Source organism: Flavobacterium sp. (assembly GCF_043722275.1).
Classification (GTDB): Bacteria; Bacteroidota; Bacteroidia; order Flavobacteriales; family Flavobacteriaceae; genus Flavobacterium.
Genome location: NZ_JAYSPC010000130.1, coordinates 1 through 57,671 on the forward strand (window position 1 = coordinate 1; position 57,671 = coordinate 57,671).

The 57,671-nt window shown below is 34.8% G+C and carries 50 protein-coding genes (1 of these 50 running past the window's edge); 40 read left to right on the forward strand and 10 right to left on the reverse strand.

Annotated features, from left to right (window positions below; all coding sequences use genetic code 11):
* Positions 1-744 precede the first annotated feature (744 nt).
* From ACHZDT_RS15880 to ACHZDT_RS16025, 30 genes are all read left to right on the forward strand, one after another.
* The gene (locus ACHZDT_RS15880) at positions 745-1,314 is read left to right on the forward strand and encodes a Pvc16 family protein (RefSeq protein WP_394775600.1); all 570 of its coding nucleotides are present in this window, start codon (positions 745-747) and stop codon (positions 1,312-1,314) included.
* Complete coding sequence (locus ACHZDT_RS15885) at positions 1,311-2,138, forward strand: hypothetical protein (RefSeq protein ID WP_394775601.1); 828 nt, start codon at positions 1,311-1,313, stop codon at positions 2,136-2,138. The genes ACHZDT_RS15880 and ACHZDT_RS15885 overlap by 4 nt, the downstream gene beginning before the upstream one ends.
* 36 nt (positions 2,139-2,174) lie before the next feature.
* Positions 2,175-3,752 carry a phage tail sheath family protein gene (locus ACHZDT_RS15890; protein ID WP_394775602.1) on the forward strand — a complete coding sequence of 526 codons (1,578 nt, stop codon included), beginning with the start codon at positions 2,175-2,177 and terminating at the stop codon, positions 3,750-3,752.
* Between the two features lie 96 nt (positions 3,753-3,848).
* Positions 3,849-4,316, forward strand: coding sequence for a phage tail protein (locus ACHZDT_RS15895; RefSeq protein ID WP_213299414.1), 468 nt, complete (start codon positions 3,849-3,851; stop codon positions 4,314-4,316).
* A complete protein-coding gene (locus ACHZDT_RS15900) occupies positions 4,306-4,776 on the forward strand; it encodes a phage tail protein (RefSeq protein WP_394775603.1) in 471 nt (156 codons plus the stop codon). The genes ACHZDT_RS15895 and ACHZDT_RS15900 overlap by 11 nt, the downstream gene beginning before the upstream one ends.
* Positions 4,777-4,782: 6 nt before the next feature.
* Positions 4,783-4,953, forward strand: coding sequence for a DUF5908 family protein (locus ACHZDT_RS15905; RefSeq protein WP_394775604.1), 171 nt, complete (start codon positions 4,783-4,785; stop codon positions 4,951-4,953).
* 11 nt (positions 4,954-4,964) lie between these two features.
* Positions 4,965-5,642 carry a hypothetical protein gene (locus ACHZDT_RS15910; protein ID WP_394775605.1) on the forward strand — a complete coding sequence of 226 codons (678 nt, stop codon included), beginning with the start codon at positions 4,965-4,967 and terminating at the stop codon, positions 5,640-5,642.
* Positions 5,639-7,438 (forward strand): type VI secretion system tip protein VgrG, encoded by a 1,800-nt coding sequence (gene vgrG, locus ACHZDT_RS15915; RefSeq protein ID WP_394775606.1) that lies wholly within the window; start codon positions 5,639-5,641, stop codon positions 7,436-7,438. The genes ACHZDT_RS15910 and vgrG overlap by 4 nt, the downstream gene beginning before the upstream one ends.
* A 285-nt stretch (positions 7,439-7,723) precedes the next feature.
* Positions 7,724-8,023, forward strand: a complete 300-nt coding sequence (locus ACHZDT_RS15920) for a PAAR domain-containing protein (protein WP_394775607.1) — start codon at positions 7,724-7,726, stop codon at positions 8,021-8,023.
* Entirely contained in the window at positions 8,016-8,447 is a 432-nt protein-coding gene (locus tag ACHZDT_RS15925) for a GPW/gp25 family protein (protein WP_394775608.1), read from the forward strand. The genes ACHZDT_RS15920 and ACHZDT_RS15925 overlap by 8 nt, the downstream gene beginning before the upstream one ends.
* On the forward strand, positions 8,447-12,166 hold the full coding sequence (locus ACHZDT_RS15930) for a hypothetical protein (protein WP_394775609.1): 3,720 nt from the start codon (positions 8,447-8,449) through the stop codon (positions 12,164-12,166). Before ACHZDT_RS15925 ends, ACHZDT_RS15930 begins: the two co-directional genes overlap by 1 nt.
* The gene (locus tag ACHZDT_RS15935) at positions 12,167-14,935 is read left to right on the forward strand and encodes a hypothetical protein (protein WP_394775610.1); all 2,769 of its coding nucleotides are present in this window, start codon (positions 12,167-12,169) and stop codon (positions 14,933-14,935) included.
* Complete coding sequence (locus ACHZDT_RS15940; protein WP_394775611.1) at positions 14,919-18,611, forward strand: contractile injection system tape measure protein; 3,693 nt, start codon at positions 14,919-14,921, stop codon at positions 18,609-18,611. Before ACHZDT_RS15935 ends, ACHZDT_RS15940 begins: the two co-directional genes overlap by 17 nt.
* 223 nt (positions 18,612-18,834) lie before the next feature.
* Positions 18,835-20,853: a hypothetical protein gene (locus ACHZDT_RS15945; RefSeq protein ID WP_394775612.1), complete on the forward strand. Its 2,019-nt coding sequence runs from the start codon at positions 18,835-18,837 to the stop codon at positions 20,851-20,853.
* An 11-nt stretch (positions 20,854-20,864) separates the two neighbouring features.
* On the forward strand, positions 20,865-21,707 hold the full coding sequence (locus ACHZDT_RS15950; RefSeq protein ID WP_394775613.1) for a hypothetical protein: 843 nt from the start codon (positions 20,865-20,867) through the stop codon (positions 21,705-21,707).
* 56 nt (positions 21,708-21,763) lie between these two features.
* Complete coding sequence (locus tag ACHZDT_RS15955) at positions 21,764-22,687, forward strand: hypothetical protein (RefSeq protein ID WP_394775614.1); 924 nt, start codon at positions 21,764-21,766, stop codon at positions 22,685-22,687.
* Positions 22,677-24,044, forward strand: coding sequence for an ATP-binding protein (locus ACHZDT_RS15960; RefSeq protein WP_394775615.1), 1,368 nt, complete (start codon positions 22,677-22,679; stop codon positions 24,042-24,044). Before ACHZDT_RS15955 ends, ACHZDT_RS15960 begins: the two co-directional genes overlap by 11 nt.
* Positions 24,045-24,051: 7 nt before the next feature.
* Complete coding sequence (locus ACHZDT_RS15965) at positions 24,052-24,597, forward strand: hypothetical protein (protein ID WP_394775616.1); 546 nt, start codon at positions 24,052-24,054, stop codon at positions 24,595-24,597.
* 172 nt (positions 24,598-24,769) lie between these two features.
* Positions 24,770-25,408: a GH25 family lysozyme gene (locus ACHZDT_RS15970; RefSeq protein ID WP_394775617.1), complete on the forward strand. Its 639-nt coding sequence runs from the start codon at positions 24,770-24,772 to the stop codon at positions 25,406-25,408.
* A gap of 39 nt (positions 25,409-25,447) precedes the next feature.
* Complete coding sequence (locus ACHZDT_RS15975) at positions 25,448-26,809, forward strand: hypothetical protein (RefSeq protein ID WP_394775618.1); 1,362 nt, start codon at positions 25,448-25,450, stop codon at positions 26,807-26,809.
* 32 nt (positions 26,810-26,841) lie between these two features.
* Positions 26,842-27,642 (forward strand): DUF4157 domain-containing protein, encoded by an 801-nt coding sequence (locus tag ACHZDT_RS15980; protein WP_394775619.1) that lies wholly within the window; start codon positions 26,842-26,844, stop codon positions 27,640-27,642.
* Positions 27,643-27,687: 45 nt separating this feature from the next.
* Entirely contained in the window at positions 27,688-28,596 is a 909-nt protein-coding gene (locus ACHZDT_RS15985) for a hypothetical protein (protein ID WP_394775620.1), read from the forward strand.
* Between the two features lie 105 nt (positions 28,597-28,701).
* Positions 28,702-29,829, forward strand: coding sequence for an NAD(P)/FAD-dependent oxidoreductase (locus ACHZDT_RS15990; RefSeq protein WP_394775621.1), 1,128 nt, complete (start codon positions 28,702-28,704; stop codon positions 29,827-29,829).
* On the forward strand, positions 29,830-30,543 hold the full coding sequence (locus ACHZDT_RS15995) for a methyltransferase domain-containing protein (RefSeq protein ID WP_394775622.1): 714 nt from the start codon (positions 29,830-29,832) through the stop codon (positions 30,541-30,543). It begins immediately after the preceding gene.
* Complete coding sequence (locus ACHZDT_RS16000; RefSeq protein WP_394775623.1) at positions 30,540-31,592, forward strand: type III polyketide synthase; 1,053 nt, start codon at positions 30,540-30,542, stop codon at positions 31,590-31,592. Before ACHZDT_RS15995 ends, ACHZDT_RS16000 begins: the two co-directional genes overlap by 4 nt.
* 266 nt (positions 31,593-31,858) lie before the next feature.
* Positions 31,859-32,296, forward strand: a complete 438-nt coding sequence (locus ACHZDT_RS16005) for a 3-hydroxyacyl-ACP dehydratase FabZ family protein (protein ID WP_394775624.1) — start codon at positions 31,859-31,861, stop codon at positions 32,294-32,296.
* Positions 32,293-33,567, forward strand: coding sequence for a beta-ketoacyl-[acyl-carrier-protein] synthase family protein (locus ACHZDT_RS16010; RefSeq protein WP_394775625.1), 1,275 nt, complete (start codon positions 32,293-32,295; stop codon positions 33,565-33,567). The genes ACHZDT_RS16005 and ACHZDT_RS16010 overlap by 4 nt, the downstream gene beginning before the upstream one ends.
* Positions 33,568-33,571: 4 nt before the next feature.
* Positions 33,572-33,826, forward strand: coding sequence for an acyl carrier protein (locus ACHZDT_RS16015; RefSeq protein ID WP_394775626.1), 255 nt, complete (start codon positions 33,572-33,574; stop codon positions 33,824-33,826).
* On the forward strand, positions 33,823-34,332 hold the full coding sequence (locus ACHZDT_RS16020; protein ID WP_394775627.1) for a 4'-phosphopantetheinyl transferase superfamily protein: 510 nt from the start codon (positions 33,823-33,825) through the stop codon (positions 34,330-34,332). Before ACHZDT_RS16015 ends, ACHZDT_RS16020 begins: the two co-directional genes overlap by 4 nt.
* Before the next feature lie 364 nt (positions 34,333-34,696).
* Complete coding sequence (locus tag ACHZDT_RS16025) at positions 34,697-35,083, forward strand: response regulator (protein WP_394775628.1); 387 nt, start codon at positions 34,697-34,699, stop codon at positions 35,081-35,083.
* A 52-nt stretch (positions 35,084-35,135) separates the two neighbouring features.
* On the opposite strand, the gene ACHZDT_RS16030 is transcribed toward ACHZDT_RS16025, so the two are convergent.
* Positions 35,136-35,393: a hypothetical protein gene (locus ACHZDT_RS16030; protein WP_394775629.1), complete on the reverse strand. Its 258-nt coding sequence runs from the start codon at positions 35,391-35,393 to the stop codon at positions 35,136-35,138.
* Between the two features lie 177 nt (positions 35,394-35,570).
* Between ACHZDT_RS16030 and ACHZDT_RS16035 the strand changes: the two genes are divergently transcribed.
* Complete coding sequence (locus ACHZDT_RS16035; protein ID WP_394775630.1) at positions 35,571-38,852, forward strand: CheR family methyltransferase; 3,282 nt, start codon at positions 35,571-35,573, stop codon at positions 38,850-38,852.
* 35 nt (positions 38,853-38,887) lie between these two features.
* Here the strand turns inward: ACHZDT_RS16035 and ACHZDT_RS16040 are convergent, their stop codons facing one another.
* Positions 38,888-39,349, reverse strand: a complete 462-nt coding sequence (locus ACHZDT_RS16040; RefSeq protein ID WP_394775631.1) for a response regulator — start codon at positions 39,347-39,349, stop codon at positions 38,888-38,890.
* A gap of 912 nt (positions 39,350-40,261) precedes the next feature.
* Here ACHZDT_RS16040 and ACHZDT_RS16045 point away from each other — a divergent pair.
* From ACHZDT_RS16045 to ligD, 4 genes are all read left to right on the forward strand, one after another.
* On the forward strand, positions 40,262-40,387 hold the full coding sequence (locus ACHZDT_RS16045; protein WP_394775632.1) for a hypothetical protein: 126 nt from the start codon (positions 40,262-40,264) through the stop codon (positions 40,385-40,387).
* Positions 40,388-40,405: 18 nt separating this feature from the next.
* The gene (locus ACHZDT_RS16050) at positions 40,406-40,927 is read left to right on the forward strand and encodes a hypothetical protein (RefSeq protein ID WP_394775633.1); all 522 of its coding nucleotides are present in this window, start codon (positions 40,406-40,408) and stop codon (positions 40,925-40,927) included.
* Positions 40,928-41,041: 114 nt separating this feature from the next.
* Positions 41,042-41,374: a hypothetical protein gene (locus ACHZDT_RS16055; RefSeq protein WP_394775634.1), complete on the forward strand. Its 333-nt coding sequence runs from the start codon at positions 41,042-41,044 to the stop codon at positions 41,372-41,374.
* Between the two features lie 134 nt (positions 41,375-41,508).
* Positions 41,509-44,193, forward strand: a complete 2,685-nt coding sequence (gene ligD, locus ACHZDT_RS16060; RefSeq protein WP_394775635.1) for a DNA ligase D — start codon at positions 41,509-41,511, stop codon at positions 44,191-44,193.
* Here the strand turns inward: ligD and ACHZDT_RS16065 are convergent.
* The 5 genes from ACHZDT_RS16065 to ACHZDT_RS16085 form a co-directional block, all read right to left on the reverse strand.
* Positions 44,190-44,960: a Ku protein gene (locus ACHZDT_RS16065; RefSeq protein ID WP_394775636.1), complete on the reverse strand. Its 771-nt coding sequence runs from the start codon at positions 44,958-44,960 to the stop codon at positions 44,190-44,192. The genes ligD and ACHZDT_RS16065 overlap by 4 nt on opposite strands.
* A gap of 20 nt (positions 44,961-44,980) precedes the next feature.
* Entirely contained in the window at positions 44,981-45,340 is a 360-nt protein-coding gene (locus ACHZDT_RS16070; RefSeq protein ID WP_394775637.1) for an STAS/SEC14 domain-containing protein, read from the reverse strand.
* A 1,060-nt stretch (positions 45,341-46,400) separates the two neighbouring features.
* Positions 46,401-47,162 carry an alpha/beta hydrolase gene (locus ACHZDT_RS16075; protein ID WP_394775638.1) on the reverse strand — a complete coding sequence of 254 codons (762 nt, stop codon included), beginning with the start codon at positions 47,160-47,162 and terminating at the stop codon, positions 46,401-46,403.
* A gap of 136 nt (positions 47,163-47,298) precedes the next feature.
* Positions 47,299-47,670 carry a hypothetical protein gene (locus ACHZDT_RS16080; protein WP_394775639.1) on the reverse strand — a complete coding sequence of 124 codons (372 nt, stop codon included), beginning with the start codon at positions 47,668-47,670 and terminating at the stop codon, positions 47,299-47,301.
* A 2-nt stretch (positions 47,671-47,672) separates the two neighbouring features.
* Positions 47,673-48,629: a heme-binding domain-containing protein gene (locus ACHZDT_RS16085; protein ID WP_394775640.1), complete on the reverse strand. Its 957-nt coding sequence runs from the start codon at positions 48,627-48,629 to the stop codon at positions 47,673-47,675.
* 268 nt (positions 48,630-48,897) lie between these two features.
* On the opposite strand from ACHZDT_RS16085, the gene ACHZDT_RS16090 reads away from it, so the two are divergent.
* Complete coding sequence (locus tag ACHZDT_RS16090; protein WP_394775641.1) at positions 48,898-50,016, forward strand: LytTR family transcriptional regulator DNA-binding domain-containing protein; 1,119 nt, start codon at positions 48,898-48,900, stop codon at positions 50,014-50,016.
* A 161-nt stretch (positions 50,017-50,177) separates the two neighbouring features.
* Here the strand turns inward: ACHZDT_RS16090 and ACHZDT_RS16095 are convergent, their stop codons facing one another.
* Positions 50,178-50,945 (reverse strand): methyltransferase domain-containing protein, encoded by a 768-nt coding sequence (locus tag ACHZDT_RS16095; RefSeq protein WP_394775642.1) that lies wholly within the window; start codon positions 50,943-50,945, stop codon positions 50,178-50,180.
* 418 nt (positions 50,946-51,363) lie between these two features.
* Here ACHZDT_RS16095 and ACHZDT_RS16100 point away from each other — a divergent pair, with 418 nt between their 5' ends.
* The 4 genes from ACHZDT_RS16100 to ACHZDT_RS16115 all read left to right on the forward strand — a co-directional run bounded on the left by ACHZDT_RS16100 (position 51,364) and on the right by ACHZDT_RS16115 (position 54,759).
* A complete protein-coding gene (locus ACHZDT_RS16100) occupies positions 51,364-52,326 on the forward strand; it encodes a GlxA family transcriptional regulator (protein WP_394775643.1) in 963 nt (320 codons plus the stop codon).
* Between the two features lie 259 nt (positions 52,327-52,585).
* Complete coding sequence (locus ACHZDT_RS16105; RefSeq protein WP_394775644.1) at positions 52,586-53,152, forward strand: cysteine hydrolase family protein; 567 nt, start codon at positions 52,586-52,588, stop codon at positions 53,150-53,152.
* A gap of 368 nt (positions 53,153-53,520) precedes the next feature.
* Complete coding sequence (gene ribB / locus ACHZDT_RS16110; protein WP_394775645.1) at positions 53,521-54,183, forward strand: 3,4-dihydroxy-2-butanone-4-phosphate synthase; 663 nt, start codon at positions 53,521-53,523, stop codon at positions 54,181-54,183.
* A 3-nt stretch (positions 54,184-54,186) separates the two neighbouring features.
* Positions 54,187-54,759 carry a Crp/Fnr family transcriptional regulator gene (locus ACHZDT_RS16115; protein ID WP_394775646.1) on the forward strand — a complete coding sequence of 191 codons (573 nt, stop codon included), beginning with the start codon at positions 54,187-54,189 and terminating at the stop codon, positions 54,757-54,759.
* Positions 54,760-55,171: 412 nt separating this feature from the next.
* Here ACHZDT_RS16115 and ACHZDT_RS16120 read toward each other — a convergent pair whose 3' ends face one another.
* The gene (locus tag ACHZDT_RS16120) at positions 55,172-56,869 is read right to left on the reverse strand and encodes a ribonucleoside-diphosphate reductase subunit alpha (RefSeq protein ID WP_394775647.1); all 1,698 of its coding nucleotides are present in this window, start codon (positions 56,867-56,869) and stop codon (positions 55,172-55,174) included.
* A gap of 13 nt (positions 56,870-56,882) precedes the next feature.
* On the reverse strand, positions 56,883-57,671 hold the 3' portion of the coding sequence (locus ACHZDT_RS16125; RefSeq protein WP_394775648.1) for a ribonucleotide-diphosphate reductase subunit beta. 186 nt of this gene lie beyond the right edge of the window; the window shows 789 of its 975 coding nt (coding positions 187-975); the start codon falls outside the window, past its right edge; its stop codon occupies positions 56,883-56,885.

Here is a 57,671-nt window from a genome sequence, read left to right on the forward strand (position 1 = left end):
TCATTAAGTTAAGCTTTTAAAAAATAAAATTATTGCAAATTAAATCCGTTTTTATCCGCGTTTTTACGAAGTAAATCTGTTTTATCCGCGTCAAAATTACACGCTGATTTTACTGATTCGCTAAAGCGAAAACGCTGATAAAAACGGATTTTCTAGTTACTTTCTTGATTAAACGGTCAAGTAATTTTATAGATTTCCCCTTAACTTAATGACATTGCGCTTCGGACATCTCTACAACATGTTCGTTCCTCCGGAACTCTTATGAAAATTCCGAAGGAATGATTTATTTTATAGCCAGGGATTTTAATCCCTGGTACACAACATAACCCCAACATAACCCCAATATTTGCCAATTTTGATTGCGTATGATGGATTAATCCCGACGCTTCGGGACATCCCTACAAAATGTTTCGTTCCTCCGGAACTCTTATGAAAATTCCAGAGGAATGATTTATTTTGCAGCTGGTCCCGATAGCTATCGGGATTAATCCCTTGAAACGTAAAGTTTACCATTTCCGCAGAATTAACAAAACAAAAACCATAATATAAATAGACAAAACATATTTTGTCTACATAAAAAAATGTTGTCTACAGTTTGTCTATAAAATCCACTAAAAAACATTTATTATGTACACGAAAAGTATATTGTTTATTTTTCGTACAAATCTAATTATCAGGTACTTTTACACGTATAGACAGAGGATCTATTTCACTATCTTACAATCAGATTAAGAGTTAAATACCATGATAAATTCATCACTTAAATTTACGAGTAAATTGCTCAGTCAGTTTTTAAAAAACCGATTTACGATCACAGAGGACAAAACTGCTGTAAATTATATTGTGGATGTAAACGGATCTTTTCCGAAAGTAAATATGAACAAGGTCGTTTTATCTGTCATAAATATCGAGAAAGAAACCAACCAGCCTTTTTATATTCGGAATCAAAAATTAGAAAGCGGAAATTATTCTAATTTTAATCCAACAGAAAGATACAACGTCGATTTACTAATTAGCTGCAATTTTGATGATTATAGTGAATCATTACAATTTCTGGATGCGGTGATTCATTTTTTTCAGATCAACAATTATCTCGATTCTGCTTCCTCCTCCTCTATTCCTGTTGGGCTTAGCAGACTTGAATTTGAATATGAAAAAATTTCTTACCATCAAATGCACAGTTTATGGACGGCAATGGGAGCAAAATACCAACCGTCTATAATGTACAAAATGAAACTCATGAAAGTTCAGTCTCATGAAACCATAGACATTATTCCGGCAGTTACCAATACAAATAATAACGCAGGAATATGATACAGAGTAATTTCATAAAGATATTTAGTGTCGCGGTTTATCATACTTTTTATGATAACAGCAAATGCAATTGCCTGCATTTTACTCCTAATGCTAAAACAGCGAAAGCGTTACATAAATTCGGTTTTAAAACAAATCATGTTGCTAATGGTTTTGAATTATTTTCGAATACAAAATCATCGGTTTCAGATCTCTTAGAGTATATCTTAAAAACAACACATCAGGATTATTTTGAATTTGATATCAGTTGCAGTAATCCTAATTTTATTTTGTTTACTGCATTGCCAATTAACTGGCTGGGAGAAATTAATTATTCAAGTCAGGATTCTAAAAACCAAATCGATAAAGATTCAATTATTCTCAATCAAACATTAGAGACAAAACCAATGTCTAAATATTTTGGAAATCTTAAAATATACTTTGAAGACATTAAAAAAAGTACAGATCCTTTACTTTTGCAAATAAATTTTACCGCAAGAGCAACGCAATGGCAATATTATTTTATCAATAAAAATAATATTCAGCTCAGTGATCCTTCCATTTCTGAAAAAGAAAACATACAATTTGACGGACCGCAAAAAATGACGCTTCAAACAGGAGAACAAGCATTACTTTTTACGTCAGGTTCAACCAATATTTTACTGAGCGAAAAACCAAAATACAAATTTGACTTAGTCAATAAAACCGCATCAAATCCGCCATTACCAACAAATTCAAAAGGCAAAATCATCTTTAAAGGATTACCCGTTCCTGATGTTTCAAGAATTGGCATCATCGAAAATCAGAACCATCAGGTTACATCACCTATGTATATCTATCTATAAAAAACTATTTATAATGAACACTAAAATCAAGAATCAATGAATTTATCTACCATCCAAAGTCCTGGTGTTTACATTCAAGAATTAAATGCTTTCCCAAACTCGGTAGTAGCAGTTGCTACGGCAGTTCCGGCATTTATTGGGTACACACCTCAGGCATCATACGAAGGAAAATCGTATACGAATGTGCCTGTGAGAATCACATCATTTGCTGATTTTCAAGCTTTTTTCTGTTTGCCGGATCCTCCTGCTCCCGCAAGTCCAGCCAAACAATACAGTCCTGAATATTACTTGGTACAGCAAAAAAGTCAGCCTAAAAAAGGCGATTATATGCAAATTGGCACCTCGTTTTATTCTATTGTTCCAGATCCCAATACGGTTTATTATTTGTATAACAGCGTCAGGCTTTTTTACGAAAATGGCGGTGGCGATGCCTACATCGTTTCGGTTGGGCCTTACGGACCTGCGTCGCAAAAACCAGGAACGCCCGGAATTCCGGTTGTCAACCCAAATGTTGAATTAAACGATTTAACCGGAGGTCTTGCTTTATTGCTAAATGAGCAGGAACCAACAATGTACATCTGCCCCGAAGCAACCTTATTAAGTGTCGAAAATAATGGAACATTAATGCAGGAAATGCTTTTGCAATCTACAAAAATGCAAACTGCAATGTGCTTGTTTGATATTATTGGCGGCGATGATCCGGATCCTATTTTGTACACGCAGGATATTTCAAATTTCAGAACGAACACTGGTTCTGTTGGGTTAAATTACGGAATGGCGTATTATCCTTTTATAGGAACTACCATAATGCAAAACACAGATATTGATTATACCAACTTATTTGGCGGCGATTTGAAACAATTAGAAGCAATTTTAAATCCGCCAAGCGCGCCTAATCCTGCCGTTGCATCAATTCTTGCCAATGCCCAGGCGCCTAACAGCACTTTGACGGTAACTCAAAATAACAACGCATTATTAATTGCAAGTCAAACCTATTCGTTACTTATCAAACACGTATTGACAGATGCTAATATTTTGCCTCCAAGTGGTGCAATGGCCGGAGTTATTACTACTACAGATAATATGATTGGTCCGTGGGAAGCACCTGCAAATACCTCAATTGTTGGAGCGGCTTCATTGCCTATTTCAATTTCCGAAAGCCAACAAGCGAACCTGAATGTTGACGCGGTTTCAGGTAAATCTATCAACGCCATCAGAATTTTTAACGGATTGGGAATTTTAATCTGGGGATCAAGAACACTGGACGGAAATAGTCAGGACTGGAGATATATTCCGGTACGCAGAACGATGATTTTCCTTGAACAATCTTGTAAACTCGCAGCTCAGGCTTATGTTTTTCAGCCAAATGATAAAAATACGTGGGAAGCAGTTATTTCTATGATAAGCAGTTTTTTAAATTCGATCTGGAAACAAGGTGGTTTACAAGGTGCAAGTGCTGCCGACGCTTATTCTGTAGCTTGTGGATTAGGCTCTACAATGACGGGAGATGATATTTTGAATGGATTCATGAATGTGTCTGTAAAAGTTGCAGTGGTTCATCCGGCTGAATTTATCGTATTGACGTTTCAACAGCAAATGGCAACTTCCAGTTAATCAACAAATAATCTATGTTTCTATGTGTTAAGAAATTTCACAAACACAAAAACAATTTAAAATCTAGTAAATCTTTAATTTAAAAAATAAAATAAAATGGCAACAGATGACGGAAGCGTACAAGGCGCAACATGGCCCATGCCTAAGTTTAGGTTTGAAGTAGACCTGGGAACAGAATTGACAAAAGTAGCTTTTCAGGAAGTTACAGGAATGGATGTCGAAAATCAAATTATAGAATACCGCAAAAGTAACAGCCCACTTTTTTCTGTAGAAAAAATGCCCGGAATTACTAAATACGGCAATATTACTATGAAGCGAGGCATATTTGTAAACGACAATACTTTTTGGGACTGGCACCAGCAAGTCGTAATGAATACCATTAAAAGACGAACGGTGCTGATAAAATTATTAGACGAAAAAGGTGGCGTAACCATGCAATGGACGCTTAATAATGCGTGGCCAACTAAAATTACCAGTACAGATTTAAAATCTGATGGAAACGAAGTCGCCGTTGATACTATAGAAATCGCACACGAACAACTCATCATAAAAAATGGTGGATAGTACGGATTATCCGGTTAGCTTTTATTTTACACTTTCGTTTTCCGGTGTAGATGCGGCTTTCAAAGAGGTATCAGGAATTTCTAAAGAATTAAGTATTGAAGAAATTGTTTGCGGAGGCGAAAACCGTTTTAAATACCGCCTCCCAACTGTTTCCAATAGTCAGAACTTAGTACTTAAAAGAGCCATTGTGCCTGCGGGATCTCAACTTGTAAACTGGTGTGCCAATTGCATCGATCAAGGATTATCGAATGCGATTCAGCCGAAAAATGTGATTTTAAGATTACTAAACGCCAGCGGAATCGTCTGCGTTCAATGGACTTTTAATAACGCTTATCCGGTAAAATACGCCGTTTCTGACTTAAACTCTCAGGAAAGCAATATTGCAATTGAAACGATTGAACTCGCTTATACCTATTTTGATATTTCATCGGATACTAAATTTGATAACCTTTTTACCTAAATAATTATGCCAATAGAAATTAGAGAACTCATTATCAAAACCGAAATAGTAAGTACAAACGCGAAAAATTCGGCTATAGCCAAAGAAAAAGAAATATCGATTTTGCGGAAACAATTATTAGAAGAATGCAAAAGGTTAATTGCCGAAAAAAATCTGGAAAATAGCTATAAACGTTAAAACAAAAACCAATGGCAAGTTTAGAATTAATGAAAATAACGGGATATACTGATGAGGATTTTCAAAACAAATTCTCAGGAAATCCGTATGCTTTCATGATTAATCCTGATACAATCAAAATTCAAAAAAGCATTGAATATAACGAACAGCAAGCTCCGGCGACAAGCTCAGCTTCGCAAAAATATAAAAGTACGCCAAGTAATAAATTGAGTTTTGAAATTGTAATTGATTGTACCGGTATTGTCGATTCCGGACGTACGGATATGGCAACAGAAATTAATTCTTTAGAAACAATTATTTACACGTATAACGGTAAAATTCATCGTCCTAATTTTGTAAAAGTACAATGGGGCCAGAATATTACTTTTAATGGAGTTCTGGATAGTATCGATATTTCATACACGCTTTTTAAACCAGACGGAAGTCCTTTAAGAGCCAAAATATCGCTCTCATTCAGTCAATATATTTCTCCTAAAACCGTGACCATGACAGATGCGCCGGAATCGCCGGATCTTACTCATATTGTAACAGTTGCTGAGGGAATGTCTCTGCCACAATTGTGTAAGCAAGTCTGGAACGATGATTCGTATTATGTGCAAGTTGCGCATTTTAATAAACTCAATAAGTTCAGAAACCTGAATGGAATTGACAAATTAATATTTCCTCCCATAAATCCCTCTAATTCATGAGTACTTCAAGCGAAATAAAAAGCGGCGGAATTGCTACTTTCTCGGTTAAAATTAATGGCACTGTAAGTCCTGATGAATTAAGTGTACTTTCTGTTCATATCGAAAAAAAGGTGAACCGAATTGCCATTGCCAAAATCGTAATTCTGGACGGAGAAGCCAATACAGGAACATTCACGGCAAGTTCCTCCTCGACTTTTGTTCCCGGCGCTAAAATTAGTATCGAAGCGGGATATGATGAAACCAATCAACTTGTTTTTTCGGGAATAATTATGGCTCAAACCATCAGGATTGATAATTTAGTTGGTTCTGCATTAGAAGTTGAATGTAGGGATGAAGCCGTAAAAATGATTGTGGGCAGAAAAAGCCTTACCTATTCCAATCAAAAAGACAGCGATATCATTTCATCCATAATAGGTACTTATTCAGGATTAACCTCAGATGTTGATGCTACAACTACAACATGGCCGGAACAAGTGCAATATTATGTCACAAACTGGGATTATGTTTTGGCTCTCGCCGAATCAAACGGATTAATTGTAACTACGATTAACGGAAAAATTTCGGTTAATGCGCCGGATAAAACCACAACATCTGTACTTACAGTTACTTATGGCGATAATTTGCTTGAATTTAATGCCAGACTAAATGCCACAACGCAATTAGCAAACGCAACAGCTAATTCCTGGGATTTTAAAACTCAAGCCGTTATAAATGGTCAGGCAACGCCAAATGTGTCCGGATCAGGAAATTTAACCTCAAAAACATTATCAGAAGTTATTGGGCTTGATGACTTTCAATTGCAGACTTCGGCGCCTTTAGAAAGTGCAGATTTAACGAATTGGTCAAAAGCACAAATCATCAAAAGTGAATATTCTAAAATTAGGGGAAATGCCAAATTTCAGGGTACAAATTTAATCGATCCCGGAAAGTACATGACTTTTGCCGGCGTTGGAGACAGGTTTAATGGCGATTATCTAATTGCGGGCGTCGTTCATGATTTATCACAAGGAAACTGGATTTCTGAAGTTACGCTGGGACTTTCGCCTATTTGGTTTACCGAAGAACCTGATGTTATGGCTCCTCCCGCTTCCGGATTGATTCCCGGAGCAAAAGGGCTGATTAACGGAACAGTAAAAAAGATGTTTGGCGATCCTGATTCTCAATACCGAATTTTAGTTGAGGTTCCGTTGTTTGATACTAATGGCGAAGGAATCTGGGCGAGACTTTCTAACTTTTATTCCACAAGCGGTGCCGGAGCTTTTTTCATGCCTGAAGTTGGTGATGAGGTGATTCTGGGTTTCCTGAACGAAGATCCGCGTTATCCCGTGATTTTGGGAAGTTTATACAGCTCAACAACTATAAAACCATTTGCCGGATTAGATCCAAATGAGAAAAATTCGGTGAAAGCCATAGTTTCAAAATCAGGGATTTCGGTGCAATTTGACGATGAAAATAAAATATGGACAGTCGAAACGCCCAATAAAAACACGATAATTATTAGCGATAAAGACAAACAAATTACCATTAAAGACGAAAATCAAAATAGTATCATAATGTCCAGCAGCGGAATCGATATTTCGAGCCAGAAAAGTATCAGTATATCTGCTCAGGAAAGTGTGACTATCAAAGGGAATCAAGGCGTTACCATTGAATCCAGCACCGGCGATGTACAAACAAAAGGCTTAAACATCAAAGAAACAGCAGACATGCAATACAGCGCCGAAGGTGGACAAATGGCACAAGTTTCAGGAGGAATGGAATTGACCCTGAAAGGCGCGATGGTGATGATTAATTAGATTTTAGATGCAAGATTTTAGATTTTTGTGCAAAACTGAATACTGAGACTGATTACAATGATTGCGGTTACGATGCGAAGATGGATTAAAATCCATCCCTACAATATAAATTGTTCCTCCGGAACTTTAAAAAATCCTAAACGGATGGAACATATTGTAGCAACGGATTTTTATCCGTTTAAACGAACAAAAGCGAAATCAACAATTCACAACTCATAATTCATAATTCATAACTCACAACTAATAATTCATAATTAACAATCAACAATTAACAATTAAAAAAAAATGCCTCCAGCAGCACGACTTACAGATTTTCACGAATGCCCGATGGTAACGCCGGGAGTACCGCCAATTCCTCATGTGGGAGGACCAATTATTGGCGTAGGAGAACCAACCGTTTTAATCGTGGGATTACCTGCGGCGAGAGTTGGCGATATACTGGTTTGCGTAGGACCGCCAGATTCGATTATAAAAGGTTCAGCAACAGTAATGATAGGCGGATTACCTGCCGCAAGAATTGGAGATACAACCGCTCACGGGGGATCAATTGTCCTGGGAGCATTAAACGTAATGATAGGTGGATAATACAGCACATAAAGACAACGCTTTTTTAGGTTCAGGATGGGCATTTCCTGTCTCTTTCTCTGCAGATAATCATCAGCTGAATTTATCGGCTAATGAAACCAATATCAATGAATCTATCAATATAATCCTGAATACCAGAAAAGGCGAACGAACACTCGAATCTAATTTTGGTTCAGGATTACAGCAATTTATGTTCAGGAAAATTGACAGCACTTTAAAAGGCGAAATTACCGAAACCATCAAGTTTGCCTTATTGCGTTATGAACCGCGAATATTGGTACAAGACATAAAAGTTGCTGCAACAGATATCACAAATGGCGTAATTGAAATACTGATCATATATATCTACGCACAAACCAATACCAGACACAATTATGTGTTCCCGTTTTATTTAAAAGAAGGCACAAACCTACCTCGGAAATAATGATTTTAACTGATCAAAATAGCGCCATAAATTCACTCAACGAATCACTCGTTCCGGATCCGCATTTAATTGACGGAAGAACGGAACAAGACTGGTTGTACTTTTTGACGGAATTTAGCAAACTGATCAATTTCTATAACGATAAAAATAATATAGAAGGAAACTGGAATCCGTTTTTATTAAAAGATCCCGTTTTTTTAATGGCTTCAATTTCAAAAACTAATTATAAAATCCTGCATTCATCCTATAAAAATAGCTGTGCCGAGATTCAGAGGTTAATCAAGAATGATAGTAATTCCCAGTCAAATGCATTGAATAAATTATTTGATCATATAACTTCGGTTTACAAAATTATCGAGCGCTGGACACATTATCTGCAAAGTAATAATGAAATCTACGATCTGAAAACGTACATTATTAACGAAGTAAAAAACAGATTAAGCATTGATTTCTGGGCAATTCAGTCGTTTAGAAACTATTTGTATAAATTATCCTTCAGCGGTATTTTTCTTGTTCCTGCGCCACAACAGGATTTCGATTCATTTGATAAAAATATTTGGAAAATCAACAAAGACAAAAGTCCGTTTTGGGAAGTTTTTGGGTTTGAAACCGAACAGAATATATTACAGGCAAAAGATAAAATGACCTCTTTTTGTTTGGATATTCTAACCAAAATCGGAGATAAATTATTTCATTTTCTGGAAACCATCATTCATCATTCCGGTAAGGAATTTCAAAAATTAAGCCTTAAAAAAGGACATTTTCCAGATACAACTTTATTGCGCTCTTTTGTAAATATTTTGCAATTACAGCAAAATCAATTGAACAAAATTTCTGAAAAACATCTTGATTTTTATTATAAAGATATTTTAAAACAAACCAAATTACCCGCAATTCCGGATAATGCTTATTTGTGCGCGACACTTGCAAAAAGTGATTCGGTATTTACATTGCCGGCAGGAACTTTGTTTAATGCAGGCATTGATGCGCAAAAAAATCCCGTTTTATTTGCTTCCCAAAAAAATGTCAACTTAAATCCCGCCGTGATTAAAAGTGTACAAACGCTTTCGTACCAAAATCAGCCCAATACAAATTCGTTTAATCTGCAAACTATCAGTAAACCAACCAGTATTCAGTTAGATCAGGACAATAAAGCCATAAGCTGGGAAACGTTTGGAACCACTACTCCATCAGTAAATGCATTGCCGCTGGGGATTTCTTTTGCTTCGCCAATGTTGTTATTGCGCGAAGGACAACGCATTATTACCTTAACGCTTGAATTTGATTCGGCCGTTGATTTGCAATTATTACAAAGCGCAACTTACTTTTTAAGCACACAAAAAAACTGGCTGAAATTAGTATTACTTCCTGCTGATTTTCAACCAAGTTCCTCGCAGCCAAATACGGTAATAATTACGATTAATATTGATCAAACAGCACCTTCAATTGAACCTTTTTTAATTAATCCGGACGGATTAACGAGCGATTGGCCTATGATGAAAATCATGTTTCAAACGGTTTCAAACCCAAATACGCCGCCTAAAATAGTGAATCTGACTATTGAGGTAAAAATTACGGGAATCAAATCTTTTCAATTGTATAATGATTTTGGCGAATTGAATACCAAAAATCCCTTTCCTCCTTTTGGACCAATTCCTGTGGCAAATGCCAATTTTATAATAGGCAATAATGAAATATTCAGTAAACCGCTCGACAGCCTTTTAATTGAAATTGACTGGGACAAAAGACCTGCCGATTTTGAAAATTATTACAGCGCATACAATCAATATTTGTTTGCTTTGAGTAATCCAACCAAACAAGGCAGTTTTATATCTGAAGTAGAAGATAAAATCAAAAATATCCTTCATAAAAGAATCGTTTTGGCCCATCCTGATATGCCATTTTCGAACAAAGCTTTTACGGCTAATTTCAATATAATGCAGGGCAAATCGTGGCACGGACTTAGAATGACCAAAATTGAAAATAAAGACAACGATTCGGTTTTTGTACCAACTTCTGAAGTTTCAAGTCCTGTATTTTTATTTGGTCAGGAAAAACCGGATCCTAAACAGCCAATCCTAGCAACATCAAGCAGTTTATACATTTATTACAAAACAAATACATCACAAATAGCAACAATTCCGTTTCAGGCAGATCCAAATATTCAAAAAGAACCTTTAAAATTTACCGATGCAAGTTCATCAGGATTTTTAAAAATGACTTTATCGGGTTGTGAATATGGTTTTGGTTCAGAATTATATCCAAATGTTGTCGCCAATATCGCCCTTCAAAACGGAAATAAACTGGCAATGGCAAAAGATAAGGAAGTGACCGATTTTGTGGCATCGGCAAATTTGCCATTTGCACCAAAAATCAAAACTTTTACCGGAACATATTCCGCAAGTGTAACCTATAAACTTGACGGAACAAATCCGGATTATCCGTTTCAATATTTTCTTTACTCGCCATTTTCTACATATAATTTATTTGACAGCAATACAATTGATTCAACAGCAACAACACCTGTAAATACAACAATTACTGGAGTTTCAACAGCATCAATTGCAACAGGATTTCCGCTTTATCCGTCGTTTAATTATACAGGAGCCTTATTTATCGAACTAACGAATTTAATCTGCAACAGCTCGATAAATTTATACTTTGAATTAGCCCGAAACACCACCACAATCACAACCGAAGACAGCGTTCAATACTATTATTTAACTAAAAACGGCTGGAACGAAATAAAGGCTTTATCTGATGAAACGGATCAGTTTAGATGTTCAGGAATTATAGCATTGCCAATTCCTGCAGATTGCGGGAACAACGCAATGTTTATGCCCGGAACCAACAGTTGGATCGCTGTAACCGTTACCGGAAAACCCGAATCGTACTCTAAAACTACCTTTATACAAACAAACGGTTTTAGCGTTGAACGAACAGGAACTGCCTTTTTATCTGACACAGAAAAGCCTGAAATAGTGGCTAATATAATCACAAAACCCGATACTAAAATTCCGCAAATAGCAACAATAGTGCAGCCTTTTGCATCCTTTGGAGGAAAAAGCGCAGAAAATAAAACCAACAGAAACCGAAGAGTCAGCAATAGCATCAAAACCAAAAACAGAGCAAGTTCTCCCGCCGATTATTTTACTTTAATCGCTGAAAATTTTAATGATGTCTATTATTCAAAAGTTGTAACCAAAAATCACGATAACAGCTGCAATGTTTATTTGGTTAAAAAAGCGAAAGAAAACGACACAAATGCTTTTATTCCGTTAGTAGACAATTCATTAGAAATTAAAGTTGAACAGTTTTTAAAACAAAATTCTTCGCCGTTTATCAATTTAAATGTCAACAATTTTAATCTGGAATATGTTAGTATTGCTACTAAAATCAGCATTAAAAGCGGCTATCAGGAAACACTTATTCAAAAGAATGTCAATCTTGCTCTCAAATTATATTTATCGCCCTGGATCATAGATTGTCCGGCTCAAATAGAAATTGACAAACCGCTGATTAATGCCAAAGTAAGTACTTTTATTCAAAATGTTGAAGGCGTTGCAACGGTTGAAAACGTGTATTTTTCAAGTTATTACATTAATAATACAACAGGTTTACAAACCAGTTTAAAACAAAATAAAGAAACCTTAAAACCGCACGGACCTATAACACTATTGGTTTCAGCGCCTAATCACGATATTACTTTTTTAGCATAAATGGATACAATTAACCACATATCAAAAACAAAGCTCCCATCGTATCAGGATTTTAATTTCCTGAAAGGAGAAGCGATTGATTTTATCCAAAATCATATTGGAAAAGAGTGGACAAATTTTAATCCAAGTGATCCTGGAATGACAATTTTAGATCAGTTTTGTTATGCCTTGACCGAATTAGGGTATTGTACTGATTTTACAATTCCGGATATTTTAACAGATGTTACGGGCAAAATAGCCATTGACGATCAGTTTTATCTGCCGTACAAAATATTGACAACTTCGCCATATACCATTAACGATTATAGAAAATATCTTATTGATGGAAACGAGAACATTTTTAATGTTACAATCATTTCCTATAACAATAATGTTTTCCCGATAAACAGGATTTATCAGGTTTATCTTTATATCAATCCGGATATTATTGATGTAAATGAATCAAAAAACATCTGTAAATCAGCATTTTATTATTTGAATAAAAGCCGAAATTTAGGGGAACTATTTAATCTTCCAATTGCTTTACAAGCCCAAAATTGCTGGATTGGCGGGAAAATAGAAATCAAAAAAGAAGTTGATTTATATGCAGTTTTACTGGAATTGCAAAGTAAAATACGTGAATTTATATTCGCAAAACCGGCACAATTAAGTTATGAAACCTTAATTTCAGACGGATATAATTCGGCAGAAATATATGATGGTCCATATTTAAAAAATGGCTGGATTTTAAACGAATCTCTGGTTGATAAAATCGACCGAATAAAAGCAATCGATTTAATTCCGGTGATTGAATCCGTTTCAGGAATTGTAACCGTTTCAGGTTTACAGCTTTATCAGGATCAAAAAATAGTTTCTGTTTTGCAAGCTACAGTAAATCAAATTATTTCGATTGATATTCCGGGTTCGTATAAAAGTAAAAATCTAACGACAACGTGCAACGGAAAAGAGGTTCCGTTTGATGCGTTTGGACCATTGAAAATAACGCCGGATAAATTTGCAGAAACTACGACAAACTTAAACAATCAGGCGAATTTAAAATTGCCAAAAAGCAGTTTTAGAGACATAAATACCTATTATTCGATTCAAAATACTTTTCCGCAGCAATATAATATTGGTGCTGATAAAGTTGCCGACGATTCGGCGCCAATTCAGGTCGCACAATCCCGACAATTAAAAGGATATTTAACTTTATTTGATCAAATATTGGCGAATCAGTTTTCGCAATTGGCAAATGTTTCAAAGTTGTTTTCGTTTACAAATTCGGTTTGCGGAGCGCCATCTGACGAAGAAAATTTTTATGCGGTAAAAGATAAAGAACAGCAAAAAAACCTGGAATATCCAGTTCCTTATAAAATGTTTTCGCCAAGTTATTTTTATCAGTCTTTATATACCGTTCCTCATATTCGTCCAATTTTAAAGGACAGTAATACTTTTGATTATAGTTTTGGCGACGAAACTGAAGTGGAACAAAAGGAAAAAAGCTGGTTCGAATATCAGCAGGATCCGTACAATCCATACATTTTTGGGATGATGAAACTTATTGAGGAGGAAGATGTTAACTTAGACCGACGCAATAAATTACTGGATCATTTGCTTGCGAGACATGGCGAATCGCCTAAAATTATAGATGCCATTATCGATGATACAATTTATACGGGTGACAAAGGAAAAGATCAGTTGATTTTGAAAAGTCTGTATTTGCAAAATCTTGGTTTACTGACTTATAATAGACAAAAAGGCTATAATTTCCTGAGCGCATCAAAAATTGCTGATAATACTAGCGGCAATATTGATGTAAGTCTTCCGGTAATTAAGTCGAAACATTTGGGTTATATCAGTGAAAACACAACGGATTTCATATTCAGATCAGAACAAATTAATAAAAAAGAAAAATTAAGCAGACCGGATTTCAATAATTTTTCCGGACTGGAATTGAAACTGAATTTATTATTTGGATTAAAAAATATATACTCGAATTTCATTACGTCTCAATTTGATATTCAGCAAAATAACATTGAAAATCAGCTGAATACCTACAAAACAATTCAGAAAACGTTTTGGTTTAAGGAAAAACGAAATGGAAGTATTCTTATTGAAACCATTCTTTTATTGAATCAGTTAAAGTTTAATCTTGAAATCATCAAACAAAATCAGGTGAATAGTACATCTTATACTATTGAAAACATTGATTTTCAAACTATCAGTAATCTTAATTATGTTGTAAATACAACCGTAGAAACTACTTTAGATACTGATCTTGGGCAAGGTTATTTAGTGTTTTCTGGTATGCAATTTCCTGTTGTTACAAATACATCTGAAACTATAAATGTGGCAGATTATACAAAATCTGAACTTTCAAATTATTATTTCAAAATCGCAATTGTTTCTGGAAATGGAAGTATTACGATAGATAATTCGGTATTTAAGAAAAATATAATGCTAGTGTTTCCTGATTTTATTCCGGTATTACAAACGCCCGAATTTAAAAAACGCCTGAAATATTTTCTTAAAAATAGTCTTCCGGTAAATGTGAGTTACGAATGCTTGTTTTTAAGTCTTCAGGAACTGGAAAGTTTTATTCCTGATTACGTAAAATGGCACGAAAGTCTGCGTTTTAAAGCGGATTTAATTCCTGTAAAAACGGAACAAGATCCAGCAATAATAAGCGATTCCACGCCATTAGCAACGCCAAATCCTGCTGAAACAGCAATCAATTTGATCAATAGTTTAACCTCAATTTTAGCGACAAAAAATGGAAGAAATAAATAGCCATATTGTATCGAGCCTAAAGTGGGAAACTACTTTTGATCAAAAAACCGAGGGTTACAGGCTTCAGGAACGATTGAGTACGTGGAGCAAAATTTCCCTGCCCAGAGAGGTCGCCGCGATATTTAATGAACTTTGTCCGCCGGAACAAAGCTGGAGAATTCAATCACTGGAACTCGATTTGGGTTCTTGCGATTATAACGATCTGGAATTTGACCTGAGCAGAAAAATACGCAGTTTATTGAAGGAAAAAATAGCGGAATTAATCTTGTATCAAAATAGTCAGAAACAAAACGGAATCGCGGTTTACAACAAGGAAAAATCAATTCTGGATAACCTGATGATTTTTTTACTTGAAGGTTATTTACCGTGGAATTATCAAAACAAGCAAGGTTCTGTAAACCAGATTATGGCCGAATTACTTCAAAATAATCCAGCCGAAATCATTGCCATTATCAAAGAAACCGGAATGACGCACGAGGAAGTCAGAAAAAGGATTTCATGGCAATTTGACGAGAAAAATATCACGAAAATAATTGGCGCGCTAGAACCTAATAACAGTGGTTCTATCATTGAATTTAGCTCAATTATGACGACAATTCAGGTCAAGGAAACGATTGTACAAACGAGTACGGCAAGCTTCAGGAAAAATCTTTGGTTTTTTATTTTTAATTTTTTACTGCTGGAACGCGGAACGCTTTTTAACAAAATCGCTTTCATGAAAAGCAGTATTTTACAAATGGCAAACCACTATAATATTGCTTACGCCGATCTTATTTTACTGATCGAAAATACGATTGTAAAACTGTTTGATAAAACTACTCACAACAACAATTTTATCGATTCGCTAAAAATCCTGACACAGGAATATGAAACGCAAAAAAGCAATATTTATACGCCGGAAACGAGCCCAAATTACTGGACAATTTTTGAGCAATTATTACAGGATAAAAAAGAAAGAAAGTCTAAAACGGCAAAAAACAATTTGAATGAATTGATTGTTGCGCTTAATAATGAGAATAAAACCAAATTTAATGCGATTATAAATCAGCTTTTTAGCAATGAGAATTTCCTTGTTTCGCTGATTCAGGATTTAGATGAAACATCTATTAAAATCCTGTTTTCCAGAGTTGATGCAACTCCATCTTTACTGAATATGGAAACGGTAATTTATTTAAATAAGTTAAGCAAAACGCTAAAACTTAAAACCAATAGCAAGGATTTATGGGAAATTGGAATTCTATTTCTGATCAAAAATAAAAATGCTGATAACGCTAAATTCCTATTGTTTTGCACGGCGGAATTGAGCAGAAGAAACAATATACATCACGAACAATTACTGGCTTTATTTACAAATGCCAAAATTCCGGCGGCGGTAAAAAACAATAATTCGGTTTTGATTTATACCATATTAAATACTATTTATTGCGATGAAATAAGCAGGAATAATTCGAATTATCCTGCGATTCATTTTAAAAATCTGGTTGCAAAAATGGAAATGGAATTGCTGAAAAATGCAACAAAAAGTATCTTTTTTACAAATTTACAAAGATCGTTAATCAACACCATTTTATTACATCCTAAAATGGCTTTTGAAGTTATGCTTTCGTACGGGAATAAAGAGGTTTTAAAAAAAATACTTCCGCTAATTCTGAACCGTGAAATGTTGCAATTACTGGTAAAAACAGCGAATTATCAAAAAACCAAACTGGTTCAGACGATTCAAATTGTATATGAAATCCTGAACGAAAAGGATAAATATGATTTTCCGGAAGAATTAATTACGGATCATTTATTATTGATAGGAATGCAGGAAATATTGTTTCATCCGGAACATAATTCATCATTATTTCTGGAAACTATTATTGTACAATTGTCAAAAAAAATAACACATACAAGGCGCGATAAATACTTTGAGTTTATTACAAAATTGATTCAGTCACAAAGGATTAAATCTTTTGGGGTTGCAATCAGGAAAACATTTTTGAATCAGTTAAAAAACAATAATTCGGTTGATATATTGGCGCTTGTGTTGTTAATTCAGAATACTTCGCAAAACGCGCAATTAGAATTATCTCAATTATTGACCAATAATTTTGATAATTCGGGATTTGCTTTACTTCGGAAAAAGGATAAAAAAGAAAGCGAAAATATCCTGCATTATTTTTTGACAAACGGAATTTTCATTAAAAATAACTGGATTAAAAAATCCTCTGTTTTTATAATTAATGAATCAATATTGGTTTCAAAAACTAATGTTAACGGGACATTAAATGAAATATTCTGGAAAACTATTCTACAATATTCTGCTTATAAAGGCAATGAAATTATGTTTGAAAAACTGTTGCAAAAGGAACTGAAATTGTATTTGAAAAGTAATAATTCAGATAAAAATCGTGAAATTACAAACGAAACAAATGGTTTTAAAAGCACAAATTCAGTAAATGAAATTATTGCTGTCTCTGAAGATGCTAAGATTCAAAATCACATAATTTCAGCTATATCTTTAGAAAAAAACAATGAAAATATGTTGTTTACGGGAAAGTTATATGAGAAGGAAAAACAGGAATTGTTTGCCAGTATTATTTTAAAAAGGCAAATTCCTGCGGGTTTTAATCCATCACAAACGGTTGAAATTAGAGATATTGTGAATGAAATTATTATAAAAGATCCTAAAACCTTTTTTAAAATCATTAAAAAAGAATTTATTCCGGAGGCTCAAATGGATTGGCTTTGCCGAAATATCAGTTTCCATAATTTATGCATCGGCATTAGCCAATTAGATAAAAACCGGGAATCGTATTTGCGGATTCTGGAAAAGTTCAATCACGTTTTAGGATTAATGGCGATTAAAGGAATTGCATCTAAGGAATTGCAGAATATTTTATTGCGAAAAGTATTAAAAGCTGCTGCAAATGATAACTGGCGGCTTATTGCAATTGATAAAATCTGGAACGAATTAATCTGGGATGTTGTGACAAAAAAAGGGATTCCTAAAAAGGTTTTTTTAATTGATGCGGAAAAATATATTTATCAGTTTCCGCTGTCTTTACAACTGAGTTTCATGGAAATTTTAAAGTCCGAAAAACAAATAATTCAAACTACTAAAAAAACAGCAATACTTTCAAAAATGAAACCAATCACACCCAATAAAAACCCAAAAACACCTTTAAAACAAGGTATTCCAGTTAGAAATGCCGGAATTGTTCTTTTAAATACTTATATCCCAATTTTATTTGAACGGCTTAAACTGACAGAAAACAACAAGTTTATAAGCAATGAACTTCAAATTAATGCGGTGCAATTTTTACAATATTTAATTACGGGAATGACTCAGACTGAGGAAACTTATTTGCCTTTGAACAAGGTTTTATGCGGTTTGCCATTAACGGATGCGGTTCCGGATTCGATCGAAATTTCGTCAGATAATCAACATTTAATTAACAGTTTAATTGAGGCGGCGATTTCGTATTGGCCGGATATTGGCGATTGTTCGATTGTTGGTTTCAGGGGAAACTGGCTTGTAAGGGACGGAATTCTGGTTGAACTGGAGGACAAATGGGAACTCACGGTTGAAAAACGGGCTTATGATGTGTTGATTAACAGATCTCCGTTTGCTTTTTCGATCACAAAATACCGTTGGATGGAAAAACCTTTGCATGTAATATGGCCTTATTAAAATATTGAAACCCGCTTTGTGGTGATTTTAATTTTAAAAATTTAACACCCGCGATATTGTCATTTCGACAGAGGAGAAATCACGCAAGAAACTCCTCAAAGAAATTCCCCAATCTTTGTCGATCCGGCACCGGAGATTTCTCCTGTGTCGAAATGACAAGATTGTGTAGATTAAAATAAAAAACATCAAATACTATTTAAATTAATCAACTAAAAAAACTATTATGAACAGCTACAATGAAAATCTGCATTCTAGTGTATTGTCTTCATTAGAAAGTCAGGAAATGACTAAAAAACAATTGAGTGCGCAGTTGGATTCCTCCATGTTTACGCTTTATTATGCCGAAGGTGCAGAAATTGTTGCGCAGGAAAAACTGGATATCACGACAAAAATGTATAAGGACAAACAGCATATCAATAATGTTGTTGTGGTGAATAAAAACATGTCAGACAATCTTTTATTAACTGCAAATCAGCAAAAAACGTATACAACGCAATCGGTTACAAATATGGCGGTTTGTGCATCAAATCTTCAAATTGCATCGAATTCAATTGTGCGTTTGGCGAGCGATATTGGCAGTATTTACAGCATTATAAATGCTGCTGATTACGGAACTCAAATTTATCAGCAGGGTTTTGAAGCGTATAATTTAATCAACAAAACGGCGTATCATGCTGAGGAAACTTCGCAGCATGCGATGGAAGCATCGGCGTCGATTGCAGAAGTTGCATCGGCTACAATTGCAGACGGAGCTAAATTAACCAATACGTCTGTAAACAATTTATTGCAGGTTACAACGGCTGATTTAAATGCGATTACGGCAATATTAACGGCAGATAATGATACTAAAGCGCAGTCAAGCATGGCGACCAGAAGTGCTGAAGGTGCCATAAAATGCAGTAAAGTTGAATATGAAGCTTCGAAAAAAGCGTATAAAATTAACAACAACAAATTCAATCAAAACATAGAAGTTAAGGTTCCAAAACCATTTGATTCATCGGTAAAAGGTCATTTTACGGTTTCGTTTGATTATTATAAAAGTCCGTTTTCTGTTAAGGACAGAGGTGCTGAAACGCCAAATCTGGGACTGGAAAAACCGGTTCAAAACTATAATATTATTTTAGTTAAGGACAGCAAAAAATCATTTTTTAATGTTTCAACAGCCGAAGATTTATTGAATAATCCGTCGCAATTTAAACGAATTCCGGTGCTTCAGGATTCAAATACTTCGAATAAAGTTTCTGTTTCCTTAAGTTTAAACGAGTTATTGGATTCTGATAATGAACCTTTGTCTTTGGGTGAAAATTATGTTGCTTTTTTATTAATTATTTTTTCCGAAAATTATAAAAAAGAGATCAATACGTTTGATGAATATCTCTCTGCTCCTTCTGAAAAATTTACGTTAACTCATACTTTAAATCAGGCCGAAAAAATCAAACCACCTAAAGAATCTGACGCTTCAACGGATAAAAACAAGCTTCACGACCATAAAAATGCGCCAATTACCACGATTAATTTTACGGTTGAAAAAGAAGAGAAAATAAAAATTTCTGAGGTAAATTACAGATGTCTGCTTTTGCCTTATCCGGATGATTTCCTGACAAATGCTGAATTAAATAGTCTGGAATATAAAATAGAAACCGCTGAAGTTGAAGAAGAAATTCTAACGGTTGAAGAGGAAGTTAAATTTTTAAAAGACGAAATTGAAAATCTAAACAACGGAATTACTCAGTTGAATGCTGAAACTGCTAAAGCTCCTAAAACCGATCCTAAAAACACGGCAGAAGCTGATGTAGCGAAACAAAAAAACAGCAATTTTAAAGAGGCTTTGAATGAAGCTAAAGCAAAACTTGCCAATGCTGTAGAATTGCTGAAAAAACTAAATGCAGAAAAGGATCAAATCGAAAAAAACAGCCCAAAACCGGTTAAAAATGATAAGGCTTTTTTCTTCAATTTAAATCTTGCCGAAAACGTTCCTGCCGGAAATTATACGGTTGCCCAACCGGATAAAGCGCTTTTAGGATCTGATAACTGGACGTTTGAAGCGCTGATTGATGCTACAACAACGGATAATTTTGGAAATCCTTTAATTAAAGACAAAAAATATATTCCTGTCATTTTATCTTTCTACAATGGCGCTGAGATCAGCAAAAGCAAGTATACAAACAGCCTTTCGGATTGGGAAAATACAACGCCGTTTTCCTATTCGATAAATGAAAAAGAAACTACATCAACTAATTAATACTAAAATATATGGAAGCTCAAATATTACAGTCAGGTCCAAAATTGAAAAGATACGGAATTACCGAAAAGAAAAAATCTGAATTAGATGTATTAAAAAATCAGGTAATTGACGCTCAGGCAGATGTACAGCAACAACAGGTTATTGTGACATCACTTACTGAAAAAGCATCAAAATACCAGGGTTATTTATTAACCGCCGATGGGAATCGTACGCACGCTTTGAGCAATAAAAACCTGATTGATCAGGTGGTGCAAAACGCTTATGATTTAGCGTATAATTCAAAAAATGCTTTTAGCAAAATGACTATTTCAAATGATGATGCGATTGAAGTGGCTTCAAGCGTGAGTGATTTGATTAATAAACTGATTTATTCGGTTGAAATAATTAACAAATTATCGAATCTTGTTATTAGAAAAAAAGCTTTGAATCCGTTGATTTCTGATGATTTGATTACGAGATTAAATACGGCGGGAACAGATGCAAATAATGCGGTTGCGCTTACTTTAATTGCTTTAAAATCAACATTGGCGGCAGAAGCTTCTATTTTAGAATCTGAAGCGGCAATTACGCTGGAATACAGACAGGCAAGTAAACTTTACCTGAATTTAACTGATGAGAAATCGATTGATATGCCATTATCAATTTATCCGGTTTCGAAAACTTCGATAAGAGGATTGTTGTATAATGCGTACAAAGAAACGCAATTAGCGTATGAAAAAGCCAATATTGCGAACGATGAAACTACGAGACAATTGAATATTGCGAATACTAATTTAAATAAGGCGCAAATCAAACTTAATTCGTTACAATCCGGTTTAGCGGCGGCAAATGCGGCGGCGCTGGCTTCGTAAAATTTAAATGTCCGCTGAAGTATTTCAGCGGACTTTAATCTCGTACTTTTATTGCTATGGATCATACTTATAAAAATTTTTACAGACAATTTTATTTAAAAACGGGAGGTTTTATTCCTACTAAACCTTTGAATAAAAATCTTTTTCCGGGCGATTATTTCCAAATTAAAAATGGCGAAATAGTGCTTTTAGGAAACGTATATCGCAATAGTATTGTACCTCAACATGATATTGATTTAAGTGATATTATTACGCTGAACGCTTCAAACTGGAATTTTAGTGAAGGAATTTCAAAACCTTATTCCGGACGGGGATATGGAAATAATGCTATGGAAGGTCAGTTTGAATTTAGCAAACAGATACTTTCGTTTGCCAATAACGGCAGTTTTATTTTTAGGGCTGAAGAACCGGAATCGATAAAAATTAATAACTGGAACGAAATTCAGCAGCAATTAATTATAAAAATGACGCAGACTTTATTTGCCTTTCGCGAGTTGTATATCGTTACAGAAAGCGCGACGGCAAACTGCACCACTTTAGCAATTGCAGGCGCAGAAAATGCTGAGCTTGAATTGGCAAGTGATACGGAAAACTTTGGATTAGTGGATATTTTTGGAAATGAAAACACGAAAACAATCCAATCTAAGGATATTGAATATTACCATCGCGAAACCAAAAGGAAACCTGCTTATTTTAAGGCTAAAAAATTAGTGGTGCAGGAGGATAAACTCGCTTATTTTATAAGTGATTTTATCAATAAGGACAATAATGGCGGTGAATGGATTGATACTTTTTTTAATTCGAATTTTCACAATGATATCGATTATAATTCGCAAATGATTATGCAAAATGCGCAAGGTTATTTTCTGGATATGCTGCAATCAAATGAATTAAATCCAAATACGGCTTTGCTGTATTTTAAATGGGTCGATGCGAATTTAGACGATGTTGAAAAACTATTTGCAAGTTATGGAGACTAATCACGAAATCCTTGTTTTGTATAATGAAATGGATTGGTTACAAAAGGTAATAGATCAGGTTATTTGCAGTTATTTGCTTCAGGAAGGTCATGAAAATCAATGGCAGGATATTCCGTTACCGGAAGTAAATGAGGAAACTAAAGATAGTATTTATTATAAACAACTGGACGAATGGAATCTTAATCTCTACGAAAGACTTTGCCTTGCTTTGATTATTGCGCCTCAGATAAAACCTGAAGTCCTGGATATTTTTTTTAGTAAAAATGCAATGTACGATCGTGGTTTCACTGAATTTGGCGGTGTAATTAATAAAAACCACAGCGGATTTTTACCAACGGGGCAAACGTTTTCATTTTTGATTACGGCGGTGAATCCGGAGTTACGAATCGAAATGCTGAATGTGCTTAATCCTGCTAATATACTATCGAAAGAACAGGTTTTAATGATGGAAAGTACGGAATCAAATGTTCCGGTTTTAAATCAGATTCTGTCTATTAATGAGCGCTGGTTATATTATTTCATCACCGGAAATTTGCCTAAACTGGAACATAGCGTTTCGTTTCCGGCACAACAAATTTCGACTAATTTAGATTGGTCAGACTTGGTTTTAGAAGATCAGGTGATGCAACAAGTAATGGAAATTAACGCCTGGCTTAATCACGGAGAAACGCTAATGAAGGACTGGGGACTTGAAAGCAAGATAAAACCGGGATATCGAACGCTTTTTTACGGACCGCCGGGAACCGGAAAAACTCTTACGGCTTCTTTATTAGGAAAAAGTACAAACAGAGACGTTTACAGAGTTGATCTTTCTATGATTGTGTCAAAATATATTGGTGAAACCGAAAAAAATCTTTCTAAAATATTTGATGTTGCACAACATAAGGACTGGATTTTGTTTTTTGATGAAGCCGATGCGCTTTTCGGGAAAAGAACCACCGCATCATCATCAAATGACAGGCATGCGAACCAGCAAACGGGTTATTTATTACAAAGAATTGAGGATTTTCCGGGTGTTGTAATATTAGCCTCGAATTTAAAGGAAAATATGGACGAGGCTTTTTCAAGAAGATTTCAGTCGATGATTCATTTTACGATGCCAACCACGGAGGAAAGAATTCAATTATGGGAAAAAGCTTTCTCCGGAAAATGCAAACTGAATCCTGAGATTGATCTTGAAAGTATTGCCGAAAATTATGAACTCGCCGGAGGTGCGATTATCAATGTTTTGAGATATTGTGCCTTAATAGCTATTCAGAAAAATGAAACAATGGCTAGTTATCAGGATCTTCTGGAAGGGATTAGACGTGAATTTAAAAAGGAAAACAAAACGCTGAGTATTTCACAAATGTATTGATCTTGTTATGAAAAAAATTGAAAACGCAACTCAAAATTTAATTTCTAAAAAGCATTTATATCCTCATAAAGCTGAATTGGAAATTGGGGAATGGAAAAAACATTTCGATTTTTATTATGTCAATACCATCATTGCAATGGCTTTAAATCATTGTATAAAAAACCATGAACTTATTGTAAACGGGTATTTAATTACAAAAAACAGTCTGTATTTAATTGCTACATCACACGAAAAATCGATAGACTCAGCACTACAAAAATTAGAAATGCATATTACTTTTTTACTGAAAATAAATCCGCAGAAATTAAAAAAGAATAAATATGAAATCGCATTTGTAGTTGATGATGAAGATGTTTTTTATGCAGTTCGAGGGGCGTTATTTGAAATACATCCGTTAAAAAATAATTATTTAATTAGCCTTTTAACGGGAAAAAAAGTAACGCTTCCGTATTTTAATCCGGAGCTTGAAAATTTAAAATCGATGATTAAAAATCATCCATTTTGTTCGGTGATTGATTATTCCGGCGCTATTGGACCTGTTCAGTTTCTTTAGAAATAATTTACAGTTTCAGTCTCGGTTTTGAGTTTAAATAGTTAGGCCGTTAAACCTAACAGGTTTTAAAAACCTGTTAGGTTTGCCAACGTTAAAAAAAAACACAGCATTTATAGATAAAATCTAGTTTTTGAATTCACAGAAATAAAAATTTAACTAATTAAATAAAAAAATGACCACAACAGCAACTAATAATTTTAGTGTATTTGGAATTGATATTTCGAGATATCAGGGTAATGAAATCAATTTTTTGAACAAGCAAGTTGACAAACTTACTTTCATCATCTGTAAAGCTACGGAAGGAATTACGTACACAGATTCGAGTTTTAAAACCAACTGGCCGGCGATTCAGGCAAAAGGATATGTTCGCGGTGCGTATCATTTTTATCATTGTGATGATGATCCGGCGAAACAAGTTGCCAATTATTTGGGCGTTATGGGAACATTTTCAGCTGCCGACTTTCCTCCTATTGTTGACTTTGAAGAAACCAGTATTGATACCGGTGTTAATAAAGCCAGTATTCAGCCCAATTTATTGAGTTTCCTAACGCTTTTAGAACAAAAAACAGGACGAAAACCTCTTATTTATACAGACAATAATACGGCAAACGCTTATTTAACTAATCCCGCTTTTGCAAGTTACAGTTTATGGATTGCTAATTATAATCCGACTCTAAAAATCCCTAATGTCTGGAAAAACTGGACGATCTGGCAACAAACTCAAAATTACAAACTAAACGGGCAGCTTAATGATTATGATGTTTTTAATGGTGATAGTAATGCTTTTGCAAGTTTTATTCAGTCGAGTTAAAATCTGAAAATAAAGTCATTTAATTAAAAAGAGAAGAAAATGGCACACGAGGAAAGAGTATTCAAAAATAAAATAATAGTAACTGCCGCAAATAGTAACGGCGGTACTGCTGCTATTCAGTTAAAAGACAATCGAAAGCCTTCTGTTGTTCAGCAAAAACTTCATCAGAACAATGAACCTGCGCAGTTTGGTTTTATTCCTATTCAAAAAAAAGCAAATAATATTGCTTTGTCAGATAAAACACTACAATTAAGAGTAAGTGCTAATCGTAAAGGTGGTTTTAAAAGTTCATTAACCGGACAGGTTTACGATACTGAAAGAGAAGCACATGAAGCAGAAGATGCACATGAAGCAGAACGTCTCCGAGTGCAACAGGAAGATAATCCACAAGTAGACTTTCAGTTCCAGCCACCGCCAGAAGGTGCTCCTATAGTACCTCAAACACCAATTTCCGGAGCATTATTACAACATCCGGTTCACTTTGGTCCTATAATTACTACCGGAGGAGATGTCACAGGGCAACAAGCTAATTCTGTGGCGGCAACTCAAGCAATTCCGCCTACTCAACAAACGGCATTCAGCGCACGAAATACCCACGCAATGGTTCTTTCTGATGGTCTTGACGGAATTCATGTTCATAATCATACAGGTGAAAGTACTCCGGTAAGCAACATTTCATATGCTACGCATCCTGTACCCCAATTTCACCAAACTCACGGATTTATGCAAGGGGCGCCACCGGAACATGTTACGCTGCCAGATGCAAGAAGGAGTGCTCATGCAGAAGCTCTTGCGGTTAATAGTGATGCCTATAGATCATCTGTAAAAAGAAATGCAGACGATATGAATATGATGGGAGAAGCAATGGGTTATGATCCAGAAGTGGGTGTTGGAGACGAATCTGATGAGCAATTTCAAAACACAGTAAATTTTCTTTCAGGAGTGCCTGTCAGCAGTAATATCGCCATTAACAGAGCATCATGCGGACAAAGAGGTAATAGTGGTCATAAAGGTGGATGTAATCAGGAAATGGCGGAAACGGGAGAACAATATCCTGAAATGTTAGCTGAACATATGGATCCACAACTGGCCTATCTTGCCACGCAAACAGGTATGGCAAGTTTTGGAGTGTCAGCAGCTGGTCCGTATAAACATCAGGGCAATCCGGCGCTAATGACCCAAAGTGGTGTAAATGTAAGTATGAATAACTCTTTTAACTGGAATACAAGACAACCAAAACCCATATCCGAAAAACAGCAAAAGTATGAAGCAACATCACGGGTAATAAAGGAGAAAAGAAAAAACAAAGTGAAGGGAAAATTTGCGCCTCCAAGTTTTCATCCTTATAAAAAACAAGATCCGCCACCACCACCGCCATCTGGTGAGGGAATTCCTGTATAATTACAATTAAAAAAAACAAAATCAATCGAGCTATGGAAAATTCATATGATAATAAAAAAAGCTTAAAAGCACAATCTGCTGCGAATTTGAATACTAAAATTATTCAGAATAAAGCAATTGAACTTCAGGATAATCGTCCTGCTTCTATTCTGCAAAAAAAAGCGAACAATAGCGGATTACCCGAAAATTTAAAATCAGGATTAGAAAATCTTTCCGGTCATTCTCTGGATGATGTAAAAGTGCATTATAACTCAGGCAAACCTGCTCAACTTCAGGCTCACGCTTATGCACAAGGAACGGACATTCATATTGCAAGCGGCCAGGAAAAACATTTACCGCATGAAGCCTGGCATGTTGTGCAACAAAAACAAGGACGCGTAAAACCTACTTTGCAAATGAAGGGTAAAGTTAATGTTAATGATGATAAAGGTTTAGAAAAAGAAGCTGATGTTATGGGTGCAAAAGCCCTGACCGTACAACGAAAAGAAAACGCGACAGCACATAATTCAGGATGTGGATGTGCGGGTTGTTCATCACAATCAATTCAAATGAAAAGCCCGGATTTAGTACAGAGGCAAAAAAAAGATGTTATTCAATTAATATGTAAACATGGGAAAATAAAAAATTGCAAGTCTTGTCAACAAAGTGCTGATGATCGGAATGTTAACAAATTAGGTACCTATCAGACTCCTCACAAAAATGCAAAAAAACAACAGGAAAGAGAGGATGCGGTAAAAGGTTATAAAGGAGCAATCGCGCACGGATCTGGCAACAGCGGTTCAAAACAGAGTAATAAGATGACTCAAATACTAAAAAAAGCTAACGGAAAATAAATAAGCCAATTTTTGTAAAAACTATATTTAATTAAGACTGTATATATGACATATCAACTTCAAAGGAAACCGCAACAAGATCATCAAACAATTGCTGCAATTAATCGTGAGAGTTCAAATGGACGGACTTTGATTGACAACCGTATTAGTTCAATTATACAAAGAAAGCAGTTTAATACTACTTCTGCGCAAGCTTTGGTTTCTCTTAAATCGGCAATCCCGCAAAGTCAGGATGTTGTTCAAAGAGTAAAAAACTTTCAGCCGGCAACAAAAATACAATCAGGAAAGGTTACAGATCGCGCACACGCCTTAACCGGAATCACAAAAATCAAACTTCTGGGCAAACGCCATCCCGTAAATTCTAAAAAAGCACAACAAATGTTTGGGAAAAGCGGTGTTGTTGATCCTAAAAAATTCAACCGCTTTTTTCACGGACATAAAGCTATGGATGAAATGATGAGTACTGCCGTAACCCTTGCGCACGCTCATACGCTTCATCAACAAGGTCAATTTGATGCTGCCGAAGATTTAGTAAGTCTTTCGGATAATGCGCGTTTCCCAACATCGCATATGGGGCATAATGTTCCGGGTTCACAGTTTCAGCATCCCACATCTGTAAATACACAAACTTATGGAAGCCGCGGACAGGCGCATGGTACTTTTGACCGTGACAGAGCTCAACAGGTTTTAGCAGAACAAGATCCTGTCAACGCTCTCAAAACCGGAATTGCATATTCTATGAATTTTGGCGCGCAACCTCCTTATGCAAAAAACAGCCTCACAAAATTTAAAACTGCGAAAGAAATCGAAGAAGCGGACAAGGCGCACAATCTCCGCGAAGATTACAAGGATTTTGTACGCGACGGAAGAGGTCCAGAAGTAGACAGTGATGAGGAATGGAATCCCGGAAAACATAAAGGAAGATCTGTAAGTCCGCCACGTAAGAGAAGATAATTTCAAAACTCTTTTATAATTTGCATTTTCTTTTTTTTCCAAAATCAAAAATAAACTTAATATTCCCATCGTTATTATTTGAGATTTAATGCTTAAATTGGTAATATGGAAAAACAAACAGATGTAATAATTATTGGCGGAGGACTTGCGGGTTTGACTTCGGCTATACATCTGTCTCAAAAAGGATTAAAAATAACTTTGATCGAGAAATCCGAATATCCTAAACATAAAGTCTGCGGTGAATATATTTCGAATGAGATTCTCCCCTATTTGCTTTGGCTTAACGCCGATGTTTCGGAACTAAATCCCACTACTATCTCTAAATTTGAGTTTACATCAAATAATGGAAAAATTGCAACTGCAAAACTTCCGTTAGGTGGCTTTGGCGTAAGCCGATATGAACTCGATAATTTTTTATATCAAAAAGTAATCGCTCAAAATTGTACTGTTATTAAAGAAAATGTTACTGATGTTTCATTTAGCAACGATATGTTTACGGTTACAACTCCTGACCAAAATTTATCGGCAAAAATAGTATTGGGCGCTTTTGGCAAACGATCAAATATCGATCAGGTTTTAGAGCGGGATTTTATTACTAAAAAATCACCGTGGCTGGCTGTAAAAGCACATTATTCAGGAGATTTTGATAATGATCTTGTGGCATTACACAATTTTAAAGGCGGTTATTGCGGCGTTTCTAAAGTAGAAAATAACAGCATTAATATTTGTTATCTGGCGGATTATGCCACTTTTAAACAATATAAAAACATTGAGGATTATCAGCTTAATGTATTGTATAAAAACAAACATCTTAAAACTGTTTTTGAAAATAGTACGCTTCTTTTTGATAAACCTATTACGATCAGCCAAATTTCTTTTGATAAAAAACAGCCTGTCGAAAATCATATTTTAATGATTGGCGATACGGCGGGACTTATTCATCCGCTTTGTGGTAACGGAATGGCAATGGCAATTCACAGCGCAAAAATAGCTTCAGAATTAATCCTCGATTATTACTCGGATAAAAAAATATCGCGCGAATTATTAGAAAAAAATTATACCAAACAATGGAATATCCATTTTGGGAAAAGATTATTTATGGGCAGGATTCTGGCGAAAATCCTAACTCATAAAACCATTACTAATGTACTTTTTGCCATTGTAGCATCATTTCCGGGAATATTGCCCGGAATTATCAAACAAACGCACGGCAAACCTATAGCAATCAATTAAATGGCATTAAGCACAAAATACAGAACACAGGAAACTGAAATAATGGACGATTTTTCTCTTGAGGGGAAAGAATTACAAGATGCATTAGATAAAATTGCGCGTATTAATCAGTTATTGGGCGGAAACAAACTCACGCTTCACGGCATAAAAAGATTATTGAATAAAACAGATACTCAAAAAACAATTGTAATTGCAGACATTGGTTGTGGCAATGGCGATATGTTGCGAATGCTGGCAGATTACGGTCAAAAAAATAAGCTGAATTTTAAACTTATAGGCGTTGATGCGAATGAGTTTACAATAAATTATGCCAAAAAATTATCAACCGAATATCCTAATATTGAGTATATCTGCGTGGATATTTTTAGCGAAGGTTTTACTCAGATTAAATACGATATTGTTCTTTGTACGCTAACATTACACCATTTTACTAATGATGAAATATTAAATATAATTACTATCTTTAATAATAATGCTACCATTGGGATCGTAATTAACGATTTGCATCGCAGTAAATTAGCATACAGGCTTTTTAAAATGATTGGTATTATTTTTAATTTAAATAGAATGTCGCGTGAGGACGGATTGGTTTCTATTTTAAGAGGATTTAAGAAAAACGAATTAGAAAGCTTCTCAAAAAAACTGAATTTTAAAAACTATACCATAAACTGGAAATGGGCTTTTCGTTACCAATGGATAATTGCTAAAAAATGAGTGTAAAAATTATAACAGTTGCAAAGCAACTCCCAAAATATTCCCGTGAAACGGCTGATATTCTACCAATGCTGGAAGGATGGCTTCACGGACAAGACGAACGTTTTATTAAAAAAGTAAAAAAGATTTTTGAAGGCGCCGCTGTTGACAAACGCTATTCTATCATGGATCCTGCCGAAGTTTTTACAGCCACATCATTTGAAGATAAAAACGATATTTATAGTCTGGAAGTGATTATTTTAGGCGAACAAGTATTAGAAAAAGCCCTTGAAAAAGCAGATTGGAATCCGCAATCGCTGGATTATATAATTACCGTAAGTTGTACGGGAATAATGATTCCGTCATTAGACGCATATCTTATCAATAAAATGAAATTGCGACAAGATATTGTGCGTCTTCCCGTGACCGAAATGGGTTGTGCTGCGGGAATATCAGGTATTATATATGCCAAGAATTTCCTGAAAGCAAATCCCGGAAAACGTGCTGCGGTAATTGCGGTTGAATCTCCTACGGCAACATTTCAGCTTGATGATTTTTCGATGCCCAATATTGTCAGCGCGGCAATTTTTGGTGATGGAGCCGCATGTTGTCTGCTATCATCGTATGAAGACGATAATGGTCCTGAAATCATAAATGAAGAAATGTATCATTTTTATGATGCAGAACATATGATGGGATTTAAACTTACGAATTCTGGATTGCAAATGGTTTTGGATATTGAAGTTCCGGACACGATTGCGTCACATTTTGGAGATATAATTCACCCATTTCTCAAAAAAAACAATTTAGAAATCAAAGATATCGATCATATGATTTTTCATCCCGGCGGAAAAAAAATTGTAACCACAGTCGAAGCGCTTTTTTCAGGATTAGGAAAAAATATTAATGCCACAAAAGAGGTTCTTAAACAATATGGTAATATGTCGAGCGCCACAGTTTTATATGTTTTAGAAAGTATTATGGATGAAAATCCAAAAGCAGGCGAAAAAGGATTAATGCTTAGTTTTGGTCCGGGATTTTCGGCACAACGGGTTTTATTACAATGGTAATTATGTAGAAAAATCTATTGAATTGAATTATTTGCATATAAAATTGTACACGGATTTTGCCGATTCGCTATTGCCAAAACGCAGATAAAAACAGATTTTTAATCATTGATATTTATTTAATTAAGAAAAAAAGTTGTGTTTATCCCCGTCTTTACAAAGTAAATCCGTTTTATCTGCATTCAATTAAAGCTGATTGTATGTGAACTATTTTAAATTTATTATAACAACATATTTACCAAAAAATCAACCGGTTAAATAAAAAAATTATGGAACTGACCAGTATTATAGCACAATTGCCTTACAGCAAACCCTTTTTATTTGTAGATGAATTGTTGCATGCAGATGAAAACGGCGTGAGCGGAACGTATACTTTTAAGGAAGATCTTGATTTTTATAAAGGTCATTTTAAGAATAATCCCGTAACTCCGGGCGTAATCCTGACAGAAACTATGGCGCAGATTGGTATGGTTTGTCTTGGAATTTATTTGCTTGGCGATAAATTTAATAAAGAAACCGTAATTGCTTTTACATCGGCAGATATGCAGTTTTTAAAACCTGTTTATCCTAACGAAAAAGTAACGGTAACATCTCAAAAATCATTTTTCAGGTTTGGAAAATTAAAATGTGATGTAATTATGACAAACGAAGCCGGACAAGAAGTCTGCAAAGGAATTTTAGCGGGTATGATTACAAATAAACTATGAAAAAACGAGTTGTCATAACGGGTTTAGGCGTAGCGGCTCCAAATGGGGTTGGAATTCCTGCGTTTACACAAGCCTTAAAAAATGGCGAATCAGGAATCAGGCACGATACGCAATTGCAGGAATTACAATTTTCCTGTCAGATTGCGGGTCAGCCACAAATATCTGATGAACTTAAATCCCAATATTTTACAGAACTTGAATTACGGGGTTTTAACAGCACCGGAATTTTATATGGCGTTATTGCAGGAATTGAAGCCTGGAAAAATGCGGGATTGCCTATAGAAAATAATGAAAATCCGGATTGGGAAAGCGGAACTATTTTTGGATCAGGAACATCAGGAATCGATAAATTTCGCGAAAGCATTTATAAAATAGACGAATTACAAGTCCGCCGACTTGGAAGTACTGTTGTCGCACAAACCATGAATAGTGGCGTAAGTGCGTATCTGGGCGGAAAACTGGGTCTTGGCAATCAGGTTACTACAAACTCATCTGCCTGCGCAACAGGAACCGAAGCTATTATGATGGCGTTTGATCGGATTCAATCCGGACAGGCAAAACGAATTTTAGCCGGAAGTACGGGCGATAGCGGACCTTATATTTGGGCTGGATTTGATGCTTTGCGCGTTTGCAGTTCAAAATATAACGATAATCCGGAGCAAGGATCACGACCTATGAGCGGTTCTGCAGCAGGATTTGTTCCCGGAAGCGGTGCCGGAGCTTTAATTATCGAAGAATTAGAAACTGCGTTAGAACGCGGAGCCACTATTTATGCCGAAATATTAGGCGGAAATGTAAACTCTGGCGGACAACGCGGCAACGGAAGTATGACGGCACCAAATAGTACCGCCGTTCAGCGTTGTATTACCGGCGCGATAAACAATGCAGGAATTGCCGCAACTGAAATTGACGCGATAAACGGACATTTAACGGCAACGACAAAAGACAGTCTCGAAATTGAAAACTGGACAAAAGCATTGGGATTAAGTGGTGCTGATTTCCCGTATATCAATTCCTTAAAAAGTATGACGGGACATTGCCTGAGCGCCGCCGGAAGTATTGAAAGTGTTGCCACGGTTTTACAGCTTCACGAAGGTTTTATATTTGGAAACACAAATTGTGAAGATCTTCATCCTGAAATTACCGCTTTAATTGATCCCATAAAAGTGCCTTTAAAAACAATAAATAATAATCCTGGTATTATTGCCAAAGCAAGTTTTGGTTTTGGTGATGTAAATGCCTGTATCATTTTTAAAAAATTTCAAAAATAATTATATGAACAAAGAAGAACTTATTGCTCAGCTAAAAGTAATTATAAAGCCGTACACAACAAATACGGAAGCTTATGACAATCTTACCGAAGAAACAGATTTTATTAACGATTTAAGTATAAACTCGGCCAATCTGGTTGATATTGTGCTGGATATCGAAGAATCTTTTGATGTTGTAATCGATAATACAGATATGGAACGTATGCTTGACGTAAAAACTGCGGTAGAAATTATAGGGACAAAACTTGCCGAAAAATGATTGGTAATGATGTCATAGATATCATACAATCACGCAGGGAAAGTGATTGGCAGCGAAAAGGTTATCTCCAAAAAATCTTTACAAGCCAGGAACAAATACTGATTTCAAATGCACCAGATCCTGAAATAATGGTCTGGCTGCTTTGGAGCATGAAAGAAGCGGCGTATAAAATTTATAACCGCCAAACCAAAATCAGAGCGTATATTCCTCAAAAATTGATTTGCTCAGTCATATCGCTACATCACGATTATAGTATTGGTACCGTCAATTGTGAGGGGAATATCTACTATACAAAAACAATTATTTCTCCAGAAACTCTTCATACAATTGCTGTAAAATCTTTAGAGGATTTAAAAAAAGTGATTGAAATCGAAAATAAAGACATTATTAAGGACAATAATGGGATTCCGTATTTAACTTTGTTCCATTCAAATACATTTCAGGACGTTTCTATTAGTCATCACGGCAGATTTCAAAAAGTGGTAACCATTCAATCCTCTTTTTAAAAATATTTAAGATTTTTCCTCTGTTTATATATTTTTAAAAAACTCCCAGAATATTAAAACATGGGAATTATATAAATAAAAAACGAAATTATATAAATGTAAGATTAGTGATGACTTTACATTTATAAAAATTAATTTATTTATGTCTTAATTTCTCTACAATTTCTTAACAAAGGCTTGTTTTGTCGTGACAAGCCTTTTTTAACCCTTACAATCAAATAACTATGAAAAAAATCTTACTATTGCTCTTGTATCTTTTAATATACTGCAAATAACTTTATGGAGACTTATCAATCCTGTTAGTTATCCTATTCAAACATTTAGTATCCCCCTTTACACCCGAACAATACAAATAATTACGATCATGAAATATAAAAATATCCTGCAAATTGATGACGATTATGATGATTGTGATTTTTTTTTAGAAGCTCTTGAAGAAGTTTCTACTGCCGCTTATACTGCAATTCATAACCCTATACAAGCTTTACACCAACTTAGCAATAACGAAATTCATCCTGATCTTATTTTTCTTGATATCAATATGCCCATTATGACAGGAATAGAACTATTAGAGGAAATCAAGAAAAAAGATACCATAAGTGATATACCTATTATTATATTTTCGACTTCGATAACAACCGAAATAAAAAATAAAATTAAACTTCTGGGTGCTGCTGATTATTATACAAAGCCAAATGATTTTGGTAAATTAAAAACCCTTCTAAAAGATCTGATACTAAAAAAGACCTGATTTACAGGTCTTTTGGTAGTAATAGAAAAGCAACTTTATGGTTCCAAAAACATTAATTTGGTGTTGTTGGACTTGTTGAAACAGAATCTCTACGAGTTGTAGTACTTGTACTTTTCTTTTTAGTCATAGGATCTTTTTGTGTTTCTGACTTATGAGTCGTTGATTTTTTTTCAGTCCCTGTTTTAGTAGTACGATTATGAGTAATCGTATCAGACTGCGTTTTTGTCTTTTTACTCGACTTAGGAGTTTCCTGCGCAGTGGCAAAACTTACGATGCCAATCATGGCAATTGTTACAAATAAATTTTTCATAATATTGATTTTTAAGTAATTAAACATTCTTAAATTGTTATATCACAAATTTTAAAAACATTCAAAACAAAAATTTACATTTTTAAGAATAACTTCTTACAATATTTCCATTTTCACTAATTCCTTACTTTTAATACTAAAAAGACTTCTTATCTTTGACTTAAATAAATAACATACATGAAACTTCCTGAAACCAAAGAACCACAAAAAACAAAACAGGATTTTCCCGTAGTCGGCATTGGAGCATCTGCCGGTGGATTAGATGCTTTCAAAAAATTACTTCGGGAAATCCCTAAAGATTCCGGTATGGCATATGTGATCGTACAGCATTTATCGCCTGAACATTCCAGTAATTTAACCGAAATACTATCGCAATACACAGAAATTCCGGTTCACGAGATTATCAACGATATTAATCTTGCTCCTGACCATATATATGTGATTCCGGAGAATAACAATTTAATTGCCGAAGACGGAGTTCTAAAATTACACACAAGAACCCGTGCCGAACGTAAAAATGCTACAATAGATATTTTCTTTGACTCACTGGCTCAAATTCATACCACATTTGCAATAGGTGTAATTTTATCCGGAACTGCTTTTGACGGAACGTACGGTTTAAAAAAAATAAAAGAACTTGGCGGTTCAACAATTGCACAAGATCCTGATACAGCAGCTTTTAAAGGAATGCCACAAAGTGCTATTGATGCCGATGTCGCAGATTTTGTACTGGCTCCGGAAGCTATACCGGAACAACTATTGCAAATACATAAAAGCTATACCATTAATTATGCTTATACCGAAGAAGAGCATATTCCTAAAGGTGAAGAAGAAACTTTGCAGCAAATCCTGAATCTTGTTTTTTTAAGAACAGGAAATGATTTTCGTCATTACAAACAACCAACAATCAGAAGAAGAATTGCCAGAAGAATGGTGGTTGTTCGCAGGGAAACACTTCAGGATTATTATAATTTATTACGAAATGATAAAGCCGAACAGGGAGCATTATTCAATGATTTCCTGATTCCGGTTACGTACTTTTTTCGTGATACTAAATTTTTTGACTCTTTACCAAGTATTATATTTCCGCAATTAATTCAAAATACGGTAAACAATAATCTGCGCATTTGGGTTGCAGGATGTGCGACTGGTGAAGAAGCGTATTCACTTGCGATCAGCATTCATGAATATCTGGTTGAAAAAAGTAATAAAGATATAAAGGTTCAAATTTTTGCTTCGGATCTTTCCGAAAAATGTATTGCACAAGCACGAGCAGCCATTTACTCTGCTCAGGATATCCAACACGTTTCTCCGTCAAGGCTTCAAAATTATTTTACAAAACGTGATGGGCATTATCACATCAATAAAGTAATCCGTGACTTGTGTATTTTTGCGGTACACAACTTTATTAAAGATCCGCCTTTTGCGACAATTGATCTTATTTCATGCAGAAATGTCCTGATTTATTTTGATCCGTTTTTACAGAATAAAGTTTTGAGTTCCTTTCATTATTCCCTTAAGGAAAAAGGAATATTGTTTCTTGGAAAATCTGAAACGATTGTCAACGCGCCCAATTTATTTGATCCGTTAGGGAAACAAATAAAAATATATACCCGCAAGTTTGCTGCAACCCGTTATGTTCCGGAAGCATTCAAGCCTGCCAATATTAATTCACGGGAGAAAACAGATCTTGAAGATAAAAAAACATTGCCTGAAACTGATTTCAGAAAAATTGCATCAGATATTTTATTCCTAAAATATACTCCTGCAAGCGTTATTATAAACGACCATCTTGAAATTGTTCATTTTCACGGAGATACAAGTTCGTTTTTATTGCCATCACCGGGAAAACCAAATTTTAATATTTTAAAAATGGCTCGTGAAGGGATTAGCTTTGAACTTCGCAACGCAATTTTGAAAGTAAAAAAAGATAAAAAAAGTGTATTAAAAGATAATATTACCGTTAAGGATCAATCCTATCTTGCCTCTTTTGAGGTGGTTTCTATCCCGAATGATGAGGAACATTTTATGGTTCTTTTTTATAAAAAACCGCTTCCTGATCAGGATGAAGATCTGAAATCAAAACGAAAAAAGACAGATCTGATTCGTATTGATGAACTTGAAAATGAATTAGCTCAATTACGCGAAGATATCAAGCGTGTAACCGAGGAACAGCAAACAGCGTTTGAAGAATTACAAACCACAAACGAAGAATTATTAAGCAGCAGTGAAGAATTGCAGGCGATGAATGAGGAACTGGAAACATCAACAGAAGAACTTCAGTCGAATAATGAAGAATTAATGTGCGTAAACGATGAATTACTGGATCGTCAGGAACAATTGATTTCGATGAGAAATTATTCTGAATCGATTTTTAAAACCATTCGCGAACCTTTATTAATTATCGATAAAGACTTTTTTGTAAAAAGTGCCAATCCGTCTTTTTATAAATATTTTGAAACTACCGATAAGGAAACCGAAGGTTATTCGTTATTCGAAATAGGTGATTGCCAATGGGATATTCCCGAATTCAGGAATTTGATTACCAAAATGCTGGGTGAAAAAACATCTATAGAAGATTTTAAAGTCGATACAACCTGCAAAGGAATTGGCAAAAAAATTATGATGGTGAATGCGCGACGAATTATTGATGCTAAACCCACCGGAATGATTTTACTGGCGTTAGAAGATATTACTGATATAATTGCTGCTAATGAATTACTGACCATAAAAAATGCAGAGCTGGAAACCCACAACGAACAATTAGAAACGTTTAGCGCTGCAGCAAGCCATGATTTACAGGAACCGCTGCGTAAAATTCATATGTTTTGCAAACGTGTTATTGATAACGAACCGGATATATCCGAAAACAGTAAACACAATCTGGAACGAATGTTATTTGCAGTGACCAATATGAGTCAGTTAATTGCTGACCTGATTGAATATTCGCGCATTAACTTTATAGAAAAAGAATTCAAAAAAACAGATTTGAATCTGCTTTTGAAAAAAACGCTTTCGGATATAAAAGATACAGTTCTGGAAAAAAATGCTGTAATAACAGTTTTGCCTTTTCCTCAATTAGAAATAATTCCGTATCAAATCCAGCAGCTTTTTCACAATCTGATTCTAAACGCTATAAAATATACCAAAGAAGGCGTAATTCCAGAAATCAAAATAGATACGCAACAACCATCTACAGATGAAATACTAGAAATTGGTGGAAATAAGGAACTCAATTATGTAAAAATCTGCGTTACGGATAACGGAATTGGTTTTGATCAACAATATGCAGAAAAAATATTTAATCCGTTTTTTAGATTACATAATAACGACCAATATAACGGCAGCGGCCTTGGATTAACACTTGTCAAGAAAATTGTTTTAAATCATGAAGGATTTATACAAGTAAGCAGTAAAATTAATCATGGCACTACATTTTGTATTTATTTGCCTTTATAATCAAAAAAAAAGATACCAAAATGGTATCTTTTTTTTTACTCTTTAATTGTAACTGCCTTAATCTCTATTTTATTATACTGGGCAATTGATGTTGGTTCACTCCAATAATCGATAATTGTTTTTATAACTTCCTTAAATTTTTTATAATCAAAAGGTTTTACAAAATAGCTGTGAGTGGGCAAAGAATACGGATCTATTACAAAACTCTGTTCAAAAAGTGTCGTAAAAAACAGGTACGGACAATTGAACAGCGTTCCTACTCCATTATCATCTGTATTCGTTTCCATCACCTTATAATTGATCACATTCAGCAATACAATATCTGAGAAAACCAAAAATGGCTTAATTTGATGACGAATCATATAATTGCAAGCTGTTTCGGCAGTATTAAAATAAATAATAGGATTGTCATAGTTTAATTCCGAAAATATTTCAATAAATAACTTACGATCTTCCTGTTTATTCTCTATTATTACAATGGGTCCTTTTTTATTCATGGTCAATCATTTTAAAATTCCTATTCATAATGTGAGTTTTAAACCCTCAAAATTCTATGTAAATATTTCAAAATTTAGCCAAAAACTACTTACAAAATCTTCTGTTGCGCTTATATAATTTTCATTTGGGAATTTTTATTGTTAATATTTTAAATTATTGCCCACGGGTTTTACGGATTAAACTGGTTTGCACAGGTTTTTTTTTATTCTGTGTATTTTTTGCCACTCCCGATGGCTATCGGGATTCTAGAATCTGGACGAATTAAATTATTGCCCGCGGGTTTTGCGGATTTTTGTCATCCGAGGAACGAGGAATCTCATTAAGTAGCTCCGCACAGATAAGTGACAATCTTTGTCGAGTTCTGCGCATTTTGTCATTCCGAGGAACGAGGAATCTCATTAAGTAGCTCGACAATGTGAAATAACCTTTTGCGGAGTTTCTTGCGTTTCCTTCGACTCCGCTCAGGATGACACTCTTTGTCAAAATAAAAATCTGCAAAATCTGCAAAATCTGCGAGAAATAAAAACCCAAATCGGTTATAAAAAAGATTTGTTTAATATAGAAATCTGGATGATAATGACTGTGGTTGTTTTATGTAAAATGAAAGTTTCTTTTACCCTGGTTTAAAACTTTGACAAAGATTTGTGGCAACAAAAAGAATTCGTGAAAATTCGTGAAATTCGTGGCAAACATTTTTTAATCATTTTAATCATGTCAATCTGTGGCTATTATTATAATCTCAGTTAATTCATTACTAGCAAAAAACTAATATGCTGATAATTATATAAGTACTCGTTTAAATTTTATAATTAAATATGATATGTTCAGACTAATTTTAACTTAATCTTTTAGCATTCAATTAAATGAATGTACAGATTACTTTACTATTTATTAATTTAATATCTAATATTATGAACACTTCAAACCAAAAAAACAGCGGCACTACAGGTGCAAAATCCTCAGACAAAAAAACAAGTACTTCTAAAGGTACTGAAAAGTCTAGCGATACTAAAAAATCGACAGGAAACAAAAAGTAAACCTTTAAATCATTACATATGATAACAGGAAACAACAACGGAAATTACGGTCGGGAAGACCGTAATTTTTATCATCCGGAAGACGATATCCGTCAAAACTCTGATAAAAGAGAAAATGATATTTATGCTGCAAATCAAAACAATAATGAAAGTTATGTAGATGAATATCAAAAAAGTATTGACGAAGGTTTTTCTGATGATGATCAAATTTTAAATGACGACGAAGATTTCACTGCGGAAGAAGAGGAAGAGGATTTAGACGATGAATTCTCAAACGCTTTAGACCGTGATACCTTTGAAGAAGATGAAGATCTCGATGAAGGTTTTGACGAAAACGATAATCTGGACGAAGATCTTGATGAAGATGATGATCTGGACGAAAGCGATTTAGATGATGATCTTGTTGAAGATTATGACGAAAATGATCGTGAACCGGACAGTTTAACCAGTAATAATTCAAGAGACGAACTGGATCGGGAATATGATATTGATCAGGATCTTGAAGAAAAAGATCCCGTAAATAATCCCAGAAAGTTTTAAGCGCTTTGCTTTATAAAATAAACCATTCGCTGCGGCAATGGTTTATTTTATTTTAACTCAAATCCCATATTACTTTTTAACCACAAATTATAAAGCTATAAAAAACAATTACTTATGGATATTTATATTTTTATACAGCTCCTGATAGTTTCAATTGCAGCAACATCAGCAATGACATTATTTAGTTATGCGGCATCGGCGAGTTTTCGCGAATTGTACAAAGAACCTGTTTTACTCACCTTTATGCTCACCAAATTAAATATTGAAGTACAACCCAAAGCAAAAGCTACTTTAGCGTGGTTACTGCATTATTTTATAGGCCTGTTATTTGTACTTGCCTATTATTATTTATGGATAAAGGACATTTTGCCGGTTTCGTTTAAGCGGCTTTTTATTGGGGTTTGTCAGCGGAATAATTGGCATTATTGGCTGGATGATTATGTTTAAATTAAGCAATCATCAACCTCAAATCGATTTCAAAGGTTATTATTTTCAGTTGCTTCTCGCCCATATTATTTTCGGACTTGTTGCAACCGTTGTTTACCACCTTTCATTAACCATTTTAATACTTGTAAAAGCGTATGTCACTGTCTAAATACAATCAGAAAAGAGATTTTAAACAAACCAAAGAACCTAAAGGAAAAGTGGAAAAATCAGTAAGCAAATTGATATTTGTGGTGCAAAAACACGCCGCATCACATTTGCATTATGATTTTAGGCTTGAAATGGATGGCGTTCTCAAAAGTTGGGCAGTTCCTAAAGGTCCATCTATGAATCCGGATGATAAACGCCTGGCAATGATGGTGGAAGATCATCCTTACAGCTACAAAGATTTTGAAGGTACAATTCCGGAAGGAAATTATGGTGCCGGAAATGTCATTGTTTGGGATAACGGAACTTATACGCCCGATGAACCTACGGAAAATCCGGAGAAAAAATTATTGGCGGATCTTTACAAAGGACATTTAAGTTTTATTCTAAAAGGAAAAAAACTTAAAGGAGAATTTTCGTTGATAAAATTAAGGGGCAAACAGGAAAATGCCTGGTTATTAATCAAAAAACAAGATTCGGACGCAGCTAAAACTGATATTCTGAAAAAAAATAAATCGGTTATATCCGAGCGATCATTGGAAGAACTGGAAAAAAATTCTAAAAAAGCAGCAGAAAAAACAAAGCAAAAATCAGCAGCAATAATTGAAGATGAATCTGATGATGAAGTCGAAGACGAAAAACCTTCAAAAAAAAGAAAGTCTTCGGCCATTGAACCTGCCACTTTTATAAAACCAATGCTGGCGAGTATAAAAGAAAAACCTTTTGATGATGCAGACTGGGTTTTTGAAAATAAATACGATGGATATCGTGCCGTTTCTGTAATTAATACTACTGAAGTACAATTGTTTAGCAGAAATGAACTATCTTTTAATTCCAATTTAAAACCCATTGTCGATGAATTGAAAAAAATAGATCACATTGCGGTTTTAGATGGCGAAGTTGTGGTGGAAGATGAAAACGGAAAAGCGAATTTTCAGTTGCTTCAAAACTACATCAAAACAGGTTTGGGCCATTTAAAATATTATGTTTTTGACCTTTTAAATTTAGATGGAAATAATGTAGCCGATTTGTCTTTACTGGAAAGAAAGGAATTGCTCAAAATCCTGTTTAATAAATATGATTTTACCAATATTTTTTATTCGGAACATACTGTAGGAAAAGGAATTGAACAATTTGAACTTGCGATAAAAAATAAAAGCGAAGGTATTATCGCAAAAAAATCCGACAGTACTTACACGCCTAACAGAAGAAGCAATGAATGGCTGAAAATTAAAATTTCAAATGCCGAAGAAGCAATTATCATTGGCGTAACACAGCCTAAGAATTCGAGAAAATATTTTGGCGCAATTCTGCTTGGACAATATTATGGCAAACGCCTTCAATATATAGGCAAATGCGGAACGGGTTTTACAGAAGCAACGCTCAAGGAATTGTACGTAAAACTGGAACCTTTGTTTGTGAGTGAATCTCCGCTTAGCGAAAAAATCACCATTAAAGATGACATTCAATGGGTAAAACCAAAGTTGGTCAGTCAGATAAAATACTCAGAATGGACCAATGACAAACATTTAAGACATCCTGTTTATCTGGGTTTACGAATTGATAAAAAGGCTTCGGAAGTTTTTGTGCCTTCGAATATTAAAATGGAAACTTCGGCTAAAGAGAATAAAAAAGAGGCAGGAAAAGAGATGGAGGAAAAGATTCAAAAAGAGCCAAGAGGAAAGAGTAAAGAAGAGGCAGGAAAAGAGATGAAAGAAGAAAAAACTATTACTGAAAAACCAACAAATAAAATGGAAAATGATTATGATTTAAAAATTGGGAAAACCACTTTGCATCTTACCAATCAAAACAAGGTTTATTTTCCGGACGATAACATTACAAAGGGCGAAATTGTGCAATATTACAATGAAGTTGCTGATTTGATTTTGCCATATTTAAAGGATCGTCCGCAATCAATGAACCGCTTTCCGGGCGGAATCAAAGGTCCTAGTTTTTATCAAAAAGATGTAGATGTGGATAAGGTTCCGGAATGGCTTAAAACCAAAAAAATATTTTCAGAATCAAATGATGAATATTTAGATTACCTGATTTGCAACGATAAACCAACGTTACTTTATATGGCGAATTTAGGCTGTATTGAAATGAATCCGTGGAATTCGACTATCAAACATGTTGAAAATCCGGATTGGATGGTAATTGATATTGATCCTGAAAAAGATGATTTTGCAGAGGTTGTAAAAACGGCTTTAAAGGTAAAAGAAGTTCTGGACGAACTTGAAACCGAATGTTATTGTAAAACTTCGGGCGCAACGGGATTGCATGTTTATATTCCGCTTGGCGCGCAATATGATTATGATTCGATTAAAATTTTTGGTGAATTATTAGCAACCGAAATCCAATCGCGTTTACCGGAAACAACTTCTTTAGAACGAAGTATCAAGAAAAGAAACCATAAAATATACATTGATTACTTGCAAAACCGACGCGGACAAACGCTTGCAGCTCCATATTCTGTAAGACCAAAACCGGGTGCAACAGTTTCAACGCCATTAGAATGGGACGAAGTAAATTCGAAATTGCATCCGTCACAATTTACTATTAAAAATGTGATGAAACGTTTTGAGAAAAAAGGTGATTTATGGCAGCCTGTTTTAGGAAAAGGTGCTAATATTAAAAAGATATTGCAAAAGCTGGAAAGCAAAAGTCTGGATTAAGAAGATTTCTTCTTATCCAGACTTGCTTTTAACATTGCCATTAAGTCGTCGCTTTGTTTGTGAACGACTTTTAATTTTGGAGCCGCTTGCTTTTTGCCTTTGGCTTTATTTTTAATAATCTGCAAAAGCTTCGCAGTATATTCGTCTTTATAAGCGCTGATATCAAATTTCTCTGTTAACTGATCGATTAATTTCTCTGCCATATCCATTTCTTTGGTCGCTTTTTTAGAAGCCGGAGGAAGTTTTAACTCATTTGGATCTCTGATTTCCTGTTCAAATCTAATTCTGTTTAACAAAATCACATTTTTATACGGTTTTAAAATTGCCAGGCTTTCTTTGTTTCTTAAAACAAAACTCGTCACGCCTACTTTTCCGGATGCTTCAAGCGCATCTCTGAGCAAAGCATAAGCATTCATGGCGCCTTTGTCAGGTTCCAGATAATAAGGTTGTTCGTAGTAAATACTATTGATTTCTTTTTCTAAGGCAAAACTCTGAATTGCGATTGTTTTTGTTTTTTCAGCATCTGCAGCTTGAAAGTCAGCATCTTCAAGAATCACATACTTATCATCAATTTTATAGCCTTTTACAATATCGCCGTAAGCGACTTCTTTACCGGTAGTTTCGTTTACCCTTTTGAATTTGATATTTGAATGATCGTTTTCATCCAGCATATCCATGTCGATATTGCTTTCCTGCACGGCAGAAAATATTTTAATGGGAATATTTATTAACCCAAAACTAATTGATCCTGTCCAAATTGATCTCATGATTTATATATTTAGATAGTTTAATTTCCTTCAACCCATTTCAAAGCTTTATTGAAAGCCAGTTTTTTAAATCCGCGGAATTCTCCGGTTGTATTAAATGTAAATCCATCACCAAAATTCGCATCATCAGAATCTGAAACAATGGCAATTCGGTTCCAATTCTCAAACTGTTTTAATCCGAGGACAGCATCCTGCAACCACGAATTTTCGGTAAAATTTTGAATGTCGGTATCTAATGCAAATAAAAAATTGATTCCGTTTGATTGTTTCGACAAACCTTCGATTTCCGGCAATACAACATTTTTAAAATCAGCAGTTGTTACCTGACCAAGCGCTCTAAAAGCAATTAAATTATTTGCTGTTTCTATTTTATGTATCATAACAATTGGTGTTGAATTATTAAATTAAAAATGAATCATTTCATTCATTTACAGAACATTAAAATTAATCCAGTTATGAGTTGATAATTTTACACGATTCCTGAATGTTCTTATAAAACTTCAATAGTAAAATTTAAATTTCAGCGGGATTATATTATAGAAATCACGCATTTATTTTCGGGATTAAATATTTATAAAACGATTTTCCATTCAAATTTAAAGTTCCAGAGGAATGATATATTTATAGAAAATAAAAATAATTAGAAAAGAACCCCAGCGGGGTGAAATATTTATAGAATGGTGTATTTATAAAACGATTTTTCGTCAAAATTTAAATCCCAGAGGGATGTAATATTTATAGAATGATGTATTATAGAAAATAAAAAATCAATGCAAAGAACCCCATCGGGGTGAAATATTTATGAATGATATATTTATAAAAAAAATGAAACGATATGAAAGAATCCCAGCGGGGTGAAACATTTATAGAATGATATATTTATAAAAACGATTTTCCATTCAAATTTAATCCCAGAGGGATGAAATATTTATAGAATGATGTATTTATAGAAAATAAAAAATCAATGCAAGGAACCCCATCGGGGTGAAATATAAAATTACCATAATAATTATGTCGGCTATAAATATATGTCGCTCCGCTGGAGCTGATCATGCATGTCAATATAAATTTTCTATAAATATATCGCTCCGATGGAGCTAATTTTAATGTATATCATTTGATGGTTACAAATATGTCGCTCCACTGGATGCTATAAATATGTCGCTCCGCTGGATGCTGTAAATATGTCGCTCCACTGGATGCTATAAATATGTCGCTCCGCTGGAGCTGATTATGCATGTCAATAATATTGAATTTCTATAAATATATCGCTCCGCTGGAGCTGATCTTATTGCGAATAACCGGATGGCTATAAATATGTCGTTCTGATGGATGCTATAAATATATCGCTCCGTTGGAGCTAGACAAATAAAATAAATTCCATAAAAAAGCTCCAAAATCTGTGATTTCAGAGCTCTAATAATTAATCCTTTATATAATTTATTTTTTTGCTGTTGCAGCTTCTTCAATAATTTTAAGTACTTCTGTTGGGTGTGAAAGCATTACAACGTGGCTTGCTTCGATTTCGGTTGTTTTAGCATTGGCTCTTTTTGCCATAAATCTTTCTAAATCCGGGCTGATTGCTTTGTCGCTTTTTGCTAAAATGTACCAGCTTGGTTTAGTTTTCCATGCCGGAGTTCCGCTTTTATCTCCAAAAACACCTTGCGCTGCGGGAGTTTGTGTGGCGAAAATCAAGTTTTGGTCTTTCTCTTTTAAATCCTGTGCAAAAACAGTTTTCACGCCTTCTTTAGACAAATAAAGAAAACCATCAACAGGCTCTAAATAATTACTAAGCGTAACCGCGGGACCTTGTACAGATAAACTTGGAAGTGTTTCTCCTAAATCAGGAACCAAAGCCGCAACATAAACCAAGCCTTTTACTTTAGGATCGTTTCCGGCTTGCGTGATCACAAAACCTCCCCATGAATGACCTACTAAAATCACATCTCCTTTTGCTTGTGTAATCGCTCTTTTTGTAGCAGCAACATCATCTGCCAATGAAGTTACTGGATTTTGAACCGAAATTACCGGATATCCTTTTGCTTGTAAAGCGACAATTTGGTTTGAGAATGAAGATCCGTCAGCCCAGATTCCGTGAACAAAAATGATCGTTGGTTTATTTGATTTTGTTTCTTGTGAATACATTGTAATGGTACTAAAAGATACCAAAAGTGCGAAAGCTAAAATTTTAATTGTTTTCATTTTTTAATTTATTTAGTGTTTATTGAATTTATAATTATGGCAGAATCGCCATTTTTTGTTTGAGCATTATTTCAATTTGGCTATGATTACCAATTGTATCTTTTTTGATTTGCATTGCATTTCCTTCAAATTTCTCCTAGTTTATATTTTCTTTTCCGGAAACGGCTTCGACTATTTCGACCGAAATTAATTTTCCCGGAATAATTGCTCCAATCCAGTTCGGATCTGATTTTTGGTGCCATGTAATCCAGACTAATTTTTCGCCTTTTTGCATTTGTAAACCATTGGTTTTTATTCGTTGTATTGCTTTGGGGTTTCCGTACAATAATGCAGTTGTATGTTTTTTAGTATTGATGGAAGAATTAATGACTTTTAAGCCTGAAACCTTGTTCAGTAATGCATCCGGAAGTGACGCTTCATTATTTAAAGCCGTTTGATTTTCTTTATCCGAACAGGCAAAAAGAAAAAACAAACCAATGATTCCTGTAAAATAAACTATCGTTTTCATAATTATTGACGTATTGGAAGCGTGAATACATAATCGTTTTTCTCCATTGGCTGATGGCAATTCATACATTCGATAACAAAATTGGCATTTTTGCCATACGGAACCATTGCAGGAGTTTTAAAGCGGGAAAATCCCCAACCGTTTGTTTTCTGGTATTTCTTATCATCTTTAACCATAAATTCTACTTGTTTAAAAGCACCTTGAGAAATATTTCCGTCTTGATCTTCAATTTCCTCAAATGCCGCTTTTGCTAAAATAGAGCCGTTTGGCCACGGACTAATTTTCTTTTCCTTAATCGCTTTCATCGCAATATCATTCCCGAAAATAATTCGCATTGTTCCATTATCCACTCGTTGCGTTGTACTTATCACAGCCCAGTTTTTATAATCGGCGATATAAGCAATTCCGTTAGGCGCTTTAGGTATTTGAGCTGTTTTTTGAGCTTTATTTATAGCTTCGGCCTGATGATTTAACGCTTTTATTTTTGAAGTATCCTGAGGTTTATTATTCACTCTGAGGCTCCATATATAGTTTTGAAGTACTTTGATGTCCTTTTGAGACAATTTAGCCTGAGGATGTGCCAATGTATAACTCGCTAAAGGCATTGCTCCCTGAGAAATCTGGTTGATGGATTCCCACAGTTTTGCTTTTTGATCTGCCGGAGACAATTCATCCCATTTAGAAAAATTAAGTCCGCTCCTTCCCTCTTTTATATGTTGTGCAACCAACCATGAAACCGGAACTATTTTATCGTACCAACTTAAATTAGTTTGGTTGGAATGACAATCGTAACAAGAATTTTTTAGAATGGTTTGTACTTCATGTGGCACTTTTACATCTCCGGTAACTGGTGGATTTATAATAACAGGACGAAAAAATTGCATTGCTAAAACAACTCCAAACAAAATTACTAATGAGATTATGATTGCTCTTTTTTTATACCGTTGCGGCTTTTTCATAGGATTACTTTTTATTTAATTTAGAATGACTTTTTCAATTATTATCCAATATATACTTGGGAAATTCAAATCTTTTCAGGTAAAAATGTTATCTGTCTAAAAATTTATAGTGCAAATAAAGACATGGAAAGCGCCTGAAATCAAAGAAAAGTGCGCGAAAGGGAAAAAATGAACTTAAAAGGGAATAAATAGAATGGAAAGAAATTTTGATTATCAATTTCTAAACTTATTATTAATTAAATTTGGCTCACAAATAGAAAATTTTCCCATGAAAAAAGACAAACTTTATCTTTTTACATTTTTATCATTACTTGTTGTCGTTTATATCTGCGGATATTTTAGTATGAATTATTTGGTAAGTTTAAGTGCGGAACAATTTCTAAAAATTCAGATTGAGTCGAGTAAAAGAGAAGCCAAAGAAATGGCGAATTTGATTTCGTATCAGGCACAACAGAATCCTGACAGAAAGGTAATCATTAATAACGTACAAAGCAGCATTGAAAAAACCGACACGCAAACGGGGTTTATTTGTATGTTTGACCAAACTGGGAAAGAAGTATGCCATCCTGATCCGGCAAGAATTGGCGCAATGACGCTTCCTAATGAATCGTACATTTCTAAGACGCATAATGAAGTAAATCCTGAAGATTTTTACAACTATATAAAAAATAAAACCGAAGGCGGCGGCATCAGGCGTTTTAGCAATCCTGATCACGGAACGGAAATTATCTATTTGTATCCCGTTAAAAATACCGATTGGATTATTGCCTCACATGCCAACATAAAAAGCATTAACGATCAGGTACAAAACCTGAAATTTTACTTTATTCTCGTTTATATAAGTACCGGAGCTTTGATTGTTTTGCTTTCTTTTTTTATGATTCGCCTTTTCGGAAGTCGGTATGAGAGAAAACTCGAAGAGAAAAATGAAAATCTGGTTAATGAAGTTTTAAGTTTATCAAAACTCAATTATGATTTGACAAATTATAAATCAAAACTGGAATTAAACGAGCAAATTAAAACTCCGGAAACTTCGGTTCTTCCTTCGAATAAAAAAAGAATCCTGACGCATTTGAAAAACGAAATTGTCACGCTCGAAATTGACCAAATCGCTTATATCTACATGGAAAACACAATCACTTACGTGAAAGATGTAAACGGAAAAGTGTCGACGAGCAACAGCAGTTTAGATGAAATTTACAGCGATTTAGACAACACAATATTTTTTAGAGCAAACAGACAATTTATTCTTGCCATAAAATCAATTGATAAAATCCTCAAATACGGTAATAATCAGCTGAAAATTGAAGTTGTTCCAAAATCAGCAATTGATGTGATTATTAGTAAAAATAAAGCCGCAGAGTTTAAAGCATGGCTGAATAAATAGCAAGGAAATTAAATTGCAATAAACCTAACAGGTTTTATCCCGAGGCTTCGGGACTGTTAGGTTTGTCAAAGATTACCAACATATAGTTCGTAATGAAACAAATTCTAAATTTAAAAAAATCTTTTAAATCGCTTCAATCAGTGGCTATTATTTAAAATAGATTATACTTTCCTGCCATAAAGCAAAAGCCTTTTAAACGAATATATCGCGGGAAGTTTCGGGAAATGATCTGCTATTCTTTCCTTATACGTTTTAATAAAAAGCTCTTTCTCCTTGCCTTCCAATCGTTCTATGTACGGAATCAATGCCGAACCCGATATAAAATTATAAAGCGTCTCATGATCGTTTGCAATTATAGGATACACCTTTTGCAGCATCTGAATATTTTCAAGTCCGCCATCAAAAAGAATTTGTGCATATTCGTCAATACTCAAAACCGGAGAATCTCTTTTGTAACCTTTTAGATAAGTTTTAAAAGGTTCTTCGTTAGCTAATTCTAACAAGATTTTATTCAGTTTATTTTCCGGCTGAACAGGCATTTGTACCGCAAATTGCCCTTTAGAATTCAGCACTTCCAGCAATTTTGCAAATATAGTTTCATGATTATCCGACCATTGTAAAGCGGCGTTACTAAAAATCAAATCCCATTTTTCTGCGGACGCAATTGTTTCTTCGGTAGTTGCTTTTCTAAAATGTAAATTATCAGTTTCCAAAGCCTTAGATTGTTCCAGCATTTCTGCCGAAGAATCAACACCCAGAAAATCAGCTTCCTTGAATTTATCTGCTAAAATAGCCGTTTGTTCACCCGTTCCGCAACCTAAATCAATAGCTTTCATTCCGTTTACGGGTTCAATAAAATCAGCCAAATCATAAAATGGCTGATACCGAATATTTTTAAACTTATTATAAATTTCAGGATTCCAGGGCATTTGTAAGTCTTTTAGATTTTATATTTTGATCATAAAAAGTTGGTGATCAAAATAAAATTGGGTTACTATTGACTAAGATACGGAATATTGTATTTCAAAAATTATCTATGGATTTTTTTGTTTTTGCTGGCGCGATCGCCCCTTCATAAACCTAAGTATATATTTTAGATAAGCTTTGATGTGTAAACTTTTTCAGGAAGAGAAACGGTTTATTCGCAAGAGCGGAGTGATTTTCTATGTGGAACTTCTAATACTATTTCTCTCTTCGATCAAAATGACAAAAGCAACACGTATAAATACGGTTTTTAGTGAATGCATCATCTATCGTGGTAACTCGCCCAATTTCATAAGCTTTAAAAATGAAATTAATACTATATTTTTGTGTCAATCATAATGAGTATTTACGACATTCGAACCCATGACAAAAACAATTGCAACCGTTTATTTTTACATTCCGCAACAAGTCACACTTCTGGATTTGAGTGGCGTTTTGCAGGTTTTTCAGGAAGCGAAACTTTTGGGTTTTGAGTACGGGATTAACTTTATAAGCAGTACAACTTCTGTGATTTGTTCGTCGGGGTTAGAATTAGCTTCGCTGACGCATTTTTCAAAAGTAAATCCGCAGGAAAATGACCTTGTTTTTATTTCGGGATTCAGCACGCATCAAATTGATCTTGATAGCGAAGATGCTTCTTTTTTTACGTGGCTTCGGCAAATAAATGCCAATCAAACTACGATTTGCAGTATTTGTTCTGCCGCTTTTCTTTTGGCGAAAGCCGGACTTTTAAACCACAAAGAATGTACGACGCACTGGAAACTGGTCGATAAACTTAAAAAGGAATATCCGCTTGCAAAAACTCAAAATAATACTTTATTTACGCAATCCGGAAATATTTATACAAGCGCGGGAATTATAACGGGAATCGATCTCGCTTTGCATATTATTGAGGAACGACACGGCAAGGAAACTGCGGCGACAATTGCCAAAGAAATGGTGGTTTATAAACGAAGACGCGGAAATGACGAACAGGAAAGTGTTTATTTGCAAAACCGAAACCATCATGACGAGAAGATTCACATCATTCAGGATTGGATTATTTCGAATTTAGATAAAACTTCTACCATAGATTTTCTGGCTGAATTAGTGCACGTGGGTCCAAGAAATCTGACCCGAATTTTCAAGAAACAAACGGGAATCACTATCGCCGAATATCGAACGAAACTGAGAATCGAAAAAGCGAAAAGTCTGCTTATGAATTCCGATTATAAAATTGAGCATATCGCCCATTTGTGCGGTTACAAAACTTCTAAACAATTAAGGATTCTTCTTGAAACTCATCTTGATGCATTGCCCAGCGCTATTAAAAATAAGCTGTCTTAAAACGACTATCTTTTGTCCTTTTTTGGTTGTTATTACAAAAGTACATTTGTAATGATAAAAACGTTGAGTTGTTTTTAACCCATAGAAACATAGATTTTTTCTTAATTTAAATAGGTATTTCACTTACTTAAAACATAGTTGATTATTATGACGGAAATTTATTCTTCTAATATCTTCTCTTTAAAAAATTTTGGACCTGTGTTTCTATGTGTTAAAAAACAACGCCAACGAATTAGCTAACAATCTAACTTATAAAAAAATGAAACTTAGAGATCATAATGCTGCCTTAATTTTAATTGATGTTCAAAAAGGTTTTAACGAAGAAGATATTTGGGGCGGCAACAGAAATAACAAAGATGCTGAATTGAAAATGGCTAAGATTCTGGAGCAATGGAGATCGCTCGAATTGCCTGTTTTTCATATCGTTCACAGTTCTGTACATCCAGATTCGAAACTTCATGCTTCGCATCCGGGATTTGAAATCAAGGACGAAGTAAAACCTATTAATGGCGAAACGGTAATTACAAAAAATGTAAACAGCGCTTTTATAGGGACAAATTTACAAGAAAAACTGGATAATCTTAACATCAATAAACTGGTAATTGTTGGGCTTACGACAAATCATTGTGTTTCGACAACAACAAGAATGGCAGGAAATTTAGGGTTTGAAGTGTATTTAATTGCTGATGCAACGGCAACTTTTGACCGAATTGGGATCAACGGCGAAAAATTTGATTCGGAGTTAGTACATCAAATATCCCTGGCGAGTTTGCACAACGAATTTGCTCAGGTTATAGCTACTAAGACACTTCTGGAATTGGTTTGATTTTTTGAGGAGAAAAACTTTGCCACCAATTTTTACGAATTTTCGCTAATTTCTTTGTAAGACTTTATATTAAAGAAAAAGTCTGCCACAAATTACACGAATTTTCACGAATTATTTTTTTTGAGACTGCAAATAGTATTGCTTCTATCTTTTTTAATCTAAAAGATTGTAAAAAAGAAATTTTGCGAAAATTTGTGTAATTTGTGGTTAAATAATTCGCGAAAATTCGTGTAATTCGTGGCAACCTTCTTTCCTCAAAAATTCGTGACTAACTTAAATTTGTCATTCATTTTATTGACCTATATCAAACTTTTGCGTTTAAAACAACTTTAGCTTTGCTGCTCATTAAATTAAATACCAACAACACAATGATCAGCACACTAACATATCCACTGGAAAAATTTGGCTTAACAAGCACAGAACGTGTAGAAAAAGCTTTAATACATTTGCAAAACGGAAAAGGAATTTTATTAACCGATGATGAAAATCGCGAAAATGAAGGTGATCTGATTTTTTCGGCACAACATATGACGGTTCAGAATATGGCAATGATGATTCGTGAATGCAGCGGAATTGTCTGTCTTTGCCTGACAAATGATAAAGCAGATCAACTGGAATTGCCTTATATGGTGAAGGAAAATACGAGTAGTTTTCAGACTCCGTTTACGATAACAATCGAAGCTAAAAACGGTGTTACAACGGGAGTTTCGGCAGCTGACAGACTTACAACTATTAAAACGGCGTCAGCAAAAAACTCTCAGGCTTCAGACTTGGCGAGACCCGGACATATTTTCCCTTTACGTGCCAAAAACAATGGTGTTCTGGAAAGAAACGGACATACTGAAGGCAGTGTCGATTTGATGAAACTGGCGGGTTTACAGCCGGAAGCAGTTTTATGCGAACTAATGAATGAAGATGGCAGTATGGCTAAACTTGACAAAATCATTAGCTTTGCAGATCAGCACGATTTGGTAGTTTTATCTATAGAAGATATTATTTATTACCGCAAATTCGTGAGAGATTATAAATAAACGATGTTATACGAACAACTTGGTGCTTATATAAAAAATCGTATTGAGGTTTCTGATGAAGATCTCAATACGATTTTGTCCTATTTTAAACCTTTAAATCAAGGCAAAAATGATTTGTTGCTTTCGGCAGGACAAACAAGTCAGAACACTTATTTTGTTGGGAAAGGCTGTTTGAGAATCTTTTTTATCAATGAAGAAGGAAAAGATGTTACGCGATATATTGCTTTCGAAAATCAGCTTGCGACGGCATTAGTGAGTTTTATTACTAAATTGCCTTCTATTGAATATATTCAAGTGATCGAAAAATCGGAATTACTGTATATCAGTCACGAAGATTTTAATCATTTAATAAAGATTATTCCGCAATGGCGTGAATTTTATTGTCATTATTTAGAACGTGCTTATGTCAATAATACCAATCGCCTTATGTCGTTTACAACAATGGATGCTTTAGAAAGATACCAATTGTTGCTCAAAATAAATCCGGCTATTGTAAAACGATTGCCTAATAAAATTGTGGCTTCATATATTAATATTTCGCAGGAAACTTTAAGCAGATTGAAATCTAAGTTTTGATATTTCTGTAAAGATAAAACCCAATCTTGTCATCTCGACGCAGGAGAGATCACACATGCTTTGCGCAACTGTTGTCCAGTTGCTTGATGAGATTTCTCGTTCCTCGAAATGACAAAGTTTGCGGTTAATCTTTGTCAAAGTTTAAAACTTTGACAAAGATGGCAAGATTTAAATCTGCGTAAAATCGGTTTAATCCGTGTAATCCGTGGGCGAAAAACAAAGGAAAATCTTTGTCGAGTTACTTGATGAGATTTCTCGTTCCTCGAAATGACAGACTTTGCGGTTACTATGCTGAATCCAATCTTTGTCGAGCTACTTGATGAGATTTCTCCTTCGTCGAAATGACAATCTTTGTGGTTAATCCGTGGGCAAAAACCAAAATAGGCTGCCCCAAAGAGACAGCCTATTTATATTATGATTCGCAACTGCTGCAAGTAACTAAACTCGCAACCAGTTCTTTAGATACGCTTTGACTGCGTTGGTAATAAAGGCTTTTGATTCCTAATTGCCAGGCTTCTATAATCAAACGGTTTACTTCTTTAACAGGTAAATCTGATGGGATATTTAAGTTGATGCTTTGTCCCTGATCTACAAATTTCTGACGAATTGAGGCTTGCTGAATAATCTCTAACTGACTGATTTCTTTAAAGGTTTTAAATACATCTTTTTCATTCTGGCTTAACTGGCTCATGTGTTGAACGCTTCCGCCATTTAGCATGATTTCCCTCCAGACTTCCTCATTATCAAGACCTTTTTCTTCCAGTAATGTTTTAAGGTATTTATTTTTACGCATAAAATTACCTTTGCTTAATCCTGCTTTATAGTAATTACTGCTAAAAGGTTCAATTCCAGGTGAAGTTTGTCCTAAAATAGCCGATGATGAAGTTGTTGGCGCAATTGCCATTGTTGTGGTATTACGTCTTCCGTAACCTTTTAACAATTCCGGTTCGCCATAAATTCGGGCTAAATCCTGCGTTGCTTTGTCGGCTTTATCACTAATATGCTGGAAAATTTCTGTTGTTTTCATTTTGGCTTCAAGCCCTTCAAACGGAATCATATTTTTTTGTAAATACGAGTGCCATCCTAATACTCCAAGTCCAAGTGCGCGGTGTCTTTTAGCAAAACGATTCGCTGCCGAAAGGTAATAATTACCTTCTGTTTTTTCTATGAATTCCTGTAAAACGGCGTCAAGGAAAAAGATGGCCAGTTTTACGGCTTCGGTATCTTTCCATTCTTCATAAAGTTCCAGATTCATTGACGAAAGACAGCAAATAAACGATTCGTCAACGCTTGATGGCAACATGATTTCACTGCACAAATTACTGGCATTGATGCGCAGGTTTTTGTCTTTATAAACTTGTGGCTTGTTTTTATTTACGTTGTCGCTAAAAAAGATGTAAGGCAATCCTTTTTGCTGACGGCTTTCTAATACTTTTGCCCAAATTTGTCTTTTATCAGCATCGCCATCAATCATTTCCTGCATCCAGTAATCAGGAACGCAAATTCCTGTAAACAAGTTCTGGATTGGGTTTCCGATGCTTTTTATCTTCAAAAATTCTTCGATATCCGGATGATCTACGTCTAAATAAGCGGCAAATGCTCCTCGGCGAACGCCACCTTGCGAAATCGTATCCATCGTTGTATCAAAAAGTTTCATGAAACTTACCGCTCCACTACTCTTTCCGTTATCGGTTACGGCACTTCCGCGCTCGCGTAATTCGCCAAAATATCCTGAAGTTCCGCCACCAATTTTGGTTTGCATGATTACTTCACCTAATTTATGTGTAATTCCTTCGATTTCGTCCGGAACGTGAACATTAAAACAAGAAATTGGCAAACCGCGTTCTGTTCCCATATTAGCCCAAACAGGTGAACTAATACTCATCCAGCCGCGTTCGATCATTTCTACAAAAGACTCTTTTAACTCAGGTTTGTATAATCTTTTTGCCGCTGCGGTACAAATTCTGTCAATTGCACCTTCTACAGTTTCGCCTTTTAAAAGATAACCACGGTTTAAAATTTGTTCACTTTCAGAGTTTTTCCACCACATTTTATTATCTGCTTCACTTAACGGAAGGCTTTTTCCTGAAATTGTATCTATTGTATTCATAATTAACTTGCTTTTAGAAAAGGTCATTTGCGGTAATACTTTTGTCATGTTTAGTATATTCTACTGGTCTTTTTGCAAAGAAATCATCCAGACTATTGGCAAAAACTTCTTCTTCAAACCATGCCATAGCTTTATAATCATCGGCAGGAACATTGAATATAGTATCAATACCTATTTGGGTTAAACTTTCATCAATTCTAAATTTCATGAAGTTTACCAAATCTGCTTTTTTGATACTTTCGATTTCACCATCTTCAAATATCCAGTCTAATATATTTGCTTCTACATCTATAGAATTCTTAACTGTTTCACGAACAAGCGCTAAAGTTTCCTCATCAAAATAATCAGGAAATTCTTCACGTATTTTATTAATGATATAAATTCCGCCATTTGCATGAATTTGTTCGTCTATTGAAGTCCATGCAATAATATTACTTACATTTTTCATGTATCCTTTGAATCTTGTAAACGATAATAATATCGCAAACTGACTAAAAAGTGACACATTTTCGATAAGAATACTAAACAAAATCAACGAAACCACATACTTTTTATTGTCTTGTGATTTGGTATCTTTAAGAACATCCGAAAGATAATCAACACGTTTGCGGACTACCGGAATGTCCATCAGTTTTTCGAATTCATCATTATATCCTAAAACCTCCAGAAGACGCGAATATGCCTCTGAATGTCTGAATTCACATTCGGCAAAAGTGCTTCCTAATCCGTTAAATTCCGGTTTTGGAAAATGCTCGTAAATGTTTCCCCAAAAACTTTTTACCGCTACTTCAATTTGTGCAAT

Coding starts and splice junctions, on each gene's coding strand:
- ACHZDT_RS16070 (WP_394775637.1), bottom strand. CDS start 45,340: ATGATACATAAAATAGAAACAGCAAATAATTTAATTGCTTTTAGAGCG.
- ACHZDT_RS16015 (WP_394775626.1), top strand. CDS start 33,572: ATGAACAAAGAAGAACTTATTGCTCAGCTAAAAGTAATTATAAAGCCG.
- ACHZDT_RS15990 (WP_394775621.1), top strand. CDS start 28,702: ATGGAAAAACAAACAGATGTAATAATTATTGGCGGAGGACTTGCGGGT.
- ligD (WP_394775635.1), top strand. CDS start 41,509: ATGTCACTGTCTAAATACAATCAGAAAAGAGATTTTAAACAAACCAAA.
- ACHZDT_RS15920 (WP_394775607.1), top strand. CDS start 7,724: ATGCCTCCAGCAGCACGACTTACAGATTTTCACGAATGCCCGATGGTA.
- ACHZDT_RS15960 (WP_394775615.1), top strand. CDS start 22,677: ATGGAGACTAATCACGAAATCCTTGTTTTGTATAATGAAATGGATTGG.
- ACHZDT_RS16080 (WP_394775639.1), bottom strand. CDS start 47,670: ATGAAAACGATAGTTTATTTTACAGGAATCATTGGTTTGTTTTTTCTT.
- ACHZDT_RS15890 (WP_394775602.1), top strand. CDS start 2,175: ATGAATTTATCTACCATCCAAAGTCCTGGTGTTTACATTCAAGAATTA.
- ACHZDT_RS15955 (WP_394775614.1), top strand. CDS start 21,764: ATGGATCATACTTATAAAAATTTTTACAGACAATTTTATTTAAAAACG.
- ACHZDT_RS16120 (WP_394775647.1), bottom strand. CDS start 56,869: ATGAATACAATAGATACAATTTCAGGAAAAAGCCTTCCGTTAAGTGAA.
- ACHZDT_RS15885 (WP_394775601.1), top strand. CDS start 1,311: ATGATACAGAGTAATTTCATAAAGATATTTAGTGTCGCGGTTTATCAT.
- ACHZDT_RS16010 (WP_394775625.1), top strand. CDS start 32,293: ATGAAAAAACGAGTTGTCATAACGGGTTTAGGCGTAGCGGCTCCAAAT.
- ACHZDT_RS16100 (WP_394775643.1), top strand. CDS start 51,364: ATGACAAAAACAATTGCAACCGTTTATTTTTACATTCCGCAACAAGTC.
- ACHZDT_RS16045 (WP_394775632.1), top strand. CDS start 40,262: ATGAACACTTCAAACCAAAAAAACAGCGGCACTACAGGTGCAAAATCC.
- ACHZDT_RS16090 (WP_394775641.1), top strand. CDS start 48,898: ATGAAAAAAGACAAACTTTATCTTTTTACATTTTTATCATTACTTGTT.
- ACHZDT_RS16115 (WP_394775646.1), top strand. CDS start 54,187: ATGTTATACGAACAACTTGGTGCTTATATAAAAAATCGTATTGAGGTT.
- ACHZDT_RS15935 (WP_394775610.1), top strand. CDS start 12,167: ATGGATACAATTAACCACATATCAAAAACAAAGCTCCCATCGTATCAG.
- ACHZDT_RS16085 (WP_394775640.1), bottom strand. CDS start 48,629: ATGAAAAAGCCGCAACGGTATAAAAAAAGAGCAATCATAATCTCATTA.
- ACHZDT_RS16075 (WP_394775638.1), bottom strand. CDS start 47,162: ATGAAAACAATTAAAATTTTAGCTTTCGCACTTTTGGTATCTTTTAGT.
- ACHZDT_RS15880 (WP_394775600.1), top strand. CDS start 745: ATGATAAATTCATCACTTAAATTTACGAGTAAATTGCTCAGTCAGTTT.
- ACHZDT_RS15985 (WP_394775620.1), top strand. CDS start 27,688: ATGACATATCAACTTCAAAGGAAACCGCAACAAGATCATCAAACAATT.
- ACHZDT_RS15970 (WP_394775617.1), top strand. CDS start 24,770: ATGACCACAACAGCAACTAATAATTTTAGTGTATTTGGAATTGATATT.
- ACHZDT_RS15900 (WP_394775603.1), top strand. CDS start 4,306: ATGGTGGATAGTACGGATTATCCGGTTAGCTTTTATTTTACACTTTCG.
- ACHZDT_RS15930 (WP_394775609.1), top strand. CDS start 8,447: ATGATTTTAACTGATCAAAATAGCGCCATAAATTCACTCAACGAATCA.
- ACHZDT_RS16030 (WP_394775629.1), bottom strand. CDS start 35,393: ATGAAAAATTTATTTGTAACAATTGCCATGATTGGCATCGTAAGTTTT.
- ribB (WP_394775645.1), top strand. CDS start 53,521: ATGATCAGCACACTAACATATCCACTGGAAAAATTTGGCTTAACAAGC.
- ACHZDT_RS16035 (WP_394775630.1), top strand. CDS start 35,571: ATGAAACTTCCTGAAACCAAAGAACCACAAAAAACAAAACAGGATTTT.
- ACHZDT_RS16000 (WP_394775623.1), top strand. CDS start 30,540: ATGAGTGTAAAAATTATAACAGTTGCAAAGCAACTCCCAAAATATTCC.
- ACHZDT_RS15905 (WP_394775604.1), top strand. CDS start 4,783: ATGCCAATAGAAATTAGAGAACTCATTATCAAAACCGAAATAGTAAGT.
- ACHZDT_RS15980 (WP_394775619.1), top strand. CDS start 26,842: ATGGAAAATTCATATGATAATAAAAAAAGCTTAAAAGCACAATCTGCT.
- ACHZDT_RS15945 (WP_394775612.1), top strand. CDS start 18,835: ATGAACAGCTACAATGAAAATCTGCATTCTAGTGTATTGTCTTCATTA.
- ACHZDT_RS16040 (WP_394775631.1), bottom strand. CDS start 39,349: ATGAATAAAAAAGGACCCATTGTAATAATAGAGAATAAACAGGAAGAT.
- ACHZDT_RS15940 (WP_394775611.1), top strand. CDS start 14,919: ATGGAAGAAATAAATAGCCATATTGTATCGAGCCTAAAGTGGGAAACT.
- ACHZDT_RS16025 (WP_394775628.1), top strand. CDS start 34,697: ATGAAATATAAAAATATCCTGCAAATTGATGACGATTATGATGATTGT.
- ACHZDT_RS16020 (WP_394775627.1), top strand. CDS start 33,823: ATGATTGGTAATGATGTCATAGATATCATACAATCACGCAGGGAAAGT.
- ACHZDT_RS15950 (WP_394775613.1), top strand. CDS start 20,865: ATGGAAGCTCAAATATTACAGTCAGGTCCAAAATTGAAAAGATACGGA.
- ACHZDT_RS15910 (WP_394775605.1), top strand. CDS start 4,965: ATGGCAAGTTTAGAATTAATGAAAATAACGGGATATACTGATGAGGAT.
- ACHZDT_RS16095 (WP_394775642.1), bottom strand. CDS start 50,945: ATGCCCTGGAATCCTGAAATTTATAATAAGTTTAAAAATATTCGGTAT.
- ACHZDT_RS16055 (WP_394775634.1), top strand. CDS start 41,042: ATGGATATTTATATTTTTATACAGCTCCTGATAGTTTCAATTGCAGCA.
- ACHZDT_RS15895 (WP_213299414.1), top strand. CDS start 3,849: ATGGCAACAGATGACGGAAGCGTACAAGGCGCAACATGGCCCATGCCT.
- ACHZDT_RS16065 (WP_394775636.1), bottom strand. CDS start 44,960: ATGAGATCAATTTGGACAGGATCAATTAGTTTTGGGTTAATAAATATT.
- ACHZDT_RS15995 (WP_394775622.1), top strand. CDS start 29,830: ATGGCATTAAGCACAAAATACAGAACACAGGAAACTGAAATAATGGAC.
- ACHZDT_RS16105 (WP_394775644.1), top strand. CDS start 52,586: ATGAAACTTAGAGATCATAATGCTGCCTTAATTTTAATTGATGTTCAA.
- ACHZDT_RS16050 (WP_394775633.1), top strand. CDS start 40,406: ATGATAACAGGAAACAACAACGGAAATTACGGTCGGGAAGACCGTAAT.
- ACHZDT_RS16005 (WP_394775624.1), top strand. CDS start 31,859: ATGGAACTGACCAGTATTATAGCACAATTGCCTTACAGCAAACCCTTT.
- vgrG (WP_394775606.1), top strand. CDS start 5,639: ATGAGTACTTCAAGCGAAATAAAAAGCGGCGGAATTGCTACTTTCTCG.
- ACHZDT_RS15975 (WP_394775618.1), top strand. CDS start 25,448: ATGGCACACGAGGAAAGAGTATTCAAAAATAAAATAATAGTAACTGCC.
- ACHZDT_RS15965 (WP_394775616.1), top strand. CDS start 24,052: ATGAAAAAAATTGAAAACGCAACTCAAAATTTAATTTCTAAAAAGCAT.